Below are 40,393 nucleotides of genomic sequence, written 5' to 3'. Positions count from 1 at the left end.
CATCCGGCAACGGACACCGGTCATCGGACATCAAGATTTAGGCGGCCTAGCGCAGGGGTCCCACCTCTTCCCATCCCGAACAGAGAAGTTAAGCCCTGCAGCGCCGATGGTACTGGGGTTACACCCGGGAGAGTAGGTCGCCGCCTCATTTATTCAAAAGCCAGCTTTAACAGCTGGCTTTTTTGCGTTCAAGCCTTTCTTATTCACTCAGCACGACAGCCGGGAGAGCAGCCACCGATAGGAATCGGGAGCCGCCTCATTTATTCAAAGCCGGTTGGTTCATTCATTCCATAGGGCTTTTTGGTTTTAGAGACTTTTTGAAATTCTACCCATCACCCGGTAGAGCAGCCACCGATAGGAATCGGGAGCCAAAACATAGATTCAAGCTGGTTGGTTAATTCTAATGGGCTTTTTTGGTTTTAGACAGTTTGTTTGCTTATCACCCCCAATCGAGTAGCTCAGGATAGCGATCGGCGGTTCTCTCGTTTTTCCAAATGCGTTTGTGTTCTGGCCGGATTTTATATTTATGCTTTTTCAATACTATTTGATTTTACACTTTTCATTTTTAGAATATTGTTGCAGTTTTGCATCAAAGCCAAATTTGAATGTCCATTCTATTTAAAGGTCTCCGTATTGTTAATCCTGAAGGTTTACAACAGCCTAAGGATTACATTTTTGATAAAGGGGAATTCACAGTTATTACTAACAGCAATTCATCGCAAATTGATAAAGAAATCAACGCAACCGGGTGGCTATTATCAGCTGGCTGGGTAGATCTTCGATGTGGCATGGGAGAACCAGGTCATGAATACAAGGAGTCCATTGAGAGTCTTGCTGAGTCCTTAGTGGCTAGTGGGTTTTCCACTGCCGTGATTCTGCCAAATACGGAACCAGTAATCCAATCTAAAGGAGATGTTGATTTTGTAGTTAATCGAGCAAAACGATATACTCCAGAGTTTTTAATCCAGGGAGCGGTTACGAAGAATACTGATGGGGAGGATCTCACTGAAATTTTGGATATGCATCATCAATCTGGCGTGTCTGTTTTCGGAGAAGGTATAAAGCCTCTAGCAAATGGAGATCGTTACATGAAAATCCTTCAGTATCTCCAGAAGTTTAATGGAGTGCTCTTTGATCATGCCTATGATCCTTTATTGGCGATATTTGGGCATATGCATGAAGGTGAAAACTCTACGATGCTAGGTGTAAAAGGAATTCCAAATCTTGCTGAGGATGTTGCAATCCAGCGGAATTTGGAAATTATACGCTACGCTGGAGGGCGAGTACATTTCCAAACTATCAACACAGCAAAAGGTGTTGCACTAATTCGGCAGGCAAAAGCTGAGGGGCTCAATGTGACGGCTGATGTATCTATTTATCAATTATTATTCTCCGATGGAGATTTGATGGATTTTGAGCCTAATCTTAAAGTCTTACCACCTTTCAGAGGAGATTCTGACAGAGACGCGTTGATAGAGGGCTTAAAAGATGGAACAATTGATGCTTTAGTAAGTAATCATCAGCCAGAAGATCGTGATGCTAAGTTTATGGAGTTTGACTTGGCTAATTTCGGTATGGCTGGCTTGCAGACATTCCTTCCTGCTATGGTTTTACTAGAAAAGGAATTAGGATGGAGCCTTTTACTTGAAAAAATCACTTCTGGTCCTAAGGCCATTTTGCCACATACCTTAAGTAAGTCATGGACAATTTTTGATCCAGCAGCAGAATGGATTTATGATGAGAAATCAAATAAATCACTTTCTTCCAATTCACCTTGGTTTGGGAATGAGTTGAAAGGGCAGGTGAAGTATGTGATTCAAAAGGAGCAATTAATAGAAGTGAATGTATAGGTACTTTAATTCATCATACAAGTTTGGTAGCATCGCAGGAGCCTTAAGTATTATCGCATTTATCACACTTTCGTTTTTGTACCCAGACCCAACCAATCTAAATCTGGTTTTTGGTTATGTGATTACTCCCGTCGCGATATTTCTTGCAATCAAATTTTTCAAAGAATATGGCAATAGTGGATATTTGTCTTTTGCTGAAGGTATGTCAGTAGGTTTTGTAGCTTACATGCTCGAGTCCATTATTTCTTTAGGAGGGATATGGCTTGTTTTGCTGATTCATCCAGATCTATTTGAACAAATTAAGCTTTCAAAACTTGATGTCCTGGCAAGCAGCAAGGATTCTATCGTCTCTCAAGTAGGCGGGGATTCTTTTGATTTGACGTTAGAAAGTATCAAAAATATGATTCCCTTTGACATTGCATTGAATGATGCGCTCTGGAAAATAATCCCAGGTCTGTTTTTTACTATTATTATATCTATTATTTTAAGGAAAAATCCTAACTAACAAATTTATGGAAGAGCAACAATCTCCTTTTCAGGCGGCAATTAAACCTGGACTCACGATCGGATTAGTGTCTTTAGCACTTACTTTTATTGCCTATTTTATCGATTCTAGTTTGCTTGGTTCAGCTTGGTTTGGACTAGTGGCTATAGTGCTGTTCTTTGTATTGATCATCTATTTTGGAAAGCAATATAGATCTGAACTAGGTGGCTTCATGACTTTTGGAACCGCTTTCAATTTCAGCTTTGTTACAATGGTTATTTCTGGCTTAGTAGGCGTGATAGGTCAATTGTTGCTGTTCCATGTCGTTGACCCCGCATTACCAGGGGTTTTGGCAGATCAGGCCTTTGAGACGCAATTGTCCTTTATGGAAAAAATTGGGCAAGACCCAGATGCCTTAGACCCCGCTATGCTTGAAGAAATGAGAGCTAGTTCTTCTAAAGGCTTTACTTTATCTGGTCAGCTTATGGGATTTGGTTTTAGCTTGATTGTATATGCGATAATTGCCTTAATTTTGGGGGCAATCCTAAAGAAGAGAGACAAGTCTCTCGATTATTAAAATATGCCTCAAATTTCAGTTGTAGTTCCTGTATTTAACGAAGAGGAGTCACTGCCTGAATTAACGCAATGGATTAGCCGGGTCATGCTTGATCACGGCTTTTCTTATGAGTTGGTTTTTGTGAATGACGGAAGCTCTGACAATTCCTGGGAAATCATTAGCTCCCTTTCTCGTGACTATAGTCAAGTGAAAGGAATCAATTTTACCAGAAACTACGGGAAGTCGGCTGCACTGGATGCAGGCTTCAAAAAAGTGTCTGGTGATGTGGTAATCACTATGGATGCAGACCTTCAGGATAGCCCAGAAGAAATCCCTAGTTTATATGTGATGATCACTGAAGGGAAGTTTGATGTGGTGTCTGGCTGGAAAAAAGAGCGACATGACCCGATAGGTAAGACTATCCCTTCCAGATTTTTCAATGGAGTGACGCGCTGGATTTCCGGAATCAAACTGCATGACTTTAACTGTGGTTTGAAGGCTTATCGACTAAAAGTCGTAAAGAATATTCAGATCTATGGTGAGATGCACCGATACATCCCTTTGCTTGCCAAGTGGAATGGATTTGGTAAAATAGGAGAGAAAGTAGTGCAGCATCAAGCTAGAAAATACGGTTATTCCAAGTTTGGGATAGAGCGGTTTTTGAATGGTTTTCTAGATTTGATTTCGGTGTCTTTTGTGCATCGGTACAAGAAGAAGCCTATGCACTTTTTCGGTCTACTGGGAAGCTTTTCCTTCCTGACAGGTTTTATTATCACCTGCTGGTTGATTTTTGAAAAAGTATATGGCCTAAGTAAAGGGCTTAAGGTAAGAGAGATTACTGATCAGCCACTATTCTTTTTGGCTTTAGTGGCTTTGATTATCGGCGTGCAGTTATTTGTTACAGGATTCATTGCAGAATTGATGACTTCTAATCAGTCCAAAGAGACCGAATACAAAATTGATGAAGAGGTAAACTTTCATTTCTGATGAAGTTTTCGGTAATCATACCGGTTTTTGATCGGCCTGAGGAGTTAGGCGAATTACTTCAAAGTCTTACAACACAGCGTTTCACGGATTTTGAGGTCGTAGTGATCGAGGATGGTTCCACTCTTGATTCGTCTTCTGTAGTAGAAGAATTTAGGGACAAATTCCCGATTCAATATTTGGTGCAATCCAACACTGGCCAAGGATTCGCCAGAAATAATGGAATGAAAATCGCCCAAGCAGATTTTTTTGTTATTCTGGATTCGGATGTGATTTTGCCGCAAGACTATTTGCTAAGGCTGTCAGATGCTATTGAAAGTAGAAATCTTGATGCTTTTGGAGGGCCAGATGCTTCAGACAAAGATTTCTCGTCTATGCAAAAAGCGATGGATTTTGCAATGACCTCCTTTTGGACTACAGGGGGGATTCGTGGAAAAATGAAGGATCCCTCAAAATATCAAGCCCGTGGTTTCAATATGGGAGTGTCTCGTTCTGTTTTTGAAATTACTGGCGGCTTTGTAGACCCAAATCAGGGGGAGGATATTGAGTGGAGTATTCGAATAAAGAAGGCTGGATTCAAGCTTGAATTGGTGCAGGAGGCATTTGTGTACCACAAACGTAAAAACACGCTTAGCTCATTTGCCAAGCAAGCCTTTTCCTTTGGCAGGAATAGAGTAAATGTATCAAGATATCATCCAGGCGCGATCAAGCTGGTTCATTGGCTACCAACAGCTTTTTTGCTATTCAGCCTATCAATTCCCTTATTCTATTTCCTCAGTCATCCCTTATTCCAACTCAGTATGGGTGTTTTTTTGATCTGGACATTGGGGGTGATTCTTTCATCTTCCATTCAGAATAATTCAGCTAAAGTGGGGTTCTTAAGTTGGATTACATCAGTTGCTCAGCTTTGGTCCTATGGTCTTGGATTGCCTTTGGAGCTTTTAAGGAAAAACATCAAGAGTTAATTTCCTTTGCTGCAGACGAAAATTACTTCTTCGGAAGGAAGTGCGTTTTGCTTGACTGTTTCAGCGGATATTTCCTTTACAAAAGTATTTTCTTCGATTTGTAATCCTGATTTTCTCAAACGCTCTGCATAGTCTTTTCCAAACTTGCGCACATGATCTCTCTGGCCGAACATGCGTTCTCGCTCTGCAGGGTCAGTGATATTCTTGTCCTCTAGGGTCTTTTTGATAGGGTAAACCGGCGATTGGAGTATTCCCCATCCGTTTGGCTTCAGTACACGATTGAACTCCGCACAGGCTCTTAAGTCATCTTCCACATGTTCTAGTACATGGTTGCAAAAGACGACGTCGAAGCTATTTTCTGGGAAAGGTATATCGTGAACATCCATTTTCACTTTAGCAAGCGGGGATTCTATATCTGCAGTGATATAGTCCAAATTTTTTAACCCTTCAAAACGCTCAATGAAACAATGTTCTGGCGCCACATGCAGTACACGAAGTGGAGCGGTGAAAAAATCAGTTTTTTCTTGTAGAAAAAGCCACATCAAGCGATGCCGCTCCAGTGAAAGGCAATTTGGACAAAGGGCATTGGCTCTGGCGATGCGTCCGTATGGAAGGAATTTTTTATAACTGTGATCGCATACTGGGCAAGTGACGTCCTTGCCAGAATTCATCTGAGCAAATATTTTCATCACTAAGGGACTTACACGCTGCAACAAGGATCTTGGAACGTAGCGAATGACAAAACTAATAATGGACTTCATGGTTGATTTGAATCAGGGTGCAAGTTACTCAAAGGGGCAAAAAGACTGTAATTAAAGTGAATGTTTTACCTTTTTTAGATTTTTTAGGAATTCAGGTGCAATAAGTATCTTGTTTGTGAGGAATCAATCAGTATTTTAGTTGATAGGAATGGTTTTTCTTATTTAATTCAAAAAAATGCCTTTATGAAGATCAGAAGATTACTTTTTTTCAAGTCTTTTTTAGTCCTATTTACTCTTGCCTCTACATTTCAATTTGCGCAAGCCCAAGATACGCCCACCTTCACTTTAAAAGAACTAGTGCAACATGCTAAGGATAATTCTCCCTATGCTCTTCGAATTAAAACTATACGAGAGAATAGCTACTGGCAATACAGGTTGTTTAAGTCAAATTATAATCCTCAGTTACGTCTGAACGGTACAATTCCTCAATATTATCAGGAATATAATAACATTACACAGCCTGATGGCTCCATTGAATTTATTGAAGTGAAGCAAAATTTGATGGATTTGGGCTTGAGTTTGGAGCAGGTGATAGGAGCTACAGGAGGGACTGTTTCTGTCAATACTTCTACTAATAGGTTTGATAATTTCCTTTCAAATCCGAGTGAACCACAGACACGTTATTCTGGTGTGCCAATTAGTGTGGCCTTACAGCAGCCAATATTTGCTTATAATAGATTTAAATGGGATAAAAAGATTGAGCCATTATTGTATGAAGAGAGCAAGCGTGAATATGTGGCTGAGATGGAAGGCGTCTCGGTCTATGTGACTGAATTGTATTTTGATTATTTGATTGCACAGGTTAATTCGGAGATAGCCACTACCAACCTTAAGAATACGGAAGATATTTTTTCGATAGAAAGGAAAAGAAATGAAATGGGAGTAACTCCTGAGGATGAGCTATTGCAAATAGAATTGCAAGTGCTGAATGCCCAGCAGGACAAGGCCGAGGCACAACTTGCTCTAGAAAGCGCATCATTTGCAATGAATTCCTTTATAGGCCTCAATCAGTCTTCTGAGTTAAATCTAATTTCTCCTATTGATATCCCGGATTTTGATGTGAATGTGGAAAGGGCAATTGAGCTCGCGTTTCAAAATAGAGCGGAGGCCATTGGGTTTGACCGACAAAAAACGGTAGCTGAATCTCAGGTAGCCCAAGCAAAAGGAGATCGATTTCAAGTTCTGCTAAATGCTAGGTATGGATATAATAATGCCGCGCTTACTTTTCCTGATATTTATCAAAATCCCAACACTCAGGCACTTGTCAGCCTTGGACTTTCTGTCCCAATATTAGACTGGGGTAGAAATAAGGCTAGAATGTCTATGGCAATGGCTAATCAGGAGCTTGTTGACAATACAGTAGCTCAGGAGCTGATCAATTTTCAGCAAGAAATTTTCACTAAGGTGAAAAACTTTTTGATGATCAAGGAGAGATTGAATGTTAGTAAGGTGTCGGATGATGTTGCGCAGCGCAGATACGATATTGCCCTTAGGAGGTATCAGACGGGGAATGTAACTATAACCAATCTCAATATTGCTCAAAATGAAAAAGACTCTAATAAAAGAGCCTTTTACACATCCTTAAGGGATTTTTGGTTAGCATACTATGAGTTAAGAGCACTCACCTTGTATGATTTCGAAAATGAGGTATTGCTATATACACCAGAAACTAATTAAGAATCTTATGAATTCTCAGCTATATATTTTTTGAGCTTGTCCATCTTTTTCTCCAGCTTTTCAATTGATTTGGATTGTTTGTCCATTTTCTTAGTCATCTTTTCCACGTCATTTGGAGAAAGTTTGCCGGAGGAGTTTTTCTTCTCAAAATCAGCTCTTAGATCTTGCCGTTTTTCAATAGCTTTCTCGTGATCCTGTTCATATTTTTCGAGTTTAACTTTAGAATCCAATAATTTTTCTTGAGTTTTCAGTTCGGCTTTAGTGGCCGTTGTTACTGTTTGTGCTATTACTTGCGACGAGGATAGATACATCATTCCCCCTAATAGCATGAATACGAAGATCAGTTTTTTCATAATTTATAGGGATATATTCTATGAATATACAAAATTTTATTACTGAGTCCAGTTATTGATTTTGGTCCACATCTTTATTAGTTGAATCACCTTTAGGTAAGCGGCTTGCTTTTTTTAGCGCTTCACGGATGATCCATTCTACTTGGCCATTGGTACTACGAAACTCATCTGCTGCCCATTTTTCGAGCGCTTTCATCATGTTCTCATCCAGTCGTAGTGCAAATGCTTTCTTTTTAGGCATAATTATTCCTCCATCCAGTTTTCCATGAAGATTGTTAGCTCTTTAGACTTCATGGTTCCTATCATTATTTTTTTCTTATCACCCACATCCAGAAGAAGTCCCTCATCTCCCAGTACGGAATAGGCTTTGGTTGTTTTATTGCCTTTAAATCCCCAACCGCCATAATCTGTGATCGGACTGTACTTGATTACCTCAGCGGTTTTTATTGCTTGTTTTGGGTACTGTCGCCATTTTCGAATGAAGGGTAGATATCTGAAGGAGACGCTATTGCCATCGATTCTCGTTTCCAGTTTCAAATTGAAGATGAGCGTTAGGATCAAGACCATCGTACCAAGTACAAGCCCTAGTGCTATGGCCATTTCTTGCTTATCATCAGAAGTGGCATATAATACGATCAATAGGATCAGTATGGGCATCTCCACCAGGATGATAGCATACATCACCCAGGTACCGAAATAAGTTTGGCTTTCTTTGAATATCCTATTAGCCATAGCTATTGATTTAATGTGCCGACGTTCAGCACTGGGCTAGCACTCTTGTCGGAGCATAGTACTACCATTAGATTAGAGACCATGACGGCTTTTTTTTCATTGTCAAAATCTACAATTTCTTTAAGCTTAAGGTCTGCTAAAGCCATCTCGACCATCCCAACAGCTCCTTCTACAATCTTCTGTCGCGCAGCTACAATGGCTGTTGCTTGCTGTCTTTGGAGCATAGCCGATGCTATTTCTGAGGAATAGGCCAGATGTGATATCCTCGCTTCGATCACTTTGATTCCAGCGTGATATAGTCGGTCTGAGATTTCTTTTTCCAACGAATGATTGACTTCTTCTACCCCCGATCTCAAGGTGATTTCTGCCTCTTCCGCCTCGAAATTATCATAAGGATATAGTCCTGCCATTTTACGAATCGCGGCGTCAGATTGTAGATGTACAAAGTTTTCATAATCATCCACATCGAATGTGGCCTTAAAGGTGTCCTCTACTTGCCAGACGACGATAGTGCCGATCATTACAGGATTACCGATTTTGTCATTCACCTTCACTGGTTTGTTTTCAAAGTTCCTCACTCGAAGTGATATTTTCTTCTTTGTCATAAAGGGATTGACCCAGTAAAAGCCATTAGCTTTCACGCTTCCTTTGTATTTGCCAAAAAGTAGCAGAACCATAGATTTGTTTGGTTCTACGATGAAGAACCCACCAAGACAGATCAAAGCTGTCACTACGGATATAATGCCGACTACTATCATGATTTGCTGAATGAAAAGTGCTACCGCAAAAATGATAAGTCCAAGAACGAACAGGATCATGAAATACCCTGACATAGGTTTAGTTGTCTTTTCCATATTATTATGATGTTAAAATGATATCATATTGAATTACGGTAAAATTTGATTAAAGTTCAAATTTTCACAAAAAAAATACCCCAAGAGTGTCGGGGTATCTGATTAACTGTGTTTTTTGGTTACTTCTTCGTAAAGAGAGAATCTACAAATTCCTTTCGATTGAAAATCTGTAAGTCGGTCATTTTTTCCCCTACGCCTATGTATTTGACAGGGATTTTGAATTGATCTGAAATACCGATTACTACTCCGCCTTTGGCTGTGCCATCAAGTTTGGTAATGGCTAGAGCTGTGATCTCAGTTACTTTCGTGAATTCCTTGGCTTGGATAAATGCATTTTGTCCAGTGGAACCATCTAGCACAAGTAGGATTTCGTGAGGAGCATCTGGGATAAATTTCTGCATTACGCGTTTGATTTTTCCGAGCTCATTCATGAGGTTGACTTTCGTATGAAGTCGTCCAGCGGTATCGATGATGACCACGTCGGCATTTGTGTCCACTCCTTGTTTTACTGCATCGAATGCTACGGAAGCAGGATCTGTGTTCATGCCATGAGAAACTACAGGTACTCCAACTCTTTCGCCCCATAGAATCAATTGATCCACAGCTGCAGCTCTAAATGTATCTGCTGCGCCTAGAATTACAGATTTCCCAGCCGATTGGAAAAGATTTGCAAGTTTTCCGATGGTGGTAGTTTTACCTACTCCATTTACACCAACCACCATGATCACGTAAGGCTTTTTGCCTTCAGGGAGATCAAAATCTAGCAGATCTTGTGAGTTGTTTTCCTTGAGAAGGTTTTCGATTTCTTCCTTTAGAATTATATCTAGCTCTGCTGTATTGACATATTTGTCTCTGGCTACTCGCTCTTCTATTCTTTGGATTACCTTGATAGTGGTATCCACACCTACATCTGAGGTGATTAGTATTTCTTCCAATTCATCCAAAACCTCATCGTCCACTTTGGACTTGCCAACAACGGCCTTACTGAGTTTTGTGAATATATTTTCGCTTGATTTCTGAAGGCCCTGGTCGAGGCTTTCTTTCTTATCTTTTGAAAAGAAACCAAAGATTCCCATACTTATGCGTTTTAAAAGTGGAATATAACGAAAAAGTCCCTGCTGACCGATGGACAGAGGGACTAGAATTCCTTATGTTGCGAATGGCAACTTATTTTTTCAAGGTTTCCTGTACCAGTGGGGAAGGAACCATTTCTTCTCTGAAGGTGTAAGCGCCAGTCTTCTCAGATCTTACCGCTTTGATCACTTTGGCGTAAGATACGCCACCTTCTTTTTTAAGGGTTGCTACTACTTTCTTAGCCATATTCTTGTCGTTTTAACGGAATTGCTTCCGAGCTAAATTACTTAATTTCTTTATGAACAGTTACTTTCTTCATGATTGGGTTGAATTTTTTCAATTCCAATCTCTCAGTAGTATTTTTTCTATTCTTGGTAGTGATGTATCTTGAAGTACCTGGCAAGCCAGAAGCTTTATGCTCCGTGCATTCCATAATCACTTGTACTCTATTGCCTTTCTTAGCCATCTTTGTATTGATTTTAAGGTCGTGACCTTGATTATCTGATTACAATCATCCCGTTATCCTGCGCTTCTTTCAAAACTGCAGTGATACCTTTCTTATTGATTGTCTTCAATGCCTTAGTACAAACTTTCAATGTGATCCATGCATCTTCTTCTGGAACGTAGAACGTCTTCTTGTGAAGATTAGGGTAGAACCTACGCTTAGTTTTGTTGTTTGCATGGGAGACGTTGTTACCTACTCGAGGTCTTTTTCCGGTAATGTCACAAACTTTTGCCATGGTAATGTATAGTAAATTGTATCCGTTTCTGTAATGAGTCTGCAAATATCGGAACTTTTCGGGGATATGCAACAATGCATTTCAAAAATATTCCCTTTTATCTCAGGGTTTTGCGTAGGGGCAGTGTTTACAGCCATTCCCGCAGCAATAACCACGTTTTAGATGATATTTTTCTGTAAAAACCATCAGTCCTTGTTCGTTGAAATAAAAGTCTTCCGAACTTATTGCTGCTGTTGGGAGAGGCTTCTTGCTGTCTTTCATGGTTAGGGTAATGGCATTTGCTATATTTGAACTTGACGAGTCCTTATTATATAGTACACAAAATTACGAAAAACATGCAGACTATCACTTCGAGTAAGCAAGCAATAGAATTAGAAGATAAATACGGCGCACATAATTATCATCCATTACCTGTGGTGCTGGCGAAAGGCGAAGGAGTTTTTCTCTGGGATGTAGAAGGTAAGCGATATTATGATTTTTTGTCAGCCTACTCTGCCGTGAACCAAGGGCATTGCCACCCGCGAATCAAGGATGCTTTAATAGAGCAGGCGAGTACCTTGACTTTGACTTCCAGGGCTTTTCATAATGACGTGTTGGGTCCATTCGAGAAATATATCTCAGACTATTTCGGTTTTGACAAAGTGCTTCCGATGAACACTGGAGCCGAAGGAGTGGAGACTGCTATTAAAATTGCTAGGAAGTGGGGCTACGAAAGAAAGGGAGTTGATGAAAATCGTGCTAAGATCGTAGTCGCAGAAAACAACTTTCATGGCAGGACTACGACAATCATCTCGTTCTCTAACGATGAAAATGCCCGTAAGAATTTTGGGCCCTATACCGCCGGGTTTGTGAAGATTCCTTACGATGATATATGTGCGCTAAAAGCAGTCTTGGATGATCCAGACGTGGTGGCATTCTTAGTAGAGCCAATTCAAGGTGAAGCTGGTGTATATGTACCAGGACCAGATTATCTAAAGGATGCGAAAGCTGCCTGCGAGGAAAAGAATGTGTTATTCATAGCAGATGAGATCCAAACTGGAATCGCTCGAACAGGGAAATTACTTGCTGTAGATCATGAAAATGTACGTCCTGATATTCTGATTTTAGGGAAAGCAGTTTCAGGAGGGTTCTATCCGGTGTCACTTGTTCTGGCAGATGATGCAGTGATGAATGTAATCAAGCCAGGTCAGCACGGTTCTACTTTTGGGGGGAATCCACTTGGAGCTCGGGTAGCAATGACAGCTTTGGAGGTAGTGAAAGATGAGAAATTGGCTGAAAACGCTGAGAAGCTTGGTGAGCTATTTAGGCTAAGAATGCAAAATCTGGTGGAGAAATCAGATCTCGTGAAGCTTGTTAGAGGAAAAGGATTGCTAAATGCAGTCGTGATCAATGATTCTGAAGAAAGCAGTACAGCTTGGGATATTTGTGTGGCTCTGAAAGATAATGGTCTTTTGGCAAAGCCAACTCATGGTAATATTATACGTTTTGCGCCTCCTCTTGTGATGACCGAAGAGCAGATCCATGAGTGCTGTGATATTATAGAGAAGACAATAGCTGCTTTTGAAAAGTAAAGGGCAGTATCTGTTTGTCTGAATTAACCCTCCCGCGTTTTTGGAACTTGGGAGGGTTTTTTATTGTCTTATGCTTAATTTTGCAACTATAAAATACTAATCCAACACATGTTAAAAGCTGTCATTTTTGATATGGATGGGGTGATTTGTCATACCAATCCATTTCATTCCATTGCCTTCCAGCAATTTTTTGCAAAGCGAGATCTCAATCCCTCTGAAGCGGAATACGCGGAGCATATGTATGGGAAAAATAACGGGTACATTCTGAGTCATTTTCTAGGAAGGAAGATAGCAGGCGAGGAATTGGCCTTGCTTGAAGACGAAAAGGAAGGGCTTTTCAGAGAGATTTATAAATCTGAAGTAAATCCAATTGCAGGGTTTATGGAGTTCTTTACGCAGTTAAAATCAGCAGATTTACTTACTGCTGTAGCTACTTCCGCGCCTCAGGCAAATCTAGATTTGATCATCGGTACGCTTGGGATAGGAGGGCAGATGCAGTCACAACTTGCATCCGAAGATGTATCGAAGCATAAGCCGGATCCAGAAGTTTATTTAAAGTCCGCAGCAAATCTTGATGTGAAACCTGAAAACTGCTTGGTTTTTGAAGATTCCTTCTCAGGAGCAAGTGCAGGAATCAATGCGGGAATGAAGGTGGTTGGAGTGCTTTCCAGCCATACAATTGAGGAATTACCAAAGTGCGACCTATATATAGACGATTATAAGAACTTAGATCTTGTCCAGATTCAACAACTTTTCAATTAAATCATGCTAAGAAGGCCTAGAAGAAATCGAAAATCCGAAGCGGTACGAAACCTTGTAGAAGAGACTAGTCTCTCTGTCAAGGACCTGATATTTCCAATGTTTCTAGTGGATGGAGCAAAGAAGAAGGTGGCTATTGATTCCATGCCTGGGATTTATAGATACTCCATAGATACTATGCTTCGAGAAATTGAATCTTGTATGAAGTTGGGGATTCAGGCATTTGATGTGTTTCCAGCTTATCCAGATAGTTTGAAAGATACAATTGCTTCAGAAAGCTATAATCCTGAGACCTTTTACTTGAAGGCGCTACGCGAAATCAAAAAGGAGTTCCCTGAGCTTTGTTTGATGTCTGATGTTGCAATGGATCCATACAGTAGCGATGGGCACGATGGATTGGTGAAAGATGGGAAGATATTGAATGATGAGACCCTGGAGATTTTGGCAAGGATGTCATTAGCTCAGGCGGATGCAGGTGTGGATATCATAGGTCCGTCAGATATGATGGATGGTCGAGTGGGCTATATCCGTGAGTTGCTGGATGAAAGTGGGTTTACTGACACATCTATCATGTCTTATACAGCAAAGTATGCCAGTGCATTTTATGGGCCTTTCAGAGATGCGCTGGATTCAGCACCTAAGTTTGGTGACAAAAAGACCTATCAGATGAATCCTGCTAATTCTCAGGAGGCATTGGTAGAAGGAGATTTGGATACAGAAGAAGGAGCGGATTTTTTGATGGTTAAGCCAGCGCTGTCATACCTCGACATTATTAAGCTGTTAAATGATAATTTCCCTTTGCCAATTGCGGCTTATAATGTTTCGGGAGAATACAGTATGATAAAGGCGTCAGCAGAAAAAGGTTGGATTGATAATGACCGGGCTATGCTCGAGGTCTTACTGAGTATTAAGCGAGCAGGGGCTAAGGTGATTCTCACCTATTTTGCCAAAGAATATGCAAGTCTGCTCCGATAAGGGGCTTGGATTTGAATTTAATTAGTTAAGCCGGGTTTATCCGGCTTTTTTTATGTCTATAGATTATTTTTTGGTCATTATTGTTCTGATTATTGTCAAGTTTCTAAAAGTTGGTTGAAAAAATATTCTAATTTTTTGAAATTTATGGTTTTCGTAAAATCGTGGCTTTTTTTAAAAAACCTGTTTTTTCTATTTTTTACAAATATTATATCAATTACGAGGTGATTTTTTTGATGATGTTCTGAATGGGTGGTTCGGTAAGCGGTTTTATGAAATTTTATAGAGCTATTCCAAATATTATTTTTTATTAAGTATAGTTTTAATTTTATCTGATTTTTGAAGGGTTTTTGAAAAAATGGCAAAAAATGGTCTAAAAATCATTCTAAAAACTACTTTTTAGTGCCAAAACTGTAATAATAGATTTATTTTAATGTCAATATTATAATTACATTGTGGAAAATATTGAAGTGTCAAACCTATTGTAAATTCTGTAAAACCTTTAAAAACCAGATTTAATCTATGAAGTATTTCGTTCCCCTATTGGCTCAAGACATACCAGCTACAATGGATCTCTCAGCTGAGATTTCTCAGAATCTCTTTACCACAAACAATGTTTGGATGATGCTCTCCACAGCCTTGGTGTTTATTATGCACTTAGGCTTTGCAGGAGTAGAAGCTGGATTTGGCCAAGCCAAAAACACAGTGAATATCTTATTCAAGAATACGATTACTCCTATTCTTGGCATTTTGTCCTATGCCTTTGTTGGCTTTTTCCTGATGTATCCAGGTTTTGAAACTCCAGGCTGGTTGAATTTTGATTTTGCCGGCTGGAATATGTTTTGGTTTTCACCTGCAGATGCTGACGTGACTGTGGGCTATGCAGATGGAGGATACACCTATTGGACTGATTTTCTTTTTCAGGCCATGTTTGCAGCGACTGCAGCTACCATTGTTTCTGGTGCTATTGCTGAACGTGTGAAATTGTGGGCTTACTTAGTTTTTACCTTACTATATGTAGGCATCGTTTACCCAATCATTGGAAGCTGGAAATGGGGTGGAGGTGCTCTGGATGCAATGGGATTCTATGATTTTGCAGGAAGTACCTTGGTGCATTCAGTAGGAGGATGGGGAGCTTTAGCGGGAGTGATTTTGGTAGGTCCAAGGATTGGTAAATATGTAAATGGTAAGACAGTGGATAAGCCGGGATCAAGTGTGCCGCTTGCTGTAATCGGTGTCTTCTTGCTTTGGTTAGGCTGGTTTGGTTTCAATGGAGGCTCGGTGCTATCGGCAGATCCAGCCATCGTATCCTTTGTTTTAGTTACTACTAGTCTTGCTGCCTGTGCAGGTGGGATAGGCGGGTTTCTCGCTGGAAATATAGTTTTCAAGCGCCTTGATCTCGGCATGATTCTCAATGGCATCCTTGCAGGACTTGTTGGTATCACGGCAGGGGCAGATGTTATTAATCCTGCATCAGCAGTCTTGGTAGGTTTTGTCGCAGGGATATTAGTTGTGTATTCAGCTGTATTACTAGATAAGCTTAAGCTTGATGACGTGGTGGGTGCAGTATCTGTCCACTTGACTTGTGGTGTATGGGGTACTTTGGCTGTAGGTATTTTTTCCACCAACCCTGAGCATACTTTCTTAACTCAATTGACGGGTGTTGCGATCTGCGGCATCGCTGCCTTCTCTGCTGCTTTCCTCATTTTCTTTCTCTTGAAAAAGACCATGGGAATTCGTGTGTCTGAAGAACATGAGCGTAGTGGCTTGGATTCACACGAACATGGGATCCGTGGATATACCATTGTTTACGACGAATAGTCAAGCAAAAAGCTGCCGAAGAATGAGCTGATCTTATGCTTCGGCAGTGCTTAATCTTATCAAACTATTTTCAAACCTATACCTATTAAAAACATGAAAAAATTTCAACTACTTATATTAGTCTTTTTCCTCTATGCGGCTACAGATACTTTTGCTCAAGAGGTTATTATCATAGAAGAAGAGGAAGAACCGTCCAAATTAACCTTCTCTGGTTCAGTGGATGCTTATTTCCGTACGAACTTCAATGGGCCAAACAAGGGAGATGATTTCCAAGCTCCTGCTACTTCGTTTGGAAATCTGCCGGGATTCTCACTAGGTATGGCAAATATCATAGCAACCTACCAAGGTGAAAAAGTTGGAGCTGTCGCAGATTTAGTATTTGGGCCAAGAGGTGAAGATGCTGTATTTGGATCTCCACTATATGCTGGTGGAATGGCAGGTAGTTCACAAATGGTAAACCAGTTGTTCGTGTACTGGAATGTGTCGGATGTGGTGACCTTGACCATGGGTAATTTCAACACATTCTTAGGTTATGAAGTGATCTCCCCAACAGGAAACTTCAACTATTCTACTTCTTACATGTTTTCCTATGGACCGTTTTCTCACACAGGTCTGAAGGCTGATTTTGCCCTTACTGACAAATGGTCCTTAATGGCTGCCGTGATGAACCCTACAGATATGACAGAATTCAACTTGGCTGGCACGTATACTTTAGGTGCTCAATTGGGTTATTCAACTGACGCGGCAAGTACTTACCTGAACTTCGTATATGGAGATCAGGATGGAAAGTTGGACATGGAAAATAGTTCATTAGTGCCAGGCCAAACTTCTATGGGAAATACTTTTCAGGTGGATTTGACAGCTGGTTTCAACTTGACTGAAGCTTTGTATCTGGGTGTAAATACCACTTATAATACTACGTCTGCTGGTGAAATGTACAATGGGTCTTCAGTGAATGATTCTGATGGAGACGGCGCGGGCTTCTATGGTTTTGCGGGGTATCTTCAGGCTACTGCCTCTGAGAAAATTTCTTTTGGTCTTCGAGGAGAATATTTTTCTGTTTTCAACAACGGACTTGATGGCGTGGTTGGATTGGATGATAATGGCGATGGTAATGTGTTTGCTTTGACTCTTTCAGGAAATGCCAGAGTTCACAAAAACCTTACGTTGATTCCTGAATTAAGATTAGATTCAATGGGGCAAGACTACTTTATTAATAATGATATGAATCCAAGCAAGAGCTTATCCTCATTTATGTTGGCGGCGGTGTTTGCATTCTAAAAATAAACAGGGTCTATTGTTAATTGTTAAAGCCGAGATGAATTTCATCTCGGTTTTCTCATTTATTAGGCTTTTTGGTCTAAAAGTAGTTTGTTTTGAAATCGTTTTCCATCAAAATTACTGTGTTTCATTTGATTTTAGGTTTATTTTTAAACCATAAAAAACAAGTTTATTGAAAATTTGTAAAATATAATTTTATCATTTGTCAAAAAATATATAGAAAGTACTGAATTTGCGTAACCTTTTTCATCAAACAAAGTATAGTTTATTAACAGTCAATTAAAACTATATGTGTTATGAAAAGATCGGTATTATTACTCGCAATTATGATGGTATCGGCAGTGGGATTTTCACAATCTACCTTGAAAGGTCCAAAAGCTAAGAATGCAACTCCAACTGAAAGAGTAGCTCATGCCTCAGCGCTGAAATTCTACTCAGTACCTACTGAGGTAAAAGGTCCAGAAGCTAAAAATCAAAAGGTTTGGACGAAATCAGAAATCAGTACAAAAACTGTTTATATACGAGAGGAAAAGGATTTGCCTAAAGGGCCAAAAGCTAAGAATAAAAAAGTTTGGGAGGATTAATCTTATCCTTAAGGAAGATTCAATTAATAATAGATATGATTACAAGAAAAGCTCGGAATGTTCCGAGCTTTTACTTTTTTATAAATCCTGTTCTCTTTCGAGCATCAATATCGCTGACTGTGAGACGATGTAATATTTTTCTCCTTCATAGACTACTTCATGAGCTCCAGAAAGTATGAAAATTGCCAGATCTCCTTCTCTAGCTTGAAGAGGTACATACTTTACTTTTTCTTCTGTATCCATCCATGGCTCATGATCATCGGCAGCTACTGGGATAGGATATCCTGGTCCTACTTTGATGATATAGCCCTGCTGGACTTTTTCCTTCTCCTGAACTCCCGGAGGTAAGTATAAGCCTGAACCAGTCTTTTCATTCGGTTTTTTCAAGCGTATAAGAACGCGATCACCGACTACGATAATTTTCTTCAGTTTATTGTCAGAGGTCAATTGCATGGCTATATATTTCTAGAGATTAGGTGAAAATGTGCCAAGAGTTAGGCTTAAATGATGGTACTCTTGAGTTTAACTAAAAAAAGCACCTGCTTTTACACAGGTGCCGTTTTGAATTGTATAGCTAATGTTGCTATTATTTTTTCTCTTCTTCGCTTACTTCTTCGTAATCGACATCAGATACTCCGTCACCAGCATCAGCAGAACCTGTATCAGCATTAGGCTCAGCACCAGGTGCACCTTCGGCTCCGGCTGCGTTGTACATTTCTGTAGAAGCTGCTTCCCAAGCTTTATTCAATCCTTCCATAGCAGAATCAATTCCTTCTATGTTTTGAGATTGATGTGCTGCTTTCAGAGTTTCTAGTGCTCCAGAGATTGCAGTTTTGTTGCCTTCGGAAAGTTTATCTCCGTATTCAGTCAACTGCTTCTCAGTTTGGAATACTAAACTGTCAGCTTGATTCAATTTGTCAATTTTCTCTTTTTCAGCTTTATCAGTGGCTGCATTTGCTTCAGCTTCTGATTTCATTCTGTCGATTTCTTCCTGAGAAAGTCCTGAAGAAGCTTCGATCTTGATCTTCTGCTCTTTACCAGTTCCTTTGTCCTTAGCAGATACATTTAGGATACCGTTAGCATCGATGTCGAAAGTTACTTCGATCTGAGGAACTCCTCTTTGTGCTGGTGGAATGTCAGAAAGCTGGAATCTACCGATGCTTCTGTTATCCTTTGCCATTGGGCGCTCACCTTGCAACACGTGGATGTCCACCGCAGGCTGATTGTCCGAAGCTGTAGAGAATGTTTCAGATTTCTTAGTAGGGATTGTAGTGTTAGATTCGATCAATTTGGTCAATACTCCACCCATTGTTTCGATACCTAGAGAAAGTGGCGTTACATCCAAAAGAAGCACGTCTTTCACTTCACCTGTCAATACTCCACCTTGGATCGCAGCACCAATTGCTACTACCTCATCAGGGTTTACACCTTTAGAAGGCTTTTTGCCGAAGAACTTCTCAACTTCTTCCTGGATTTTAGGGATTCTAGTAGAACCACCTACCAAGATTACCTCGTCGATATCAGAAGGGCTCATACCTGCATCAGCCAGAGCTTTCTTACAAGGCTCCATAGATCTTCTTACTAGATCTTCAGAAAGTTGCTCGAATTTCGCACGGCTCAATGTTCTCACCAAGTGCTTAGGACCTGTTTGAGTTGCAGTGATATATGGTAAATTGATTTCAGTTGAATTAGAGCTAGAAAGCTCAATTTTAGCTTTCTCAGAAGCTTCTTTCAATCTCTGAAGTGCCATTGGATCTTGTCTAAGATCGATTTGCTCTTCAGATTTGAATTCTTCAGCCAACCAGTTCATGATCACCTGATCAAAGTCATCACCACCTAAGTGTACATCACCATTGGTAGATTTTACTTCGAATACGCCATCACCAAGTTCTAGAACAGAGATATCAAATGTACCACCACCAAGGTCATACACTGCGATCTTCATGTCCTGATGCTTTTTGTCCATCCCGTAGGCCAAGGCAGCTGCTGTTGGTTCGTTGATGATACGCTTCACTTCAAGACCAGCGATCTGTCCAGCTTCTTTAGTAGCTTGACGCTCTGAGTCGTTGAAATAAGCAGGCACAGTAATAACTGCTTCAGTAACTGTCTGTCCCAAGAAATCCTCAGCAGTAGTCTTCATTTTCTGAAGGATCATTGCTGAAAGCTCCTGAGGAGTATATGATCTGTCCCCAATTTTCACAGCAATAGTGTCGTTAGGTCCTTTTTCTACTTTGTATGAAGCATGTTTTTTCTCTGCAGTAACCTCAGAGAATTTTTTGCCCATAAATCTTTTAACTGAAGAAATAGTGTTTTGCGGGTTGGTTATCGCTTGACGCTTAGCAGGATCACCTACTTTGCGCTCACCGTTTCCGTTGTCAAGGAAAGCCACAATAGAAGGTGTGGTTCTTCTTCCCTCACTGTTTTGAATGACTACAGGTTCGTTACCTTCCATCACTGCTACGCAAGAGTTGGTTGTTCCTAAGTCAATGCCTATGATTTTTCCCATGATTATATGTTTTTAAGTTATTTCAAATTGATTCTACTCCCTTTCTTCAATGGATGTGCCATCCAGTAATTCACAGACTTTTGTGTCACATTGGCAGAAAACTTGACATAGATAGGACCAAAGAACTACTGTATTGTCATTTATCCCTGCAATTGAAATCTCCAAACTGACAGCTTTTTAGAAAAATCTTCATGTCATTGCAACCATTTGGCTAGCTATTGCATCTATTAAGTAGAATGAAACTTTTTTTGAAGGGAAATATGAAAGAACGCTGCCGATGGGGCCTGGCGATTATCCTTGGGATGGGGATATTGACTGCCAATAGAACTTTGGAAATACTGCCCTCGACCTGGGAATATTTGAAAAGAATCGTACCAGCAGTCATAAATTTTTTTCTTTGAGACAAGAATTTCGAATACAGGCAGTTATTTTTAGGCCATGTCAGATTCTCCGCTACTTATCCAAGATCTATATATTTATCCTATTAAATCCCTGGGAGGCATTCGTGTCACTGAAGCCAAGGTGGAGGAAAGGGGATTTGAATTGGATCGTCGATGGATGCTAATTGATGAAAGTGGGAAATTTATCTCTCAGCGAGCTTTTCCACTTATGGCGATGCTACATGTGGAAATCGGGGCTGATTCACTTTCGGTCTATCACATTTCCAAACCAGCAGAGTTAATCCAAATTCCAATCGAGGACGAGGGACATGAGATTTCTGAGGTAAAAGTATGGGATGATAAGATGCCAGCACGTCTGGTCAGTACTGAGATTGATGATTGGTTTAGTGCTATCCTAAATATGAATGTCCGCCTGGTGAAAATGCCTTTGTCAACAGAACGTAAAGTGGATCCAAAGTATGCAGTGAATGGGGAATCACTGAGTTTTGCAGATGGGATGCCCTATTTACTGATTGGTCAAAAATCCCTTTCAGATCTGAATACTAGGTTGGAAGATCCGCTACCTATGAATCGATTTCGCCCAAATATTGTCTTTTCAGGTGGGGAAGCTTTTGTGGAGGATTCTTGGAAAAAAATTCAAATTGGTGAATTAGATTTTCAGGTTGTAAAACCCTGCGCTCGCTGTGTGATGACTACTGTGGATCAGGATACGGGTTTCAAAGGGACCGAGCCTCTGAAAACTCTTGCTACCTATAGGCAGGTGGATAAAAAAATTCTTTTTGGACAAAACATGGTTGCTTTGTCAACAGGCGTTCTAAAAGTTGGTGACGAACTAAAGCCTATATAAAAGTAAAAAGGAGCTCTGAGGCTCCTTTTTCTTATTTAAATTCTTTCACTGTCTGAATAAAGACTTTCACCATTTCTGGATTAATGTCAGGATAAACGCCATGACCGAGATTGGCAATATGTCGCGTGCCTTTGAATTGCTCCATCATCGTGATGGTCGCTTCTCGAACCTGTTCGGCAGTACCATAAAGTGCCGCAGGATCTAGATTCCCTTGCAGTGTTTTCTCAGAGCCGATTAATTTTCTTGACTCAGCTATTCCCATATTCCAGTCCAAACCGATAGTTTCACAGTTCAATTTTGCCATTTCTTCTCGTACGAAGAATGCCCCTTTTGCAAAAACAGTTTTTGGCACTGTTGTGATCGCATCACAGATCTGAGAGATATAAGGCATTGAGAATTCTGCGTATTGTTTTGGTCCTAGAATTCCCGCCCAGCTGTCAAATAGTTGAACCAATTGTGCGCCGGCTACTATCTGCGCTTTTAGATAGTTAATAGTACTATCAGTGATCATCTGAAGCAGGGTGTGAGAAAATGCCGGTTGAGTATAGAGCATCTCTCTGGCAGCGGAGAAAGTTTTGCTGCCATGTCCTTCCACCATATATGCGAAGATAGTCCATGGAGCACCTGCAAAACCGATTAGTGGTACACGGCCATTCAATGCTTTTCTCGTGATGCTAATGGCATCGGTAACGTAGCGTAGTTCTGATCCATCCGCAACGTGAAGTTTTTTTAGATCTGCTTCTGATCTTACTGTATTTGGAAAAAGAGGTCCCCTCTTCTCTATCATCTCATAAGGCAACCCCATCGCTTCAGGAATCACCAAGATGTCTGAAAAAATAATAGCAGCATCCACCCCAAGTAAATCTACTGGCTGGATAGTGACCTCAGCAGCAAGATCTGGAGTCTGTGCTAGTTCAATAAATCCGCTCACACTTTCTCTCACTTTCCTGTACTCAGGTAATATTCTTCCTGCTTGGCGCATTAGCCATACGGGAGTTCGTTCTATGGTTTCGCCTTTAGCGGCTCGAAGTAGGAGGTCATTCTTTAAATGCATGCTGTAAAGATAAGAGCCAAATTATTCTTGGCAGGTAAATGAGCCACATAAAAAAGCTGGATCTATGTGAGACATCGATCCAGCTTGTGGTAATCAGTTGGTTTAGCATACTGTTTTTTATTTCTTGGGTTCTATTCTAACGAAGTCATTTTCTGAAATGTTTAGAAGTTTCATGGTTGCTTCATAATCGGAATAATCTACACGAGCATTTGTCGCAAGATCAGAAGGGATTACTACTGCTCTAAACTCTAAGCCAGTTGTATAATATGGATCTAATGTTGAGAAGTTGATCGGGGAATTGTCTAAAAAGATGCTGAAATCATCAACAGTGTAGTCATAGTTATATACTAGAATTCCTTCTTCTAAATAGAAAGTTTGAGGTGTAAGTCTCCAAGCAAAAGTTCCTGGGAAAGCTGGAGATTCTTCAAGCATATACACCAATAACGCATCTCCATCAACTAACGGCTCTGTGAAATCAAAAACCTCTGCGTAATTATTTTCATTGGTAAAGTTAGCGGTTACCTCAAAAGTGGTTCCCACGATATTAATCCCTGGTTCACCAGGAATTCCTTGAGGTCCCTCAGGTCCTTCGCAAGATTGAAATATGACAAGCCCGAATAGAGCCAATAGTAATGTATTGATATTTCTCATGATAGTTTTTTATGGTTAACTACTTGCTTTCACGAATTGTGCCATTAAATGGTTGGCCAAAAATCCTTAACAACTTTTTACTTGATTGGAGCGATGACTTGAACTTCTTCATCTGAGACGATTTTGTCTATATAAACGCCAGTCAGTTCCAGATTATTTTCCAAGGCATAGGTTTGGAGTTTTTCTTTGACAGTTTTAGGACTAGCCATTACCCATTTATTGCTTTGGATTTTGGCGAGTAGGTAGCTGCTGTTTTCGAAAGAACGGTATTCTAAATCGGCTATTGGATGCATTTGATTGATCCCCACAAAGACAAGCATGGTGTCAAGTTTCCCTGCTGGTTCGACCTCATAGATGGTGTGCAGCTGGCTGCCTGGATGCAGCCCTTTTTTAGCTTCCATCTTTTTGAATACTTCGCCTAATGCCTCATTGCCTGGTGTGCCACGATACGTGATTCCAGCCAGACTCTCAGGAGAGTTTTCTATTAGCGTAATCTCAATAGGGGTGTTTCCGCCTAATTTTTCAAAACCCCAATACCCTACTATTGCAAGAATCGCCAGCACTGGGACGATCAATACTATCTTCTTTTTCATCAATCCATCAAAACAAGTAACGCACACCAACACCACCTTGGCCTTTGATATGCCCGATGCGGTCAATTAATTCAAGGAAAAAACCAGCTTCTCCAAATATGGAAATGGGGACATTGTCAAAATAGTATTCTGCACCGATAAATGCTTCTGGCCCAAAATCCACATTAGTACGGCTGTCATTCTTTATCAAAGAAGAGGCTTGCCCATCTGCGTAGGAATAGGTGACTTTGGTAGTTCTAAGTTGAATGCCTGCCCCTCCATAAGCAAGAAGATAACCTTCTGTGATGCCAAAAATATCTGTAATATCCTCATGGTAGGCGGAGCGTACATTGAAGGAAACTCCTTTATTGGCAGAGTGGGAAATATAGAAGGCATTGGACTCAGGAAGATTGCTTTCAAATTCTTTTTGATAATAGCTTGCACTGTTTACTCCAGCAATTCCTATCATTCCTTCGATGGAAATATATTCGGTGAGGAAGTCTTTATAAGTAAAAGAAAGAGGCTCTCCAAGGCGAATACCTACTCCTCTTTCCTGCGCAAAACTGATAAGTGGTAGTAATACCAATAAAGTAACTAATCTGTATTTCATGTATTTATATTTTTTAAAATGTTATCCCGATGGCTTGCAAGAAATCCCTCATTGGATTATCATTTCGGAGTCAGCCACTCCTGCTGTGCTGTATTTTACGTGATATAGGGGTTTTGTAATAGTTGTCAAAAACCAGGCTAGATCGCCATAGTCTTGAGTTGCATTTGGTGCAATTGTGTATATGCTCCACCTAATTCTAGTAATGAATCATGGGTACCTGTCTCAACGATTTCTCCTTTGTGAAGGACAATGATTTTATCCGCTTTTTGGATGGTGGAAAGTCTGTGAGCTATCACGATAGAAGTTCTGCCAGTCATCATAGTCTCTATGGATTCTTGGATTAATTCCTCTGTTTCGGTATCTACGGAGGATGTGGCTTCATCGAGAATAATGATTTCAGGATTGTAGACCATCGCCCTAACGAAGGAAATCAACTGTCGCTGACCTACTGAAAGTGTAGCCCCACGCTCCATCACATTGTAATCAAGTCCACCTGGAAGTCTTTCTATAAATCTTTTTGCACCAGCTAGCTCAGCAGCATACATCACCTGTTCGCGTGTAATGTCTGGATTGCCTAAGGTGATATTGTAGAAAATTGTATTGGAAAAAAGGAAGACATCCTGAAGTACAACCCCAATATGCTTGCGCAAGGTGTTTAATTCAAATTCCCGTATGTCATGTCCGTCGATGGTGATATGGCCTTTATTGATCTCATAGAATCTAGAAATCAAATTGATAATCGAAGATTTGCCAGCCCCAGTGGCTCCTACGAGGGCGACAGTTTGGCCTGATTCTACCTCGAAGCTGATGTTTTTCAACACGTAATCTTCATCCACATAGGCGAACCATACCTTTTCTACCTTGATGTTTCCACTTACTTTTTCTGGCTTATAATCTCCTTCGTTTGCGATATGCTCTTTGCTTTCAAGCAATTTGAAAATACGGGAAGAACTTACGACACCCATCTGCAGCGTATTGAATCGATCCGCAATCATTCGAATAGGTCGGAAGAAAAGCTGTAGGTACATAATGAAGGAAATCAAAACACCAATCTCGATGTCCATGCCCAGCACCCCAACTGCTCCGTACCATACTACCAAACCAATTCCTATGGCTTGGATGATTTCTGCAACTGGGAAATAAATAGAGTAATAAAGCACAGAACGGATGTGAGCTCTTCGGTGCTCCTTGTTTATGGTTTTGAATTTTTCGAATTCACGTTCTTCCCGATTGAAAATCTGTACGATGTTCATCCCCGTGATATGCTCTTGAAGAAAAGAATTCAGGTTAGAAACAGCATTTCTTACATCATTGAAGGTGACCTTGATTTTCTCCTTGAATACATAAGTAGAAATAATCATCAGAGGCAAAGTGGATAAACTTACCAGGGTGAGCTTCCAATCAATGTAAAACATGACTCCTAGGATCGTGACCAGTTGTAAGAGATCCCCGATGATAGCGGCCAATCCTTCAGAGAATACGTCCGCTAGTGTTTCTATATCCGAAATATTTCGGGTAACTAATCTACCGATTGGGGTCGTGTCAAAGAATTTTAACCGGAGTTTGAGCAAGTGCTTAAATAGCCTCACCCGTATGTCACGAATGATTACCTGACCGATCCAACCCGAATAATAGGTGTGTGCCCATTGAACCAATGCCTGAAGAATCATCAGTCCTATGAGGAGATATATGATTTTTAGTAGGCCAGGCGCATCACCCACAGCGATATAATCATCTATCGCTACCTGAATGAAATATGGTCGAGTAGGTGCCAAAATGGCAAGTGCGATGGTAAGAAAGACCAAAAAATAGAATTGAGCTTTGTAAGGCTTTACAAAACCGTATAGCTGCTTGAGGACTTTCGAATCGACGATTTCGCCAGATGATGTTTTTTCTTGTTCTAAGCTCAAGGTAACTAGTCTATATATATGTCTTCTGAATATTCAATTCGGCTGAAAAACAAGCCAGATGCAGGAGCTGATTTCCCTGCATTTTCTCGATTTCGGGATGCGATGATCTGATGCATTTCCTCTGGTTCCATTTTACCTAGTCCAATAGAAACAAGCGTTCCCACGATTGCCCTTACCATTCCACGCAAAAAGCGGTTGGCAGTTATATGAAATTGCAATTCACCGTCTTTTTGTTCCCAATGTGCCGATTTTATTTCACAGCGAAAATGTTTGACGGCCGTATGTATTTTGCTGAAGCACTCAAAGTCATTGTATTCCAGGAGGATTTTGGCTGCGGCATTCATTCTATTTATATCGGGATTGAAATAATGACGCCAGACGTAATCTTCTATAAAGGGACTTTTTTGCAAGATCATTCTGTACACGTAGGACCTGCTTTTGGCACTGAACCTAGCATGTGCATCGGGCTTGACAGCTCGAATCGAATTAATAGAAATGTCTTTCGGCAAGATTCCGTTGATCGCCCGTATAAACTTTTCTCTATCTATTTCCTGATCCGTATCAAAGTGGCAGACCTGCATATAAGCATGCACGCCCGTGTCCGTACGGCCAGATCCCATCACCGAGATCGGGGTTCTGAAATAGGTAGAAAGTCCAGCTTCTAGGGCTTCCTGAACAGTAAATGCATTTTCTTGGATTTGCCAGCCATGATACTGTGTTCCTTTATAGCTTAAATCCAAAAAATATCTTTTGCTCTCAGTCATACGGCTGCAAAGATACTATTCCCAATCAAATCACGGCGAGAAACCTGCATTCCTTGCTAATGAAGTCATAAGACCTTTTCTTTGCCAAAAAATCAGAAACAAATGATCCAGCGCGTACAATCAATTTTCCTTTTCCTAGTGGCGGTTGCCATGGGATTGACTTTGGGCCTAGACCTTTGGGTACAAGAAGTAGCAGATTCCGGAGAAGTATGGAAACTCAATGCTTTATTTATGAACCAACTAGATGCATCAGGCGAAATTCTTCAATCTTCTTCTAACTGGTATATTGCAGCTTTGGCTTCATTCGCAGGTCTTTTGGCTATTATTTCGATCTTTCAATATCGTAACCTTGGTAGACAAATGATGCTCAATATGGTCAATTCACTTTTGATGGTGGGTTTGGTAGCTATTGTTTTCCTTACCACAAACGGAGTAAATGAAGAAGTTGCCGCTGCTGATAATGGAACTTATGGCATAGGTTTTTGGGCGATTTTGGCTGCAATGGTATGTAACATGCTAGCTAATCGCTTTATCAGAAAAGATGTGGCCTTGCTGAAATCTGTGGATAGAATCAGATAGGATAGATCTTAGATATAAGTATCAAGTCGTTAGTATTCCTAACAATTCAAAAGAGCCAGCAAATCGCTGGCTCTTTTGAATTGTTTACCTGCTTCTTCATACAACGACATTGCGAGGAACGAAGCAATCTCATTGGGGTTGTTTTCTACCAAAACCTTATCCCTACTGTAGGGTAGAAAGTTTTGAAATTCTCGGTAGCGATTACCCCGACTTGGATAGAAATATTCTTATTTACTTTACGCTTATAGAAAGCTTGAACTGTAGTTCCTGTGAATAGTTGACTTTTGCTTTCATTTACTAATATTCCCACACCAAACATGTTGGCAGTGTTGGATTTTGGGTCACTTCGATCCCATCTATATTCAAGGTTTGCAAACCAATTACTATTGACTTTGATGTTTCCCTCGATTCTTTCAGGGAAATAAACTTTGTTGGTGAAAGATGCTCCGATATCGAATTTTCGGAAATTGAACATCATTCTTCCTCCTACTATTGGTGTGAATTCCCCGCCAGTAAAATCCATTCCGATCACTGCATTCAGTTCCAATTGATCAATGTAGGGGAGATATTTTCTTTCTAAATCTAAAATGACCGCATCAGTTTTAGTTTGAGGATAGTCCTCACTGAGGCGATAAACTAAGGTTTTGAACTCAGGGAAATCAGTGGTTTCCTTTAGTACCCCGGTAAATTTTTGTTCTAAATCGCTGAGCTCATACTCAGTGTTATTAAAAAGAAGGAGTAGCCTGCTGTCATTAGGGAAGTCAAAAGCCAGAGTGTCAGTGACAGGAAAGTCTTCGTTCAATTTATCCAAGTTGTTGCCAAAGGGTTTGTTTTCTATTTCCTGTGCTCTCGCTTGAATTGAACATAGCAATGCCAGGCAAGAAACTAGTAGGTATCTTTTCATGATAGTGTTATTTAAAAGTTTTTGGTAGTTACTGTTTTTTAAATCTGATTTTGATCGAGTTAGGGGTTTGATCTGCTCGGCCGATTTGTTGATTGGAAATATCTTCCGGTACTGCCGCTCCGAAGGTGGTTCTGAGTTTGCTTTTGTCTTGAAATCCCCATGAGATTTGAACCTTGTGAAGCGTTTGTGGTACTTCTACTTCAGCTGTCTTAGGGATTATCACCTCCGAAATTAAGGTGTTTTCAATGCTCAAGTCTGGTAAATCTAGTGTAGGGATCTCAATAGGAGTCGGTATGTTTTTAACGACTTCTTTCCGTAAAGGAGCAGTCGGTTGTTCCACTTTGATTTCTATTGCATTTGACTCTTCCGATTCCTTTTGAATCGGCGGTATTGTTTCCGTGGCGATTGGTTCTGTAGAGACTGGGCTTCGCTCAGTGATCAATTGAGCTTCTGTGTCTTTGTCTCCAAACTGTAAGTAGGCGATGCCTGAAATTGCTAGAATCAAAGCAATCGAAGCTGCGGCCATTCCATATTTCCAAAGCGGGACAACTGGTGTTTTTTTGTCCAATTCACTTTCAATGGAATTCCAGAGATCAGCTTTTGGCATTCTCTCAGGTAGATTTCTAGCATGAGATGCTACCTGCGAATCGAAATCTCTCCGCTGCTGAATCTTACTCCACAAATCTGGTTTTGGGCTATATTCGTTCATGCCTGAAGTAGTTTAGTGATCCGCTTTTTCAAGAGCGTTTTCGCATAATTCAACTGAGACTTAGAAGTGTTTTCTGAGATTCCCAGCATATTCGACGCTTCCCGATGAGAATATCCTTCCACGGATAAAAGCAGAAATACTGCTCTAGCCCCTGTAGGCAAACTTTTGATAGCTTGATCTAGCAGCTCTGCATCAAACCAAGAATCAAATGCCTCACTGGATTCTATTTCCACATCTTCGATCGGATCGAAATAGATTTTCTTTTTCTGATGCGAAATCGCCTTACGAACTGTAATCGTTTTCATCCAGCCAATCAGCGCTTCGGGATGTTTTAGTGTGTGGATCTTTTGGAAAATCTCCACATAGGAATCTTGCAACACATCATTTGCCTCATCCTCCTCATTGACTATCCGATAGCAAGTAGAGTAAAGCATTCCTTTCGTCAATTCAAAAAGCTGAAACTGCGCAGACCTGTCGCCCTTGAGGACCTTTGATATTAGGTTGGTGTCTAGCTTTTGGTTGTTCATAAATTGTGCGTCTATCTAAAAGAGTCGATCCTAATGCAAAAGGTTGGAATGGTCATGTTTTTTTTTCAGACAATGGGGCATTTTACAAAATCTTTTCTCACTCACAGAAATATTGGTAATTTCAAGCTTAGGCTTTAGTAAGTATTAACAGTCTATTTATGAAATCGAATCTGCCTTAGGTAGATAAGCATGGCACGGCAGATACCAGTTTGGATCGTCAAGCATGCTAGATTCTCAAAATTTGACCTTGGTATATATCGGGATGGGACTGACTAAGAGGCTAATAAAAAATCTAATTACAATCATATGAAACTCGAAACTCTCGCCATACACGGAGGAAATATAGTCTCTGATACCGAAAAACCAGTGGTTCAGCCCATCACGCTGAGCACTACTTTTGTGCATCAACCAGAGTCCATGATCTATGCTCGAGCCAATAATCCAAATCGCCATACCTTGGAGAAATTGCTGGCGGCTTTGGAAAAAGGCGCAGACGCTGCAGCATTCTCTTCTGGAAATGCAGCAGGTGTTTCCGTATTTCAATCCTTAGAACCAGGTTCGCATATTATCGCTCCAGATGATATGTATCATGGTCTGAAAAATGCGATTCTTTCTATATTCAAAGGAGTGTTAGAATGCACTTTTGTAGACATGACTGATCTGGACAAAGTCGAACAAGCTTTCCAGCCCAATACCAAATTGGTGTGGGTAGAGACACCTTCCAATCCCTTATTGAAGGTTACAGATATTACTGCAGTAGCGAATCTAGCAAAAGTAATGGGCGCAATATTGGCTTGTGATAATACCTTTGCTACACCCGTTTTCCAAAATCCTATCAGCCTTGGTGCCGATATCGTGATGCATTCAAGTACCAAGTATTTTGGTGGACACTCGGATATTTTGGGAGGGGCATTGATTACAAAAGAGCTAGATGAGTTCTGGGAGAAAGTGAAAAATGTACAGATAAGCGGAGGAGCCGTGCCATCACCGATGGATTGCTATTACCTATGCAGAAGCATCAAAACGTTACCCTATAGAATGAAAGGTCATGCAGAGCATGCCATGGTGCTAGCTAATTTTCTTTCCACTCACGATGCCGTTGAAAAAGTCTATTATCCAGGCTTGAAATCTCATCCAGGGCACATGATCGCGGCCAATCAAATGTCTTCGTTTGGAGGAGTAGTTTCTTTTCAAGTGAATGGTGGAGCTGATGTTGCGGATCGAGTGATCTCCAAACTCAAATACTATATCAACGCTACCAGCCTTGGTGGAGTGGAAAGCTTAATCGAGCGCAGAGCAGCATCTGAAGGACCAGATACCTTGACACCCCAAAACTTAATTAGAGTTTCGGTGGGCTTAGAGCACTTGTATGATTTGCTAGATGATATGGAGAATGCTCTCAAATAAACTATTTCAGATCCCAATCATCTATTGCTTTTCTATGAACTGAGCCAGGAACAGCTCCGATAAATTCAATATTCACCCCATCTAGATCTTTGGTAGTTCCGATATGAATTCCTGTCAAGCTGCTGACTCTTGGCCCATTTACGTCTAGGCCCATTTCACGAAGATGGTCAAGTAAAGATTCGGTCCCACTTGTCTCCAAGCCAAAATGCTCAAGTCCTGCTGGCCGAGAAGCTGACGCTGGCACAAGTTCTATAAAGGTGCTTTTACTTACTTGGAAATAGGACCAAGCGGGGTTTCCGTCCTGGTCTTTGAATTCAATCGCCAAAGGAAATCCCAATGTATCTCTATAGTAACTAGCTGATTTCTCAAAATCCTCAGTCACGATAGCGATATGATTGATGCCTAAGATTTCTCCTTTTTCTTCAGTTTGTAGTTTTGTTCCCACAGCGATTCCAGCTGTCAAACCAATTGCTAAAAAAAGAACTGCGCTGAGTATTTTGGGAAGAGTTAATTTCATGATTTATGGATTTAGCTTGAATAGTAGAGGAATATAAAAAATAGAAGCCAAAATCTCTCAGTCTTTTTGCTAGGAAACTAGACTTGCCTCAAAATGAAAAATGGCGGAAAAGAAATTAATCCATCCCGTCAACTTTCTATTATTCAAATTTTACTGATACCAGCTACGAAGCCGAACTTCCACCTCAGGTGCGGCTTCATTTACCAAAGTTTTAAATTTTTCGAAATCGCTAAAACCATTCGATCCTCTATAATGGTAAGGATAAACGATCGCAGGCTTGAATTCCGAAACAGCACTTGCTGCCTGATCCACATCCATAGTGTAAGGCAAATTCATGCAGACAAATGCCACGTCTATATTCTTAAGCGCTCGCATTTCGGGAATGTCCTCCGTGTCTCCAGAGATGTAAAATTGCTTTCCACCGAGGTGGACAATGTATCCATTTCCACGGCCCTTGCTGTGTCGAGCATCAGCACTTTCAGGGAGATTATACATAGGGATTGCCTCGATTTTCACCTGATTGATTGTTTTAGAATGATCATTTCCAAGGATTTCTATCGCTTTTCCAGTGCCGGCGGGTAATTTATCAGCAACAGCCTGAGGAACTACTAATGTGGCTTCGGATAAGTCCAAACCATCCAAAGTTTCCTGATTGAGATGGTCTCCATGGATATCCGTGATTAAAACTAGTGTTGGCTTTTTGTGTCCTTCGAAAAGTGCTGCTCCGCCATAGGGATCCACATAGATGACCTGATCGTTTCGCTCCAGAACCAAGGTTCCGTGTGTGATAGGAGAGATGGTGATATCTCCTTTTTTTGCAGTAATGATATCTTGGGAAAATGCTCCAAATGAGATGAATAAGAGCAGTAGGGTGAAATATTTCATCGAATGATTTGTTTGTTGAATTCAGTTGTGGAATATACTGAATAACAGGCTTAAAGGGAAATTTGGTTAGACTATCCAAAATACCTTTGATGATCATTAGCCAAAAGATAAATGGTCTGAATTTATATAGAGCCGTACCTAACGGCACGGCTGGTATCCTATTTATTAATGATTCTACCTAAAGTTGGTCCCTAGCGGGACTAGGTTTGGGGTAGTGTAAAATAAAGGTTTTGAAATTGATCTTATGTTGTCTCAATCATATTCCTTGTATGGTAATTTTTATTGCTTTACCTCTCGAGGAGGTATATTATAGGTGGTGAATGTGTGCGAATCAGATTCAAGAATTTTCCATTGAGCAATTTCTAAAATTATTCATACTTAGAGTTGCCCCGTTAGGGGCTAACTATTGGTAGAATAATTGTTTAAGAAATGATTCTTGGCTGTGCCGTTAGGTACAGCGCTAGTCTATCGCTTTGAAAATGTAGCGTTGATCGTATTCAATTTCATGGATTTTCAATAGTTCTTCATATTCATCCAAAAAGCACTGCCTTTTATGGTGTTCTTCTTGATTTTGGATATATCGAATTAACCTTGGGACTTGGTTTTTACTATATGAAAATGCTCCATATCCAGCTTGCCAAGCAAATTTTCTCTTCACAAACCCTCGAGTATTAATCCATTTGGATGAATCTTCTTTCAATTCTTTCATTAAGTCAGAAAGAGCCTGTGTAGGTCGAAATCCCATCAATAAATGCACATGATCTGGCATGCCGTTTATCTGCAAGACTTTGTGATCATATTTTGAAACTATAGAAGAAATGTATTTATACAATTCGTTCTTCCATGTCGGATGGATCAATGAGATTCTATTTTGAACAGCAAAGACTGCTTGAATATGAATCTGTGTGTAGGTATTTGCCATGCTTGAAAAATTTAGTGCCGTACCTGACGGCACGGCTGGTGCCCTGTTTATTAATAATTCTACCCCTAGTAGGTCCCTAGCGGGACTAAGTTTCGGGTGGTGTAAAATGAAGGTTTTTAAATTGATCTTATGTTTTCTCGATCATACCCCTTTTATGTTAGTTATAGATTGCTTTACCTCTCGAGGAGGTATATTATAGGTGGTGAATGTGTGCGAATCAGATTCAAGAATTTTCCTATGAGCAATTTCTAAAATTATTCATACTTAGAGTTGCCCCGTTGGGGGCTAACTATAGATAGAAAAATTGTTTAAGAAATGATTCTTGGCTGTGCCGTCAGGTACAGCGCTATTTGCCACATTATCTAATCCTCAATTTCCAATTCAATCATTTTAAACTCTCACCCCGCCCAGCCATCTCTGTCTAAACTCCTGTACTGAATGGCTTCCGCCAAATGTTCGACCTTGATATCTTCAGACCCAGAGATGTCAGCTATCGTTCGCGCTACTTTCAGAATTCGATCATAGGCTCTGGCAGATAAACCCAATCGCTCCATGGCGGTTTTCAGCAGCATCTTGCCAGCTTCATTGATTTGACAGATTTGCTTGACCATGTGGGAGGGCATCATGGCATTACAGAATACCTCAGGATTGTCCTTGAATCGTTCCTTTTGACGCTCTCTGCCATGGATCACGCGCTCACGGATTTCCTTGCTGGATTCTGTTTTGCGGGTGGAGGTCATCTCGTCAAACTTCACCGGCGTTACTTCCACATGCAAATCAATACGATCCAAAAGAGGTCCGGAAACTTTGTTCAAATAGCGCTGCACGATTCCTGGTCCACAGACGCATTCCTTCTCTGGGTGATTGTAGTAGCCACAAGGACATGGGTTCATACTGGCGATCAGCATAAAGTTGGCTGGAAAATCCACCGAAACTTTCGCTCTGGAAATGGTCACTCTACGCTCCTCCAGCGGTTGACGCATTACTTCCAATACCGTGCGCTTGAACTCCGGTAATTCATCCAAAAAAAGTACGCCATTATGTGCTAGCGAAATTTCTCCAGGCTGAGGATTACCTCCTCCACCTACTAAGGCTACATCGCTTATCGTATGATGTGGGGATCGAAAAGGCCGATTGGCTAGCAGAGAGCCGTTTTTCCCGAGCTTACCAGCGACGGAATGAATCTTAGTAGTTTCCAATGCTTCCACCAGACTGAGAGGAGGCAATATCGAAGGAAGTCGCTTGGCTAGCATAGTTTTACCTGCTCCTGGAGGGCCAATCATGATCACATTATGTCCACCCGCAGCAGCGATTTCCATTGCACGCTTGATGTTTTCTTGCCCTTGTACATCTGCAAAATCAAATTCTATATCATCAAGGGAATGGTAGAAAATCTCTCGAGTATCCGTCACTAGCGGCACAATGTCCAATTCGCCCATTAAAAAATCTGTGGCTTGTTGGATAGTTTCTACCGGGATGATGTCCAAGTTGTTGACAATTGAGGCTTCTTTGGCATTTTCTATAGGAAGGATAAAACCCTTGAATCCTTTTCTTCTGGCTTCAATTGCTATTGGCAAAACACCTTTGATCGGTCTGAGATTGCCATCTAGCGAAAGTTCTCCCATGATCACATAATCGCCCAAAGCAGGAAATTCTACTTGCTCAGAAGCCTGTAAGATTCCCATAGCAATAGGTAAATCATAGGCTGAACCTTCCTTACGGATATCTGCAGGAGCTAGATTGATTACCACTTTTTGCCGAGGCATTCTATAGCCAAAGTATTTCAGAGCACTTTCCACGCGCTGCTGAGATTCTTTGACAGCAGAATCTGGAAGTCCCACCATATAGAAACTGGTGCCTTGTCCCACATTCACTTCTATCGTGATGATGTTCGCATCTACGCCCGATACCGCGCTTCCAAAAGTTTTAGCTACCATAACATAAAAAAAAGGAGACCTAATTAGTCTCCTCAATATACTAGTTTGATGAATTTAAAGCCTTACTTATCCGTAATATTTTGTCTTGGAGGAAGGTTGCTTTGATCCAAATCAGTGGCTTGTGAAGGTTTTGAAGTCGGAGTCGCAGGATTTCTTGGATGCTCAAAATCGTAGATTTTAGCTTTCAAAGAATTGGCATCTATTTCCATTTTCTTGATCGTGGAAGCTAGGCTATTGTAAGCAGCGTAGCTAGATCCCCAAGCGGCCAAGAAAATAATTAAGCCAATCAAGGTGATTGTCACCATGGAATCTGATGTGATTTCGTCCATTCCAAAGAGTCCTCCTAGAGTATCAAAGGCAATGAAGAAAATTAGAAAAGCACCAAAATAGACCAAAAGGGCTATTTGGAGGATTTGGTGAAGTTTTTTCATGTGTTTATAATTTATTTTTTAGCGGTCATTACCTGTCCTGATATTTCGGGATGGAATCCCAGAGCTGAGTGAATGATCCTAGTTTTTATCATCTTCCACAGGCTCTATTTCAGGGGTTTTAAAATTTATTTTAACGAATATACTAAACCGACTGAATACTAGAAAGTTTCTGATACAAGCCTTCTATTTGGCTCAAATCGGAATGAGTGCCTCTTTGGACTATTTCTCCTCGCTCGATGACCAAGATCTCATCGGCATGCTGAATCGTGCTCAATCGATGTGCGATCACGAGTGTAGTTCTATTGCTCATTAGCTTAGTCAAAGCCTCTTGTACCAAATGCTCTGATTCGGAATCTAGTGCGGAAGTGGCCTCGTCAAGGATCAAAATAGGAGGGTTTTTCAAAACTGCTCTTGCGATACTTATGCGTTGGCGTTGGCCTCCAGAGAGCTTAGAGCCACGCTCACCTATACTTGTTTGATAACCATCTTCCATTTTCTCGATAAACTCATGAGCATTGGCAATTTTTGCTGCTTCCAAGACTTGGGCCTCTGTGGCACCTTCTACTCCGAATGCGATATTGTTGAAAACGGTGTCGTTGAAGAGTATGGATTCTTGTGTTACAATTCCCATTAGGCTACGCAAATCTTTCAGACTGAAATCTTTCAAATTATTCCCGTCAAGCAAAATTTCTCCTGCAGTTGGATCATAAAAGCGTGGCACAAGATCAGCCAAAGTGGACTTTCCACCACCAGAAGGTCCTACCAAAGCAATGGTTTTTCCTCGCGATAATGTAAAGTTGATATCCTTCAAAACCAGTTGATCTTCGTAAGCAAAGCTTACATTTTTGACTTCAACTGATTTATCGAAGTTTTTTAAAACTGATGGCGCAGCTGGAGAAGTAATCTGTGATGGGGTATCCACCACGGTAAAAACTCGCTCCGCAGAGGCAATTCCGCGCTGTATGCTACTGACCGCACGGGAGATTTCTTTGGCGGGATTTAGCACTTGGGTGAAAATAATGATATAAGTAATGAAGTCCGAAGCGCCCAAATCTGAGCTGCCGCTGAGGACCATACTTCCTCCATAAACTAAAATTCCAGCCACTACGAATACACCCAAAAACTGGGAAATAGGAGAGGCGAGTTCATTCTTGCGCGCCATGTTTACATTGACATCGGCGTAGAAATCCGTTTCTCTATCAAACTTATTTTTCATAAAACCTTCTGCATTGAAGGCTTTGATTACACGCATACCGCCTAAAGTCTCATCTAGAATATTCACAATTCTTCCCAAAGACTGCTGACTTTGTACAGCTTTTTTCTTCAGTCTTCTAGTGATTCCACCTATGATCGCTCCGGTGATTGGGATGATCAAAATGGTGAATAGCGTCAGCTTGGCGGACATGAAGAAGAGTACTGAGAAATATAGAATAATAGTAACCGGTTCGCGAAATACGACTCGAAGCGATTGTACGATGGTGTTTTCTACTTCCTGTACATCATTGGTCATCTTTGACATCAAGTCACCTTTTCGCTCATTGGAAAAGTAACCTATATGTAGCTTGCTGACCTGTCCGAAAATATCCATTCGCATTCGCTTGATGACTACTGCTCTCACCTTGGCAAGTACTACGCCTGACAAATAAGTGAAGAGATTGGAGAGAAAAACGGATACAACGATGATAATACAGACATAAAAGAGCGTACCCATTTTCCCATATTCTTCAGCTACTTGAAGGAAGTTGTAATTGAAGAGGTGGGAGAAATATTCCACTGAAAAGCTGAATTCAGGCTTTGTTGCGTATTGCGCCAGCGATTCAGGATCTACTTGCTCGAAGATCACATCGAAAAGTGGTTTCAGCAGCGTGAAATTCAGCAAGCCAAAAACGATGGAGAGAAAAGCGTAAATGATATAAATAGGCACGAATTTCCCATATGGCTTGGCATAGGAAAGAATTCGTAGGTAAGTCTTCATAAACTAATATTCGTGGAATAATCTCGCAAGTTACGCAAAAATGACAGTGGAGGTTTCTAGTTAATAGTTGTAATCTGGTCTGATAAAGTTCCAGCGGAAGGCCAGTTGCAGGTATTGATTGGTCTCTGGGCTATCTAGATCTTGAGCGGTACGTCTTCTGAAAGAATGTGATGCGTCAATGAAGAAATTGTGACGCAGCATATAACTCGCATTTAAATTGGTCTGGATCACCTTGTTTTCTATTCCCTGGCCGATCACATTATCAAACAATCCTGTAGGGCTTCCCTGTAGCCTGTTTTTCAAAACATCCCCTCCCCAGTTGGTCTCCTCATCCGGATCTGCTCCATAGAGTTGATACATGCCAGTGAGTGTAAGACTTAACTTCGGAAGAGGCTGGTACCGGATTATACTAATGAATTCCCTGAAATTCGCACCCCGAGGATGAGTTAAAGGAGTTCTCCAGTTGGAGTAGGATTGATAATCAAATTTTTCCTGAAATGTATAAGGTCTTGCTTGATTCCATTCAAATTGAAAGTCCAGGTTAGAAAGGCCAAATACATCCATATACTTATAACCCATTTGGACACCGTATTTATTCCTCTTGGAGTTTTTCCCATCCACACCAAAGAACTCGTTGAAGACGAATTCATCAAGCGCAAACTGACCGTACAATTCCATGCCTGGAGTGAAAATCCACTTGCCATCTAGTCCCAGCATAACCTTGTCTGGAGTTCCTTGCTGCTGCTCCACCCAGCGCATAAAGATGATAGGGTTGAAATAGTTGAAGTTTACCTCATCTGTCATCACCGATGAAAACCATCCAATATTCAAGTTCTTGCCAATATTCATTCCCAGCCTGCTAAAGGCGAAAAATTTCTGGGGGTACTTTCCGTCTGTTGGTCTTCCTCTATCATAAAAGACGTCTGCCGTCATTTGGCTCCAGATATTGGTCAGCTGAAACTTCCATACCTGTGTGTTGAGTTTGACAAACATGTAGGGATTGGAAAAGTCGGATAATATAAAAGACCTGTAGCCTTCTCCTATAAAGTTGCGGTCGTGCCCGACTTCCACTTGAATGTGTTTGCTGACATTAAAACTTACATGCCCCAATGCTGAGAAGTAGCTGTAACCATCTCCCTTATATTCTTTCCAGAATCCTTCGCCAGGCACAGCGCCATTATATGCTGCATAGCCTTTGACCCATGATGGAAAAAATGCTTCTGAAGAGGTGAAATAAGTATAAAACCCAACTTTGTCATCTATTGAGCCACGCAAGACTATACCTCTTGAAAGGCGGTTGGGATTTCGGTCATCGTCTGGCTCGACGCCTCCATTTATGTAAAACACTGGGCTCACATGAATATCAAACTCATCGCTATCATAATAGGCAAAATCTCCTGGGCGCTTATACAGGGCTTTTAGAAAAGGCTTTTTGGATAAGGGCGTTTCTCTACTCACAAATTCCCAGTTATCCTGACTCAAGTAAGCAAGGTTGAATTTATCTACACTTGACTTGATGACCGGATCAGCAGCCAGACTATCCAGGTATTTGGCTACAAAGTCTCTTCGGTAAGGCTTCACTCCAGAATGAAAAGCCGAGTTGTTTTTTCCTTGCAGGATCTCGTATCGATCGATTTTGTGGTAGTAATCCCGGTCGTATGGGATGTAGCTTCCTTGCGCAAATGCAAAAAGAGGGAGTAAAAATATGCCTATAAAAATAAGCAGCCGAGAGCTTGGGTTGTGACTGTATGGTTTTAGCATTGGCTAAATCTAAAAAACATTCCTGAAAATGGAATACTATTAAACTGGTTTGAAATCAGGTTATTTCCTTACCATGCTATGAGTAGCAATTAATTTTCAGGGCTAAACTGGGCTGTGCCTATTTTATTTTTGAGCTAATAAAGCTTCTTTTGTGTTCTGGAAACCACTTTTTAAATCCTTTTGATCAATTGACTTAGAAATACTTGACAAAGATTTGGTGGGTTTTCTGAAAAAGAGTAACTTTGTGCCTCATTTGAAAGAGGTACTATATAACTAGCAATAATATGAAAGCTGATATCCATCCAAACTACAGAGACGTCGTTTTCTACGACACTTCTAGCGAGTTTAAATTTCTTACTAAGTCAACTATCGAAACAAGCGAAACAATCACTTGGGAAGATGGCAACGATTATCCATTGTACAAGGTGGAAGTGAGCTCTCAGTCTCACCCATTCTACACAGGTAAGAAAATGATGCTTGATACTGCGGGTCGTGTTGAGAAATTC

General features: G+C 40.7%; 44 protein-coding genes and 1 rRNA gene (1 of these 45 only partly in view). 17 read left to right on the top strand and 28 right to left on the bottom strand.

From position 1 onward, the window contains the following. The first annotated feature begins 37 nt into the window (after positions 1-37). From rrf to LV85_RS14230, 6 genes are all read left to right on the top strand, one after another. Positions 38-149: ribosomal RNA gene (rrf, locus tag LV85_RS14255) — 5S ribosomal RNA — on the top strand. A 456-nt stretch (positions 150-605) separates the two neighbouring features. Then, positions 606-1,850: a dihydroorotase gene (locus tag LV85_RS14250; RefSeq protein WP_111320568.1), complete on the top strand. Its 1,245-nt coding sequence runs from the start codon at positions 606-608 to the stop codon at positions 1,848-1,850. Further along, the gene (locus LV85_RS14245; protein ID WP_111320566.1) at positions 1,843-2,355 is read left to right on the top strand and encodes a DUF4199 domain-containing protein; all 513 of its coding nucleotides are present in this window, start codon (positions 1,843-1,845) and stop codon (positions 2,353-2,355) included. Before LV85_RS14250 ends, LV85_RS14245 begins: the two co-directional genes overlap by 8 nt. 7 nt (positions 2,356-2,362) lie before the next feature. After that, complete coding sequence (locus tag LV85_RS14240) at positions 2,363-2,911, top strand: DUF4199 domain-containing protein (RefSeq protein WP_111320564.1); 549 nt, start codon at positions 2,363-2,365, stop codon at positions 2,909-2,911. 3 nt (positions 2,912-2,914) lie between these two features. Then, positions 2,915-3,877: a glycosyltransferase family 2 protein gene (locus LV85_RS14235; RefSeq protein WP_111320562.1), complete on the top strand. Its 963-nt coding sequence runs from the start codon at positions 2,915-2,917 to the stop codon at positions 3,875-3,877. Beyond that, positions 3,877-4,839 (top strand): glycosyltransferase, encoded by a 963-nt coding sequence (locus tag LV85_RS14230; RefSeq protein WP_111320560.1) that lies wholly within the window; start codon positions 3,877-3,879, stop codon positions 4,837-4,839. Before LV85_RS14235 ends, LV85_RS14230 begins: the two co-directional genes overlap by 1 nt. Here LV85_RS14230 and LV85_RS14225 read toward each other — a convergent pair. Next, positions 4,836-5,600: a class I SAM-dependent methyltransferase gene (locus LV85_RS14225; RefSeq protein ID WP_111320558.1), complete on the bottom strand. Its 765-nt coding sequence runs from the start codon at positions 5,598-5,600 to the stop codon at positions 4,836-4,838. The genes LV85_RS14230 and LV85_RS14225 overlap by 4 nt on opposite strands. 183 nt (positions 5,601-5,783) lie before the next feature. On the opposite strand from LV85_RS14225, the gene LV85_RS14220 reads away from it, so the two are divergent. Beyond that, positions 5,784-7,277 carry a TolC family protein gene (locus LV85_RS14220; protein WP_111320556.1) on the top strand — a complete coding sequence of 498 codons (1,494 nt, stop codon included), beginning with the start codon at positions 5,784-5,786 and terminating at the stop codon, positions 7,275-7,277. 5 nt (positions 7,278-7,282) lie between these two features. Here the strand turns inward: LV85_RS14220 and LV85_RS14215 are convergent, their stop codons facing one another. The 9 genes from LV85_RS14215 to LV85_RS22080 form a co-directional block, all read right to left on the bottom strand. Then, positions 7,283-7,630: a hypothetical protein gene (locus tag LV85_RS14215; RefSeq protein ID WP_111320554.1), complete on the bottom strand. Its 348-nt coding sequence runs from the start codon at positions 7,628-7,630 to the stop codon at positions 7,283-7,285. 52 nt (positions 7,631-7,682) lie between these two features. Further along, positions 7,683-7,871, bottom strand: a complete 189-nt coding sequence (locus tag LV85_RS14210) for an Arc family DNA-binding protein (RefSeq protein ID WP_111320552.1) — start codon at positions 7,869-7,871, stop codon at positions 7,683-7,685. 2 nt (positions 7,872-7,873) lie between these two features. Then, positions 7,874-8,362 (bottom strand): hypothetical protein, encoded by a 489-nt coding sequence (locus tag LV85_RS14205; RefSeq protein ID WP_111320550.1) that lies wholly within the window; start codon positions 8,360-8,362, stop codon positions 7,874-7,876. Positions 8,363-8,364: 2 nt separating this feature from the next. Then, entirely contained in the window at positions 8,365-9,216 is an 852-nt protein-coding gene (locus LV85_RS14200) for an SPFH domain-containing protein (RefSeq protein WP_111320548.1), read from the bottom strand. Positions 9,217-9,335: 119 nt separating this feature from the next. Then, positions 9,336-10,292, bottom strand: coding sequence for a signal recognition particle-docking protein FtsY (gene ftsY / locus LV85_RS14195; protein WP_111320546.1), 957 nt, complete (start codon positions 10,290-10,292; stop codon positions 9,336-9,338). 91 nt (positions 10,293-10,383) lie between these two features. After that, positions 10,384-10,536, bottom strand: a complete 153-nt coding sequence (locus LV85_RS14190) for a DUF4295 domain-containing protein (protein WP_082632367.1) — start codon at positions 10,534-10,536, stop codon at positions 10,384-10,386. Positions 10,537-10,573: 37 nt separating this feature from the next. Next, positions 10,574-10,756 (bottom strand): 50S ribosomal protein L33, encoded by a 183-nt coding sequence (gene rpmG, locus LV85_RS14185; protein WP_057939355.1) that lies wholly within the window; start codon positions 10,754-10,756, stop codon positions 10,574-10,576. A 31-nt stretch (positions 10,757-10,787) separates the two neighbouring features. Beyond that, entirely contained in the window at positions 10,788-11,030 is a 243-nt protein-coding gene (gene rpmB, locus LV85_RS14180; protein ID WP_057939354.1) for a 50S ribosomal protein L28, read from the bottom strand. A 102-nt stretch (positions 11,031-11,132) separates the two neighbouring features. Continuing rightward, positions 11,133-11,291, bottom strand: coding sequence for a DUF5522 domain-containing protein (locus LV85_RS22080; RefSeq protein WP_158531184.1), 159 nt, complete (start codon positions 11,289-11,291; stop codon positions 11,133-11,135). A 74-nt stretch (positions 11,292-11,365) separates the two neighbouring features. Here LV85_RS22080 and rocD point away from each other — a divergent pair, with 74 nt between their 5' ends. The 6 genes from rocD (at position 11,366) to LV85_RS14145 (ending at position 18,018) form a co-directional block, all read left to right on the top strand. Next, positions 11,366-12,601: an ornithine--oxo-acid transaminase gene (gene rocD / locus LV85_RS14175; protein ID WP_111320544.1), complete on the top strand. Its 1,236-nt coding sequence runs from the start codon at positions 11,366-11,368 to the stop codon at positions 12,599-12,601. A 108-nt stretch (positions 12,602-12,709) separates the two neighbouring features. Next, positions 12,710-13,363 (top strand): HAD family hydrolase, encoded by a 654-nt coding sequence (locus LV85_RS14170; RefSeq protein WP_111320542.1) that lies wholly within the window; start codon positions 12,710-12,712, stop codon positions 13,361-13,363. A 3-nt stretch (positions 13,364-13,366) separates the two neighbouring features. After that, positions 13,367-14,335 carry a porphobilinogen synthase gene (gene hemB / locus LV85_RS14165; protein WP_111320540.1) on the top strand — a complete coding sequence of 323 codons (969 nt, stop codon included), beginning with the start codon at positions 13,367-13,369 and terminating at the stop codon, positions 14,333-14,335. A 564-nt stretch (positions 14,336-14,899) separates the two neighbouring features. Further along, entirely contained in the window at positions 14,900-16,153 is a 1,254-nt protein-coding gene (locus LV85_RS14155; protein WP_245942314.1) for an ammonium transporter, read from the top strand. A 93-nt stretch (positions 16,154-16,246) separates the two neighbouring features. Continuing rightward, positions 16,247-17,434 carry a porin gene (locus tag LV85_RS14150; RefSeq protein WP_111320534.1) on the top strand — a complete coding sequence of 396 codons (1,188 nt, stop codon included), beginning with the start codon at positions 16,247-16,249 and terminating at the stop codon, positions 17,432-17,434. Between the two features lie 296 nt (positions 17,435-17,730). Continuing rightward, a complete protein-coding gene (locus tag LV85_RS14145) occupies positions 17,731-18,018 on the top strand; it encodes a hypothetical protein (RefSeq protein ID WP_111320532.1) in 288 nt (95 codons plus the stop codon). 78 nt (positions 18,019-18,096) lie between these two features. On the opposite strand, the gene LV85_RS14140 is transcribed toward LV85_RS14145, so the two are convergent. Continuing rightward, positions 18,097-18,471 carry a co-chaperone GroES gene (locus tag LV85_RS14140; protein WP_111320530.1) on the bottom strand — a complete coding sequence of 125 codons (375 nt, stop codon included), beginning with the start codon at positions 18,469-18,471 and terminating at the stop codon, positions 18,097-18,099. 133 nt (positions 18,472-18,604) lie between these two features. Beyond that, a complete protein-coding gene (dnaK, locus tag LV85_RS14135; RefSeq protein ID WP_111320528.1) occupies positions 18,605-20,524 on the bottom strand; it encodes a molecular chaperone DnaK in 1,920 nt (639 codons plus the stop codon). 438 nt (positions 20,525-20,962) lie between these two features. On the opposite strand from dnaK, the gene LV85_RS14130 reads away from it, so the two are divergent. Further along, positions 20,963-21,772: an MOSC domain-containing protein gene (locus tag LV85_RS14130; protein ID WP_111320526.1), complete on the top strand. Its 810-nt coding sequence runs from the start codon at positions 20,963-20,965 to the stop codon at positions 21,770-21,772. Between the two features lie 31 nt (positions 21,773-21,803). Here the strand turns inward: LV85_RS14130 and hemE are convergent, their stop codons facing one another. The 6 genes from hemE to truA form a co-directional block, all read right to left on the bottom strand. After that, positions 21,804-22,826, bottom strand: coding sequence for a uroporphyrinogen decarboxylase (gene hemE, locus LV85_RS14125; RefSeq protein ID WP_111320524.1), 1,023 nt, complete (start codon positions 22,824-22,826; stop codon positions 21,804-21,806). Positions 22,827-22,943: 117 nt separating this feature from the next. After that, positions 22,944-23,477: a hypothetical protein gene (locus LV85_RS14120; RefSeq protein WP_111320522.1), complete on the bottom strand. Its 534-nt coding sequence runs from the start codon at positions 23,475-23,477 to the stop codon at positions 22,944-22,946. A 77-nt stretch (positions 23,478-23,554) separates the two neighbouring features. Then, positions 23,555-24,070: a hypothetical protein gene (locus tag LV85_RS14115; protein WP_111320520.1), complete on the bottom strand. Its 516-nt coding sequence runs from the start codon at positions 24,068-24,070 to the stop codon at positions 23,555-23,557. Positions 24,071-24,077: 7 nt separating this feature from the next. Further along, the gene (locus tag LV85_RS14110) at positions 24,078-24,659 is read right to left on the bottom strand and encodes a hypothetical protein (protein ID WP_111320518.1); all 582 of its coding nucleotides are present in this window, start codon (positions 24,657-24,659) and stop codon (positions 24,078-24,080) included. 137 nt (positions 24,660-24,796) lie between these two features. Further along, positions 24,797-26,569, bottom strand: coding sequence for an ABC transporter ATP-binding protein (locus LV85_RS14105; RefSeq protein ID WP_111320516.1), 1,773 nt, complete (start codon positions 26,567-26,569; stop codon positions 24,797-24,799). Positions 26,570-26,574: 5 nt separating this feature from the next. Then, a complete protein-coding gene (gene truA, locus LV85_RS14100; protein ID WP_111320514.1) occupies positions 26,575-27,333 on the bottom strand; it encodes a tRNA pseudouridine(38-40) synthase TruA in 759 nt (252 codons plus the stop codon). A gap of 102 nt (positions 27,334-27,435) precedes the next feature. On the opposite strand from truA, the gene LV85_RS14095 reads away from it, so the two are divergent. Further along, a complete protein-coding gene (locus tag LV85_RS14095) occupies positions 27,436-27,912 on the top strand; it encodes a DUF4293 domain-containing protein (protein ID WP_111320512.1) in 477 nt (158 codons plus the stop codon). Between the two features lie 145 nt (positions 27,913-28,057). Here the strand turns inward: LV85_RS14095 and LV85_RS14090 are convergent, their stop codons facing one another. From LV85_RS14090 to LV85_RS14080, 3 genes are read right to left on the bottom strand one after another with little or no spacing between them, the layout of a single operon-like run. Next, positions 28,058-28,816 carry a hypothetical protein gene (locus tag LV85_RS14090; protein ID WP_111320510.1) on the bottom strand — a complete coding sequence of 253 codons (759 nt, stop codon included), beginning with the start codon at positions 28,814-28,816 and terminating at the stop codon, positions 28,058-28,060. Positions 28,817-28,844: 28 nt separating this feature from the next. Further along, complete coding sequence (locus LV85_RS14085; RefSeq protein WP_111320508.1) at positions 28,845-29,525, bottom strand: hypothetical protein; 681 nt, start codon at positions 29,523-29,525, stop codon at positions 28,845-28,847. Then, complete coding sequence (locus tag LV85_RS14080; protein ID WP_111320506.1) at positions 29,522-30,052, bottom strand: RNA polymerase sigma factor; 531 nt, start codon at positions 30,050-30,052, stop codon at positions 29,522-29,524. The genes LV85_RS14085 and LV85_RS14080 overlap by 4 nt, the downstream gene beginning before the upstream one ends. 306 nt (positions 30,053-30,358) lie before the next feature. On the opposite strand from LV85_RS14080, the gene LV85_RS14075 reads away from it, so the two are divergent. After that, positions 30,359-31,459 carry a trans-sulfuration enzyme family protein gene (locus LV85_RS14075; protein ID WP_111320504.1) on the top strand — a complete coding sequence of 367 codons (1,101 nt, stop codon included), beginning with the start codon at positions 30,359-30,361 and terminating at the stop codon, positions 31,457-31,459. 1 nt (position 31,460) lies between these two features. On the opposite strand, the gene LV85_RS14070 is transcribed toward LV85_RS14075, so the two are convergent. From LV85_RS14070 to LV85_RS14035, 7 genes are all read right to left on the bottom strand, one after another. Beyond that, the gene (locus LV85_RS14070; RefSeq protein WP_111320502.1) at positions 31,461-31,976 is read right to left on the bottom strand and encodes a VOC family protein; all 516 of its coding nucleotides are present in this window, start codon (positions 31,974-31,976) and stop codon (positions 31,461-31,463) included. Between the two features lie 150 nt (positions 31,977-32,126). After that, the gene (locus LV85_RS14065; RefSeq protein ID WP_111320500.1) at positions 32,127-32,861 is read right to left on the bottom strand and encodes an MBL fold metallo-hydrolase; all 735 of its coding nucleotides are present in this window, start codon (positions 32,859-32,861) and stop codon (positions 32,127-32,129) included. 460 nt (positions 32,862-33,321) lie between these two features. Further along, a complete protein-coding gene (gene tnpA, locus LV85_RS14060) occupies positions 33,322-33,783 on the bottom strand; it encodes an IS200/IS605 family transposase (protein WP_111320498.1) in 462 nt (153 codons plus the stop codon). A 398-nt stretch (positions 33,784-34,181) separates the two neighbouring features. Beyond that, positions 34,182-35,720, bottom strand: coding sequence for a YifB family Mg chelatase-like AAA ATPase (locus tag LV85_RS14050; RefSeq protein WP_111320494.1), 1,539 nt, complete (start codon positions 35,718-35,720; stop codon positions 34,182-34,184). Positions 35,721-35,782: 62 nt separating this feature from the next. Continuing rightward, entirely contained in the window at positions 35,783-36,151 is a 369-nt protein-coding gene (locus LV85_RS14045) for a hypothetical protein (protein ID WP_111320492.1), read from the bottom strand. 142 nt (positions 36,152-36,293) lie between these two features. Beyond that, complete coding sequence (locus tag LV85_RS14040; protein WP_111320490.1) at positions 36,294-38,126, bottom strand: ABC transporter ATP-binding protein; 1,833 nt, start codon at positions 38,124-38,126, stop codon at positions 36,294-36,296. A gap of 60 nt (positions 38,127-38,186) precedes the next feature. Then, the gene (locus tag LV85_RS14035; RefSeq protein ID WP_245942312.1) at positions 38,187-39,887 is read right to left on the bottom strand and encodes a hypothetical protein; all 1,701 of its coding nucleotides are present in this window, start codon (positions 39,885-39,887) and stop codon (positions 38,187-38,189) included. A 284-nt stretch (positions 39,888-40,171) separates the two neighbouring features. On the opposite strand from LV85_RS14035, the gene LV85_RS14030 reads away from it, so the two are divergent. Beyond that, on the top strand, positions 40,172-40,393 hold the 5' portion of the coding sequence (locus LV85_RS14030; protein WP_111320488.1) for a type B 50S ribosomal protein L31. The gene runs 27 nt beyond the window's last position; the window shows 222 of its 249 coding nt (coding positions 1-222); the start codon lies at positions 40,172-40,174; its stop codon lies beyond the right edge, outside the window.

The organism is Algoriphagus chordae, assembly GCF_003254055.1.
Classification (GTDB): Bacteria; Bacteroidota; Bacteroidia; order Cytophagales; family Cyclobacteriaceae; genus Algoriphagus; species Algoriphagus chordae.
Note: the sequence above shows the minus strand (reverse complement) of the source record. Positions and strands in the feature narration are given on the sequence as shown.

Excerpts from the sequence above, each read along its gene's own strand:
- LV85_RS14250 (WP_111320568.1), top strand. The coding sequence starts at position 606 with ATGTCCATTCTATTTAAAGGTCTCCGTATTGTTAATCCTGAAGGTTTA.
- LV85_RS14245 (WP_111320566.1), top strand. The coding sequence starts at position 1,843 with ATGTATAGGTACTTTAATTCATCATACAAGTTTGGTAGCATCGCAGGA.
- LV85_RS14240 (WP_111320564.1), top strand. The coding sequence starts at position 2,363 with ATGGAAGAGCAACAATCTCCTTTTCAGGCGGCAATTAAACCTGGACTC.
- LV85_RS14235 (WP_111320562.1), top strand. The coding sequence starts at position 2,915 with ATGCCTCAAATTTCAGTTGTAGTTCCTGTATTTAACGAAGAGGAGTCA.
- LV85_RS14230 (WP_111320560.1), top strand. The coding sequence starts at position 3,877 with ATGAAGTTTTCGGTAATCATACCGGTTTTTGATCGGCCTGAGGAGTTA.
- LV85_RS14225 (WP_111320558.1), bottom strand. The coding sequence starts at position 5,600 with ATGAAGTCCATTATTAGTTTTGTCATTCGCTACGTTCCAAGATCCTTG.
- LV85_RS14220 (WP_111320556.1), top strand. The coding sequence starts at position 5,784 with ATGAAGATCAGAAGATTACTTTTTTTCAAGTCTTTTTTAGTCCTATTT.
- LV85_RS14215 (WP_111320554.1), bottom strand. The coding sequence starts at position 7,630 with ATGAAAAAACTGATCTTCGTATTCATGCTATTAGGGGGAATGATGTAT.
- LV85_RS14210 (WP_111320552.1), bottom strand. The coding sequence starts at position 7,871 with ATGCCTAAAAAGAAAGCATTTGCACTACGACTGGATGAGAACATGATG.
- LV85_RS14205 (WP_111320550.1), bottom strand. The coding sequence starts at position 8,362 with ATGGCTAATAGGATATTCAAAGAAAGCCAAACTTATTTCGGTACCTGG.
- LV85_RS14200 (WP_111320548.1), bottom strand. The coding sequence starts at position 9,216 with ATGGAAAAGACAACTAAACCTATGTCAGGGTATTTCATGATCCTGTTC.
- ftsY (WP_111320546.1), bottom strand. The coding sequence starts at position 10,292 with ATGGGAATCTTTGGTTTCTTTTCAAAAGATAAGAAAGAAAGCCTCGAC.
- LV85_RS14190 (WP_082632367.1), bottom strand. The coding sequence starts at position 10,536 with ATGGCTAAGAAAGTAGTAGCAACCCTTAAAAAAGAAGGTGGCGTATCT.
- rpmG (WP_057939355.1), bottom strand. The coding sequence starts at position 10,756 with ATGGCTAAGAAAGGCAATAGAGTACAAGTGATTATGGAATGCACGGAG.
- rpmB (WP_057939354.1), bottom strand. The coding sequence starts at position 11,030 with ATGGCAAAAGTTTGTGACATTACCGGAAAAAGACCTCGAGTAGGTAAC.
- LV85_RS22080 (WP_158531184.1), bottom strand. The coding sequence starts at position 11,291 with ATGAAAGACAGCAAGAAGCCTCTCCCAACAGCAGCAATAAGTTCGGAA.
- rocD (WP_111320544.1), top strand. The coding sequence starts at position 11,366 with ATGCAGACTATCACTTCGAGTAAGCAAGCAATAGAATTAGAAGATAAA.
- LV85_RS14170 (WP_111320542.1), top strand. The coding sequence starts at position 12,710 with ATGTTAAAAGCTGTCATTTTTGATATGGATGGGGTGATTTGTCATACC.
- hemB (WP_111320540.1), top strand. The coding sequence starts at position 13,367 with ATGCTAAGAAGGCCTAGAAGAAATCGAAAATCCGAAGCGGTACGAAAC.
- LV85_RS14155 (WP_245942314.1), top strand. The coding sequence starts at position 14,900 with ATGGATCTCTCAGCTGAGATTTCTCAGAATCTCTTTACCACAAACAAT.
- LV85_RS14150 (WP_111320534.1), top strand. The coding sequence starts at position 16,247 with ATGAAAAAATTTCAACTACTTATATTAGTCTTTTTCCTCTATGCGGCT.
- LV85_RS14145 (WP_111320532.1), top strand. The coding sequence starts at position 17,731 with ATGAAAAGATCGGTATTATTACTCGCAATTATGATGGTATCGGCAGTG.
- LV85_RS14140 (WP_111320530.1), bottom strand. The coding sequence starts at position 18,471 with ATGCAATTGACCTCTGACAATAAACTGAAGAAAATTATCGTAGTCGGT.
- dnaK (WP_111320528.1), bottom strand. The coding sequence starts at position 20,524 with ATGGGAAAAATCATAGGCATTGACTTAGGAACAACCAACTCTTGCGTA.
- LV85_RS14130 (WP_111320526.1), top strand. The coding sequence starts at position 20,963 with ATGTCAGATTCTCCGCTACTTATCCAAGATCTATATATTTATCCTATT.
- hemE (WP_111320524.1), bottom strand. The coding sequence starts at position 22,826 with ATGCATTTAAAGAATGACCTCCTACTTCGAGCCGCTAAAGGCGAAACC.
- LV85_RS14120 (WP_111320522.1), bottom strand. The coding sequence starts at position 23,477 with ATGAGAAATATCAATACATTACTATTGGCTCTATTCGGGCTTGTCATA.
- LV85_RS14115 (WP_111320520.1), bottom strand. The coding sequence starts at position 24,070 with ATGAAAAAGAAGATAGTATTGATCGTCCCAGTGCTGGCGATTCTTGCA.
- LV85_RS14110 (WP_111320518.1), bottom strand. The coding sequence starts at position 24,659 with ATGAAATACAGATTAGTTACTTTATTGGTATTACTACCACTTATCAGT.
- truA (WP_111320514.1), bottom strand. The coding sequence starts at position 27,333 with ATGACTGAGAGCAAAAGATATTTTTTGGATTTAAGCTATAAAGGAACA.
- LV85_RS14095 (WP_111320512.1), top strand. The coding sequence starts at position 27,436 with ATGATCCAGCGCGTACAATCAATTTTCCTTTTCCTAGTGGCGGTTGCC.
- LV85_RS14090 (WP_111320510.1), bottom strand. The coding sequence starts at position 28,816 with ATGAAAAGATACCTACTAGTTTCTTGCCTGGCATTGCTATGTTCAATT.
- LV85_RS14085 (WP_111320508.1), bottom strand. The coding sequence starts at position 29,525 with ATGAACGAATATAGCCCAAAACCAGATTTGTGGAGTAAGATTCAGCAG.
- LV85_RS14080 (WP_111320506.1), bottom strand. The coding sequence starts at position 30,052 with ATGAACAACCAAAAGCTAGACACCAACCTAATATCAAAGGTCCTCAAG.
- LV85_RS14075 (WP_111320504.1), top strand. The coding sequence starts at position 30,359 with ATGAAACTCGAAACTCTCGCCATACACGGAGGAAATATAGTCTCTGAT.
- LV85_RS14070 (WP_111320502.1), bottom strand. The coding sequence starts at position 31,976 with ATGAAATTAACTCTTCCCAAAATACTCAGCGCAGTTCTTTTTTTAGCA.
- LV85_RS14065 (WP_111320500.1), bottom strand. The coding sequence starts at position 32,861 with ATGAAATATTTCACCCTACTGCTCTTATTCATCTCATTTGGAGCATTT.
- tnpA (WP_111320498.1), bottom strand. The coding sequence starts at position 33,783 with ATGGCAAATACCTACACACAGATTCATATTCAAGCAGTCTTTGCTGTT.
- LV85_RS14050 (WP_111320494.1), bottom strand. The coding sequence starts at position 35,720 with ATGGTAGCTAAAACTTTTGGAAGCGCGGTATCGGGCGTAGATGCGAAC.
- LV85_RS14045 (WP_111320492.1), bottom strand. The coding sequence starts at position 36,151 with ATGAAAAAACTTCACCAAATCCTCCAAATAGCCCTTTTGGTCTATTTT.
- LV85_RS14040 (WP_111320490.1), bottom strand. The coding sequence starts at position 38,126 with ATGAAGACTTACCTACGAATTCTTTCCTATGCCAAGCCATATGGGAAA.
- LV85_RS14035 (WP_245942312.1), bottom strand. The coding sequence starts at position 39,887 with ATGCTAAAACCATACAGTCACAACCCAAGCTCTCGGCTGCTTATTTTT.